The organism is Paenibacillus rhizoryzae (assembly GCF_059686995.1).
On sequence record NZ_JCAALT010000005.1, the window covers coordinates 230,686 to 288,356 of the forward strand.

The following is a 57,671-nucleotide window of genomic DNA, read 5'->3' on the forward strand; positions in this document are numbered from 1 at the left end:
TTGTCGAGAAGGATTTTACGATTGGCGAGGTTGATAAAAGAATCTACGGTTCGTTCATCGAGCATCTGGGACGCGCGGTATATGGGGGAATTTATGAGCCAGGCCATGCAACTGCGGATGAGCAAGGCTTTCGCGGCGATGTGCTTGAGCTGATCAAAGGCATCGATGTGCCGGTTGTCCGTTACCCGGGAGGAAACTTCGTCTCCGGCTATAACTGGGAGGATGGCGTAGGCCCGATCGAGCTGCGACCAAGGCGCCTTGAACTCGCATGGCGAACCATTGAACCGAATTTGTTCGGACTCAATGAGTTTGTGGACTGGTGCCGCAAAGCGAATACTTCGCCAATGATGGCTGTGAATCTAGGAACCCGCGGTCCCGATGAAGCCCGCCAGCTCGTGGAATATGCCAATCATCCCTCCGGCTCGCAATTAAGTGACCTGCGTATTTCACATGGCTATAAACAGCCGCACGGCATCAAAACCTGGTGTTTGGGCAACGAGATGGACGGTCCATGGCAAATCGGGGCCAAAACCGCAGTCGAATATGGCCGAATCGCCGCTGAGAGCGCGAAGGTCATGAAATGGGTGGACCCTTCCATTGAAGTGGTTGCCTGCGGCAGCTCCAACCTCGGTATGGCCACATTCCCTGAGTGGGAGCGCACCGTGCTGGACCTTTGCTACAACGAGGTCGACTATATCTCCCTGCATCAGTACTATGGCAACAGGGATAAAGACACGTCGAACTTCCTGGCCCAATCCATGGGCATGGACTCCTTCATTAATACCGTCATCTCCACCTGCGACTATGTGCAAGCAACGAAACGAAGCAAGAAACGGATCAACCTCTCCTTCGATGAGTGGAATGTGTGGTATCACTCCAATGAGGCCGATTCCCGGATCGAGCCGTGGTCCATTGCACCGCCGCAGCTTGAAGATGTGTACAACCACGAGGATGCGCTGCTTGTCGGAAGCATGCTAATCAGTATGTTAAAACGTGCCGACCGCGTCAAAATGGCCTGCCTCGCGCAGCTCGTCAACGTGATCGCGCCAATTATGACGGCAAACGGCGGCGGCGCTTGGAAGCAGACCATCTATTATCCTTATATGCATGCAAGTATTTTCGGACGTGGTACAGTCCTTGTGCCGCTTACTTCTTCGCCCAAATATGATGCAAAAGATTACACCGACGTCCCATACCTCGATGCGGTTGCCGTACACAATACGGAAGCTGGCGAAGTAACCGTGTTCGCGGTTAACCGCCACTTGAGTGAATCGCTGCCGCTCGAAATCGATCTGCGCAGCTTCGGCGATGTCCGCATCCTTGAGCACATCGTACTGGAAAGCGACGACTTGAAAGCCGCTAATACACAAGAAGCGCCAAACCGTGTCGCTCCTCACAACGGAGGCAATGCGGTAATTGATGGCAGCGGCGTTGCAGCCTCCCTCGGCAAAGCATCTTGGAATGTGATTCGTCTCAAGCTCGCGTAACACGCGACGACAACCCAAGACATATGTAACAAACAAGAGCAGACGGATACTTCTCATTACGAAGTACCTGCCTGCTCTCTTTTTTTTCCTCTATAATCGACCGTTTGCAAAAGCTAAAATGCAAGTCCAATCCACCTCGGTCAAATCATGCTTGCCCGATCGGATATGATAGCCGCAGCGCTCGGCATATAACGGGGAGTCCAGCTCCGGAAACGGCTCTGCCGCCAGTCCGTCAGCACCAAACAGCCGGTACGCAGGCTCCGCATGCTGCAAGGAAAGATATTCGGACGCCGGATCGGCCCACTCATCCTCCGCCGCACTGGAAACATAGAGCAGCCGCGGTGCAATAAGCGCCAGCAGCATATGCTGATCAACCGGCAGCTCTTCTTCACGCTCGTTATAGCGCTTGTAATTATCCGCGAACCAGTGCGGGAACGCGGTATTGATCTGATGAATGCGCTCCCCGACCTTCCCCCTCGAAATAGCCGCGCCGGTACAGCCCGACTCATTGCTGACGACCATGGCGAAGCGCTCGTCGAGCGCGCCGGCCCAGAGCGCGGTTTTGCCCCCGCGGGAATGTCCGATGACGGCTACTCGGGCCGAATCGACGTCCGGATCCGTCTCCAAATAGTCCATGGCGCGGCTAAGCCCCCACGCCCATGCGGAGATGGTGCCCCATGCATCCCCGGCGCGAGGCCGATCCTTCGGATCAAACAACCCGTGCACCCCGTTGCGGAAGCCGTCATGCTCGTCGGGATCGATGTCCTCGGCGGCAATCATCGCCGTGCCATACCCGCTGTCGATAATTTGCTCCACCGGCCAGAAAGACGTGGAAGGCGATTCCCCTTCCCGCACCGCTGACAGCCTGCCGTGATCGAGGAGCAGAAACACGGGCCACCGCTTCTTCTCAGCCCCACCGGTATCGGCAGGAACATACAAGGTTAAGCGAATGCGACCTTGGCCGCCGCTTTCTCCTTCGCCATCTCCTACAAAATGAATATCGATGTTCTTGCGGACGGCCTTGCCATCCAAGCACGGCTCTTGCGAAGCAACGGCGAAGATCATCCATTGCGGCCGATTCACCGGCTGCCTGCCGTAAACATGCTCAGCGAATAGCTCAAGCAGTTCGGGCCTGCGCCGCTCCTTCCATACCCCTGCCGAATCGATTTCGTTTCCAACAAGACTGACCAGAAGCGGCGGTATCGAACGTTCCACGGACTGTTCCTCCTTTGATAGCTGCATATGCCGTAATACATTCGACCCGGTGCATATTTTTCCTCCACTTGGAAAAAAATACTTCAAGAGGTGTAGCAATGGAAGCCTATATCGAAACGCTGCAAAAGCAAACAAAAACCCAGCACGACTTAAAAATCGATCAGCTCCAAGTGGGATCGATCACACTGTGGATGGCGGGCTACGAATCCCTTGTGAGCTGGGAGGAAACCATTGCGTTTATCTCGAACTGCGGCATCGGCGCGGAGTCCGGCTTCGAGGAAATCTGCGCGCGCTTATTAGGGCAAGCTTGGACACCGACCGTTACGGATCTTTTGCTGCAGGGGAAGGTCGTCATGATCGACGCGGCGGCAAACCGGGCATTCAGTTTTCAAGGCAAGCTCAAGCAGCTCGATCGTGCCATCGAGAAAGCGGAAAACGAGTTCCTCCCCTTCGCATCCGCGATTGCCTTCATGGAACCCTTAACCACCAACATGGGCATTCTGCGCAGAACGATCGATTCGACTGAGCTCCAGATCGAGATTCTTCACTTCCATGGCGTGGCTCAGAAGCAAGCTGCCTTGGTGTATCTATCGGAGGACGTGGATCGGGATTTGCTCGAAACCGTCAAGAACGCCTTGAAGAAGGCTTCGAAGCAAGACGTCCGCAACGGACAGGACCTCATCCGCATCTTCGGCCAAAGCCGCTATCATTTGTTATCTCCTTATCATAAAACGGAGCTGCCCGGACAAGCCGTCGCGTCCATGATGCAGGGCAGAGTCCTTCTGCTGATCGACGGCGAGCCGACCGCGTACGTGCTTCCCTTGATATTCAGCGATTTCATTGCCTTGGAATGGGACAGGCAATTCCCTATACCCATCATGCTGCTCCTGCGCGGCTTGCGCTTGCTCAGCATTCTGATCGCCCTGCTGATACCGGGGCTGTATGTGGCTCTCGTATCCGTTAATCCCGAGACGCTGCGGATCGAGCTCGCCCTTTCCATCGCCGAGAGCCGGATCGGCATACCGCTGCCGACGTTTCTCGAGATGCTGCTGCTTCTAATAATCAGCGAAATCATCATCGAAGCGACGCAGCGCCTGCCCAAAACCATCGCAGCGACGAACTGCTTGATCGGCGGCATTATCCTCGGCCAGGCCATCGTCGACGCCAAGCTCGTCAGCAACCTCGTCATCATCGTGCTTGCAGCCTCGGTGACAGCTCATTTCGCTTTTCCGAATTACTTGAATACGCTGATCGTGCGGATGCTGCGGTCAGGCGTCGTTATCCTTTCGGGCGTATTCGGGATCTTCGGCTTATTCGTCGCCTTTATCGCCATCTGCTACTACGCGTGCAGTCTGCAGCGGTTCGGCGTTCCGTTCATGGATTTTCTCTCCGCGAAAGAAGCGAGAACAATGACTCTAAGAAAGAAGTGTCGCAATTGATGCATCGATGGGTCGCCACTATGACTGCTCCTATATTTTTTATTGCCGCCCACTGCAGCATCCTGTTTGCCGCCTTTACGCGTTCGATGCTGGAAACGACCGAATATGGCCATTGGGAACCCGTATGCTTGAGCATGGGGATCGAACTGTTTTTGCTTCTGCTTCTGCTGCTGGGGTTCCGCAAAGCCGGGAACAAAGATTACGCCGACCTGTTTCTGCCCCTTGGCAAATGGATTAGCGCCGCACTTATCGTGCCACTGGCAGGGTTCATCTTGCTTATTCCGATTTTGGCGCTGCGTTATTTTGCCGAACTGATGATTATCGTTTTTATCGCGAGCTCACCGCTTCACGTCATCTTGGCCGTGCTCTGCCTGCTTATGTTCTTCGGGGCTTCCATCGGACCGCAGGGCATTATGAGAGCTAGTACCCTACTCACGTTAATCAACTTTCCCGTGCTGTTATTCGCCATATTCGCATGCTTTCAAAATGCCAAATTTGTGCGTGTTTACCCGCTTATCAATCCAAGTATGGACTTTTTGGCCAACAGCACCTTTTTAATAACGCTGTTCTCGATCTGTCCGTTCCTGCTCCTAGGCATGCTGCCTCCCGTATGCAAGGTGAAGATAAGGCCGATCTTAATCAGCTTTGTCTTAATTTCGTTGCTGCACGTTGTCGCCCTGTATATTCCGATCGTCATTTATGGCCTGAATGCAGCAAAGATTATGAATTTCCCGCTCATGACCAGCTTCGACTCCGTTAATATTACTTGGACGGTGTTCAACCGGATTTCGCTGTTTTACGCCGTTGCGCTGCTTGCATTCGTCATGACGCTCAGCTCGTTCTCTCTGTGGTCTTCCGCGCTCCTGATTCGCAAGATGATTCCGGCTTGGCGCGAGACCTACATCCGGATTTGTCTTAGCCTCATTGTCTTCTCGGTCAGTTTCATGATTCCAAGCTGGAACGATTACATCCGGGTCTTTGCAGCGGATACGTGGTTCCGCCTGTTAATTTACGCGGTCATTCCGATCGCCGTCTTCTTACGGGGAAGATCTATTGCCGCTCGGGAGGGAAAGCGGGTTTTGACTGAATGATGCGCCGGGCACGTACAGCTGTTTTGTTGCTCCTTTGCATGCTCTCCTTAACCGCCTGCTGGGACATCAAGGATGTAAACCATCGCATGCTTCCTATCGTTATGGGCATCTCTTACGGGGAGGCAAAGAAATATCGGGTTTTTATTCAAGTTCCGCTTCCGTATGGCCGAAAGCTCATTTCCAAGGTGCATTATGAAGAGGCCGACACAATCAGCAAGGCGCTGACCGAAATCGATACCAACATCGAAGCCGGGATCGACTTCATGCATCTGCAGCTGGTTTTGTTCGACCGCAAAGTCGCCATAGACGGCATTAAGGACGAAATGGCTTATATGATACGAAGCCAGCATATGCCGACGAAAGCGCTTGTGGCCATCACCTCGCAAAATATAGAGCAATTTCTCAATCATACCGGCAAATCCATCCAGACAGACGGAAGCGCTTTAATGAATTTTTTCAATAAGAACGCCGGCTGGAGCCCCGAAATCAATCTTGCCTATCTCTGGGAAACCTTCGGCGCCATCCACTCGGATACGCAGGATGTCACGATTCCGATTCTGCACTCGGGCAAATCGACCATGCTGGAATTCGTTGGTTCGGCCATCATGTCGAAGGAGAAAATGGTGGGCGAAATTTCGCAGGAGCAATCGCTGCTGGTGAACTTATACGACGAGCTGTTCCAAGGCTCCGTAGTCGAAACCGCCCATCAAGCCAGCGTATCCATCGTCAATTGCGATAACCGTCTTCGCACGTCCTGGAGGGACGGAAAGCCAGTGCTGAACATGCGCTTGAAGCTGTCGCTGCATCTGCTTGAGAACAACGGCAACATGACTGAGCAGCAAATCGAAAGCGCATTATCGGAGGCAATGGAGAAACGGTACAAGCAATTATTCAAGAAGCTGCAAGCCAGCAAATCGGACCCGCTGGGGACGGGCGAATATTTCCGGAACAAGTTGGCCTTCTCCAAGCTCAAGCTATGGCGCGAAACGTATTACCCCCAGCTCATACCGGAAATCACAGTGACATGTATCATTACGAATACGGGCGACATCCAGGAAAATTAGCTGCTTTAAATCGGCTCGCTTAAGAACAAAAGAAAGACGGCGCTAATCTCTGCGCCGTCTTTCTTTTTGAAATGGGTACCTCTCTTGATGCTACTTCCCAACTATCCAAACTAAAAAGGCCACCTCAAAAGTCGCCTTGCACACTTTTGAGACAGCCCTTCTTGTGCGGGATGCCTGAAGCAACCGAGCTGCAGCTGAGGCAAGCCTACAGCTGGTAGCCCACGGCTTTCTTCCAGCCTCCGTACACTTCGCCCCGCCACGCTTCATCCAGCTCCGGCTCGAAGGTACGATCGAGCGCCCATAATCCGCGCAGCTCGTCAACACCGCTCCAGAACCCAACGCCGAGACCGGCCAAATACGCAGCGCCAAGCGAAGTCGTTTCAAGCAGCACCGGCCGAATCACAGATACGCCGAGCAGATCGGCTTGGAACTGCATGAGCAGGCCGTTCGCGACCGCTCCGCCGTCCACTCGCAGCTCGCGCAGCGGCAGCCCGGACTCCTCGGTCATCGTGTTCAGCACGTCCGCCGTCTGATACGCGATCGACTCCAGCGCCGCGCGCACCAGATGAGCCGAAGTTGCGCCGCGGGTAAGGCCCGTAATCATGCCGCGCGCATCCGCGTTCCAATACGGCGTGCCTAGCCCGGTAAACGCCGGCACGAAGTAGACGCCAAGCGTATCCGCTACCGAAGCGGCCAGCGCTTCGCTGTCTGATGCATGCGCAATCAGACCAAGCCCGTCGCGCAGCCACTGCATCACGGACCCCGCCGTGAACACGCTGCCTTCGAGCGCGTAGGTAGTCCGGCCATCGATCTGCCACGCGATCGTCGTGAGCAGTCCTTTGGCCGATGCTACCGGCGCGTCGCCGGTGTTCTTGAGCAGGAAGCAGCCCGTCCCGTACGTATTCTTCGCCATACCGGTATCGAAGCAGCCCTGCCCAAACAGCGCCGCCTGCTGGTCGCCCGCCACGCCCGCGATCGGAATCCCCGCCGCTTGCGAGCCTGCCGCACCTCTTCCAGCGGCATCGCCAAGCAAACGCGTATACCCGAATATGCCGCTGGATGGCTTCACCTCGGGCAGCATTGCAGCGGGAATGCCGAGCTTCGCCAAGATGTCGGCATCCCATTCCAGCGTATGAATGTTATACAGCATCGTACGCGACGCGTTGGAAACATCCGTAGCATGCACGGCGCCCTCCGTCAGCTTCCAGATCAGCCAGCTGTCTATCGTTCCCGCCAGCGCGCGTCCCTGCTCCCCTTGCTCGCGAAGTCCCGGCACTGCATCGAGCAGCCACTTCAGCTTCGTGCCGGAGAAATACGGATCGAGCAGCAAGCCGGTTCGCGCGCGCACCTCGTCCTCCCAGCCATCGGCCTTCAGCGCTTCGCACAGCGCGCTCGTCCGGCGGCATTGCCACACAATTGCGGGATGAAGCGGCTCGCCGGTTTGCGCGTCCCAGACCACGAGCGTTTCACGCTGATTCGTAATCCCGATCGCGTGAATCTGCTCCACAGCAACGCCGGCTGCCGCATCGCGCATCACTTGCAGCTGCTTCTGCCAAATCTCATTCGCATCCTGTTCCACCCAACCAGCCTGGGGGAATACGGAGGCAAACTCATGCTGCGCCGAACCCGCAGCACGGCCTTGCTCATCGAACAGGATCGCCCGGCAGGAGGTCGTCCCCTCGTCCAAAGCTAATATATAGCGCTCCATTATCTTCGCTCCCCGTTACAAGCCTTAACCTTCAACCTATTCCTGTACCATTTCGGGAAATTCCGTCACTGCTTTAAGCTCCGCCTGTACGCGGGCCAATTCTGCCTTACTCTGCGCATCATTCCAGCCGAAACGCTGTCCCATCAAACGAAGGACAGGCTGTACCAGCGTTTCCGCCCGTTTACGGTCAAATAAAATCAGGCTCGTTCGCCGCAGCAAGAAATCGACCGCGCTGCAGGCCATTTCTTCCTCAATCGCGTAATCGAGCTCGGCCCGCAAGGTCTGCTCCCAACCAGAAGCAGCAGATGCAGCTCCAAGCGCGGAAGCAGCCTGACCCTGACTCGCAGTTGCACCTGAACCCGCGCCACCAGTGCCAACCGATACAGTAATACGTCCAGACACTGCTTTTGCAGATGGACCTTTTGCCGTTGAACCGGCTCCTACTCCAGCGCCGGCTGCTCCGGATCCCGGCAATCCCGCAGTCGCCACCCCGCCGGCGGCACCCGCAGCAACGCCGGAATCACCGCTGTCCGCTTCCCTAAGCGCGGCATAACGCGCCAATAAATGCGAGGTATTGCTGCCATACCTCGCAATCCAGATCTTCAAATCCGCCTGCGGCACACCCAGCTTCAAGCCCTGGGTCAGCAGTTCCTTTTGCAGCTCGCCGAACGAATGATACCCGCCATAATCGCCGCCGGAGAGCATTTCGTCTCCGGTCGTGCAGCGGCCAAACTTGCGGCCGGTGCCGCGCTTAATCTCATCTGCGACGAGATCCACGACCTTCTCGGCCATTTTGCGGAAGCCTGTCAGCTTGCCGCCTGCGATCGTAATAAGCCCTTTCTCCGAAATGAACATTTCATCCTTCCGGGAAATTTCCGAGGGGCTCTTTCCATCTTCGTGAATGAGCGGCCGAACTCCTGCCCAGCATGACTCCACATCCGCTTGCGTAAGCTTCGCTGTAGGGAAAGCGGCATTCGCCGCATGCAGCAAATAATCGCGGTCCGCGCGCGTGGTGACAACTGAACCGGGATCGCCGTGATAGAACGTATCCGTCGTCCCGATATAGGTTTTGCCGTCCCGCGGGATGATGAAGATCATCCGCCCATCCGGTACATCGATATAAACCGCCTGCTGTACCGGCAGTCGCTCACCATCCACAACCAAATGAACGCCTTTTGTAAGCAGGAGCCTTTTGCCCGTCACTTCGCCGTCCAGCTTGCGCACATGGTCAACCCAAGGTCCTGCCGCATTCACGATCTTCCGCGCATAGACATCATAACGTTTGCCGCTGCGTACGTCCGCAATCCGAGCGCCGCACACTACGCCGTCCCGATACAGCATCTCTTCGACTTTGGCATAATTCACAATCTCCGCGCCATGCCGATGCGCCGTCTTCATCACCTCAAGCGTCAGCCGCGCATCGTCGGTCCGATACTCATAATAGTAGCCCGAACCCCGCAAGCCATCCCGCTTCAGCAGCGGCTCCAGGGCTTCCGTTTGCTCGCGCCGATACATTTTACGCCGCTCCGCACGTTTGACGCCTGCAAGCCTGTCATAAATATATAACCCAATGGCCGATGCCAGATATCCGTAGGTACCGCCCTTGTAGACCGGCATCAGCATCGGCGTCGGCGTCACGACATGAGGCGCATGCTTGTGCAGCAGCGCCCGTTCGCGACCAACCTCGGCTACCAATTTGACCTCGCCTTGCTTCAAATATCTCAGACCGCCATGCACCAGCTTGGTCGAGCGGCTGCTCGTACCTTGCGCAAAATCGCCCATTTCCACAAGACCTGTCCGAAGACCGCGCCGCGACGCATCCCATGCAATGCCGGCCCCCGTTATGCCGCCCCCGATGATGAGCACATCGAGCAGCTCCGATGACATTCGCTCTAGACGCGCTGCCCGGTGCTCCACCGAGAAAGATTCGCCCATGCCGTTCATTCCTCCTTTAGCAAAAGAAGCATTTTCCCCAAACCTTTGGCCTTTTATTTACAGTATAAGCGTATAAGGAATTTCATTCCAACTGACCTGTTCAAAGCGCCCCCAACATGCTACACTCTAGGAAAATAACGCTGCATGCAACTGGCGAAATCAGTGGAATGAACCACGAGGGAGCATGCGGATCGAAATTTACCGTTCGCCTGGGGAGAAGTATTTGCGGCTGGCTATGTCTGAGGACTAGCCTGCTTGCGAATGCTTTTTTTCGTTTCTGATCGTGCTTTCTATTATTGCAGGTGAAGGAGAAGATCGCTTATGGCCATTGTACTGAAAGCGAAGGAAGCAGCGGAGCTTGTGTATTCGGAAATAACGGCCCGCGTAGAGGAATGGAAAGAGAATGGAAAGCAGCCGTCTCTGGCGACACTACTAGTTGAGGGCGATCCTGCCTCCGCCTACTATGCCCGTTCCAAGCAAAAGATTGCCGAGAAGCTAGGCATCTCGTTCCAGCTCCATGCTTTCGCGAATGATGTCTCGGAAGAGGAATTGAAGCGCATCATCACCGCGCTTAATGAGGATGAAGACGTTCATGGCATCATGCTTGAGCTGCCATTACCCGCGCATCTATCGGCTCCTGCAATTGAAGCTTGCATAGCCCCTGCCAAAGATATCGACGGCGTCACTCCCTCCAATAAACTGGCGGTATACACCGGCAATGACACAGGGCTGTACCCTGCAACGCCGCAAGCCTGCATCGGGTTACTCAAGCATTACGGCTACAAATTAGAAGGACGTAACGTGACTTTAGTAGGCAGAGGACATACAGTCGGACTTCCGCTGTTTCATCTCCTTCAGCGCGAGCACGCTACCGTGACCGTATGCCATTCCAGGACGCCTGAACTGTCCGCTCATCTGGAACATGCGGAAATCGCCATCGTAGCGGTTGGCAAACCGAATACGATTACGAAGGAACTGGTACATTCCGGCTTAACCGTCATCGACGCGGGCATTAACGAGCTTGCAGATGGCTCGATCACCGGAGATGCCGCTTCGGATCTAGTCGATGTGGCAGCGGCTGTCTCGCCGGTTCCGGGGGGAGTCGGTACGTTAACGACCGCGGTCTTATTTCGCAATCTGATGAAAGCGATCGATATCCAAATGTCGCAAGGAGATGTGAGGCCACGATGACAACTGTTACGTGGGATGATTCTATTCGTCGTTTCTTAGAGAAGGCAGCTAGTGCCGACCCGACACCGGGCGGCGGAAGTGCCGCCGCTCTTGCCGCAGCGCTCGGCACGGCCATGACCGCGATGGCGGCCCATCTCTCGCAAGGGGAGAAGTACGCCGATGCTCAGCTTCAAGTTAACGCTGCATTGAACGAGATGCAGCGCCTTTCCACCGCATGCGAATCATTGCTCGCCGATGACATTTCGGCTTTTGACGGTTATATGCATGCACTGAAGCTGCCCAAACAGAATGAGTCTGAGAAGGCTGTTCGCCAAGAGGCACTGCATAATGCGACCATTGCCTCCATTGAAGCTCCGCTTCGGCTAATGGAGGTATGCAGAGCGGCGCTGCATTCGACGCTGAGCATCGCTTCCTGCACGAACGCGCATGTCATCTCTGACCTCGGTATCGGCGCTTTGCTCCTAGGAGCTGCTGCGCAATCTGCGCTCTTAACGGTGGAGATCAATCTAGCCGCTCTGAAGGATGAGGGAATTAAAGCTCATTATGCGACGAAGCGCACCGCTCTCATCGCTGAAATCGAACAACTCAAAAACCGGACATTAGCTGTCGTTCGCGACAGAATCTAATGTCCGGTTCCTTATCCCTTTATAGCTTCACGCCGCTCTCTGCACCCTTACGCTGAAGCGAACTCCTTCCGCCGTATTGGCGATGCTGTATTCCGCGCCGTGAGCATCAAGCACTTTACTTACGATATAGAGACCAAGTCCGCTGCCGCCGGTTGAGCGGCTGCGCGACTGCTCCGCCCGGTAGAACGGCTCGAACAATCGAGGCAGCTTCGATTCCTCCACCTGCACGCCGGTGTTCAGCACTTCCAGCCTATACCACGAACGATGATTGCGCTGCTCATTGGCGGCAGGCTCTTCCTCCGATAACCGAATAACAACCCGCTCTGCATCCCCGGAATATTGAACGGCATTCGTAATGATGTTCGCTACCGCCTTCGACATGAGCCGTTCATCGGCCGTGATCATCGCTTCCTCTGGAAGCTCGACCTCCAGTTTCATATGTTTGACATCTGCTAAATAGCTCATATTGTTCATCGATTCCCGCACCAATTCCGTCAGATCCACCTTGCGCATCAGCGGTCGGAAATCCCGGCTCTCCAGCTTCGACAGCTCCAAGATTTCATGCACAAGCTTATCCATATCCTGCATGATCGTATACGATTGGCGCAAATATCTGTCCCGGTCGCGATAAGAGCCTACATTGGCGATCATCGCTTCCAACTGACCGCTGACCGCCGTAATCGGTGTCTTGAGCTCATGGGAAATCGTCGCCACGAACTCCCGCCGCTTCGCTTCCTGCTCACGTTCCTGCTCGATATCGCTCTTAAGCTGCGCATTCGCATCCTGCAGCTCACCCATCGTCAGCTGTAAATTGACCGCCAATTTGCTGAGACTAAACGACAGCTCGCCAAGCTCGTCCTTCGTGTTCAGCGCAGGCTTCGTTACGGAGAAATCCAGCTTGGCTAGCCGTCTTGCCACTTGATTAAGCGATAGAAGCGGGCGCGCGATTAATCGCGAATAGATGAGCGCACCGCAGACCGCTATCAATAGAATCGGGATCAGCATATAAGGCAAGAACAACAAGATGACTTCCGCTGCTTCCCCGATCGGCTGCAGCGGAGCGTCTACATAAAGCGTGTACGTATCATTGCTCTCGGCGAACCGAATGGATTTCTCTACGCTAAGAATATGCACCGGACCCTTGCCGTCATTGCCGCCGATAGGCCCTTTAAAGTCTCGGCTATCCGTCACCCGGCCTGCTTCAATCTGCTTACGCATATTCAGGTAGTTGGCATTCCTGGACAGCCAGCTGTTCATCCCGCGAAAATTCGGAGGGATATAATAGCCCTGCCCATCCTTATCGCGAATCATGATCGCTGCATTATGGCTCTGTCCAAATTCAGCCATCAATGGAATTGCCGTTTCGGCACTTTTCCCATCGATCGTCTTAACCAGCTCGCTGACTCCATTCTCAAGCCGGGATTGCTTGATGTTCTTGTAATAACCCGGCAGCATGAAGTAGAGGGTCAAATAGATGAGCAAAGCCGATACGACAAGCAGCGCCGCCGTAACCATGAAGATCTTAAACCGTATTCCCTTGCGCCGGATCATCCTTCCACCAACGCCAGCTCAGATTCCAGCGAGTAGCCGACCCCTTTTACCGTACGAATGACGGAGATCCCCAGCTTCTTGCGGATATTCTTAATATGAGCATCCACGATACGGGAATCGCCGTAGTAGTCGTAGCCCCATACTTTGTCCAGCAGCATGTCACGTGTCATAATCCGTCCGGCGTTATGTACGAGCGTATGCAGGATATCGAATTCCTTCGTCGTCGTATCAATGAGCTTGCCATCAACGTAGATTTTGTAAGCATCGGCATCCAGACGCAGCCTGCCATCGAACAGCTGCTCTCCGGACAGCCCGCTGCGCGTACGCCGAAGAACCGCTTCTACCCGCTTCATCAACACGTGAAAAGAGAACGGCTTCGTCACGTAATCATCCGCTTCCTCCTCGAACGCGCGCAGCTGATCCTTCTCCTCGCTCAATGCCGTCAATACGATAACCGGCGTATCGGAACGCTCGCGTATGCGGCGGCATATCTCGTAGCCGTGCATGGAAGGCAGCATCAAATCTAATATAACGAGGTCATACGACGATTGCTGAAATTTCTCCCAGCCTTCCAATCCGTCGCCCGCTACATCCACCTCATATTGTTGTGCCCTTAGAAACTCAGCAATGAGCTCTTGTATATAATAATCGTCCTCGATCACCAATATTGCGGCAGGCATCGTCCATCCCCCATCCCACTCAGCATGTTATCTCCAGCATAACCGACGAAGATGAAAACAGTATGAATCGTTTGTGAAAAAATACTGAAAAACTCGCTCCTCCCGATCGGCGCGCAAACAAAAAACCACCAGTAACCTACTGATGGTTTAGTTAAGCGCATATATAATTGATGGCCTTCATTAATGCTCCGAGTGCTGTCGTGCCAGCTTCTCCTGCGCCATGCGCACAAGCTCTTTGACCATCGCGCCGCCGATCTGCCCGCCGATTTGACCTGCTGACTCCGTCGACAATTCGCCGTTGTATCCATGCTCCAGCGGAATGCCGAGCGACTTGGCTACTTCATATTTGACATCATCCGGCCTGCTCGGATTTACGACATATCCTTCCCGGCGCATCACTTCCGCTTTAAATGCACTCATTTGCGCATCAGCGCCCGGTACGAGATGTTTTCTTCGACTTCTTCTTGCCATTCTTCTGCCGCCTCCTTAGGGGTGAGTCGTATAACTTACCGTTCCCTAAGGTTCCTGCCTCTATTCAAACCAACCCTTGAGCTTAAACCATGCAAACATGCCGATGCCGAGCAGCACCATAAACGCAAGCACCATATAATAACCCGCATGCCATCCGAGCTCCGGCATATTGGAGAAATTCATGCCATAAATGCCGGCAATAAAAGTCAGCGGCATGAAGATTACCGTAATGACCGTCAATGTTTTCATAATGGCGTTCATCCGATTGGCGTTGAGCGACATATAGTGGTCCCGGAGATCCGAGGTCATATCGCGATTCGAATCGACCATCTCCGACAGCTTCAGCAGATGATCGTAGATATCGGTGAAGAACATATGATAATGCTTTAAAGCCTCGATCTTCTGGCTATTCAGGATACGATACAGCAGGTCCCGCATAGGAACAATTGTTTTGCGCAGCCGCAGCAGCTTGTTTCGAATTTTGAACACATGGCTGAGGTCCGTCCGGAATCCATCGGATTCGTCCGTTTCAAATTCAAGCAGCTGATCCTCGATTGCCTGCAGTGCCGGAAAATATTGATCCACCAGCTCATCGATCACCATATAGGCGGCATGCAGATTGCCATGCGCTTCCGTATGCGGTTTACGGATGATTTTCTCCCAAGCACGGTCGACCTCATGGAGCGGCAATTGATGGTAGGTTACCAAGAAATTCGGACCGATGAACAGATCCACTTCTGACGCCTCCAGCGTCTGCTCGTGAATCGCGTGAAGCACGAAGAAATGGACATCCTCGTAATGGTCCATTTTGGGACGCTGCAAGTAAAGCAAGCAATCCTCGATCGCCAGCGGGTGAAAATGAAAATAATCATCCAGCAGCTTCGCTTCTTCTCCTGTCGGTTCGCAGAAATCGACCCAGTACCATTTTAGATGAGCGATGGTGTTCAAGTCTTTCAGCTTGTTCAACCGCTTAATATGGTGATCATTCGTAACGGCAAGAATTCGAATCATGGTTCATGAGGCTCCGTCCGTATTTTTGTCCTAATTGTAGCATTAACGATACTTAAACTTGAAGCTCACAACGCCGCTGTTATCCATCGTGTAGGAATAGGATGCGATAATTTCGCTATAATTCTTCAGCAGTGCTTCCCAGCCGCCTGTCCCTTGTTCATCCTTATACGTACGTTTAATGGTAATGGAAGCTGCGCGCGCCTCGATTGCCGTGCTAATTCTCGCTTCGAACTCCGCTTGATTGTTCACGGTGAGACCGTTCATCGCATAATAGTTGAACGTATTTGCCGTAGCTTCCGGAAGCGTGTCCTTCCATGCATGATCTTCGCGAAGCGTGGCATCTGTCACATTAAAATACCCATAGCTCAATCTCCCCGCCACATCCGGTACCGGATCGTCCCACGTCACATCGAGATTGTAATACGCCCCGTCAATCTTCACTTTGTTCCATGCATGGCTGCCGCCGTTCGCTGTACCGATGACGATATGGGATTCAATGCCCGCCATACTAAGCAGCAGATCAGCCGTACCGGCATAACCCTGGCATACGGCGACGCCATTCATCAGCACCCCATACACAGAGTACGACTCCGCCGGGACGGTATCGTTCACGTAATTCTCATAATCATAAGCGGTATGCTGCAAAATATAGTCATGAATCGCGAGCTCGCGTTCATATTCGGTCATTCCCGGACGGATGATCTCCGCCAGCACCGCCCTTGCCCGTGCGTCGATTACCGCCATCTGCTCGTTCCGAATGGCAACGGGAAGCGATTGTTTGGCCGCCTCCAGCAGATCTTCCTCATCATTGACAAAATAAGTACCAAACCGCGAGAAAATCCGGTACACCAGCACGATTGCCTGCTCCCGCGTCGTCGTCACGCGCGGCTGAAACCGCAGCTGATTGCCGCTCACATTGCCTTTCATGATGCCGTTGCCGGCCAGCATGCCGATCGCATCGCGCGACCATTGGGCGAGCTGCTTGTCATCTGCGAATTTCGGCGGCGTTTCTTTCCCCTCTTGGAGCTTCGTTAGGAAGCCGGCTTTGTCCAGCGTGTTATAGAGCATAAGCGCGAGCTGCTCGCGCGTCACATTTGCTTTAGGCGAGAAGGTGTTTGGGCTTGTTCCCTTAATGATGCCCAGCTCGTAGGCTTGTCCGATGCGAGAGTTGGTCGTATCCCGAAACGGATTCTGCTTAGGATTCGCCGGTTTTGTGTCGGTCAGCACTTCATAGAGCTGAACGGCCATTTCGCAAAACTCCTGCCGCGTCAGTGCCAATCGATAGCTATTCGTTAATCCATATGGGATGAGTCCGCTCGTAATCGCGTCTTGGATTTCTTGCTTGGCCCACTCGCTCGGTGACCCGGTGACTGCTGCTGCTGCGCGGCCAGGATCAAACCCAAGCTGGCTTACTCCAATACTTATGACAATGATGAGTGTAAACCAATAGATTCTCATACTACTCTATTAATCCTCCTGCGAATATAAATCTATGGATCCAAAATCTAAAGAAGCTAGACTCTAATTTTAACATAAATATGGTTGCTTCTTACAATTAGTGCACTCTTAAAGTTTTCTTAAATATGTTCATTCAGCCTCTTTTTGGCTATTGGTGTGATAAAGTAAAAGATAACTTATCCTATTATCCTAAATTATTCATAGAAAGGACGCATGCGGTTGGGATACATACGATTGTTTCTATTACTCGCATTACCCCTTCTGCTGCAGACTTCACCTGCGACTGCTGCGCAAGAAGGACCTCCCTTACAGGTAAAATCGATTCAATTTGCGATTGCCGATCGTACTATTCATGCATCGCTAACCGGCTCCGAGCACTTCGACATCGCTTGGCACGTAGTAGGCGGAGATTCGCCAAGCAGTTTATACGCCGCTGCTGACAGCACATTCTACTACAAACAGGCGGGAAGCAGAGTCGGTATTCTTCCGTCAGGCGAAACAGCCAATCAGGCAAAGGCACAAGAGGTTCACATTTCGATCCCTTCCGGCATCCAGGCTACTGGCAGCATGATTTCATCAGCCAATACGCCGCACCCGTGGACTTATAGCCCTCCCGAAGGGAGAAGCTTCCTTCCCGGTTCCCTCCAGACGGATCTAGCCAGCCATTTGTACATACAAGACGATCTGGGCGGATGGTACTCTTTGAACAATGGTACGGGAAGAATACGATATCTGTTGCAGCTGGAGCCAGCCGATCTCGATGCAGACGGAACTTCAATGATTTGTAAGGCTGCTCCGTCCGGAGACGCGGTGTGCACATCACCATCGTTTGGAATGATCGGTATCCGTGAGCGATCCACGGCTCCACGTATCTTCATTAATGGCTTGGAGCAATTCTATGCGCAGAAGCCGTTGGTTCAGAACGGAACAACGCTAGTGCCGCTGCGCGGCATATTCGAGCAGCTCGGCGCAGCTGTGAAATGGAATGCAGCAGATCAATCCATTAAGGCAAGCAAATCAGGTAAGATCATTAAAATTGTCATGGGCAGCAACCAAGCAACAGTTGGCGGTGTCCGCCTTACTCTAACTAAAGCGCCAATCCTAGTGAGCGGAACAACCTTCGTGCCGCTCCGTTTCATCAGTGAAGCCCTAGGCGCTATCGTCATCTGGGAAAGCCCGACAGCAGTCATTCAGATCGTAACCTAAGCGAACTTTTTCAACGAATCTATTATAGCGGAGGCCATCACTTGACTTTTCGACCCGTAATTCTCATAGTCACATTAATCGGCGTGCTAGCAGTCTCTTTCTTCTCTTGGAAACTCCTATTCGCCTCTTCTGAACCGCCACGTGTATCCTTCATTCCTGTGGAAACAGCAGGCCAGGTACTGGATAACCCCTATATGGGTTTTGTAGCGGATGCGCGATATGACGATGCGACTCAACCCTTCCGCCTCGCACATGTCAACATAAGTTGGGCAGATCTGGAACCAACGAAAGGCAATTATGCTTTTGAAGCGGTTGAACAGAAGTATAATTTCACCCTTTGGAAGCAGCGAAACGTGAAGCTTGTTATTCGTGTTGTCCTGGATTATCCGAGTGAAGAAGCTCATATGGATATTCCGCAATGGCTGTACGAGGAGATCGGTAAGAAAGGGACGAACTATGACATCAGTTATGGAAAAGGTTTTAGTCCGGATTACAACCATCCTCAATTGATCCAATATCACAAACAGCTCATTCAGAAGCTCGCTGAACGTTACAATAATGATCCTATGATTGCCTTTGTTGAGCTTGGCAGTATCGGGCACTGGGGAGAATGGCATACGTATGACGGCAATGAAACGAAGAAGCATATTCCTTTTCCCAAACGAGTAATTGCTGATCAATATGTCCAGCCTTACATTGACTTCTTCACGAAGAAGCCGCTAATGATGCGCCGCCCGCATGCCATTGCTAAGGAACATGAAATGGGGTTGTTCAATGATGCGTTCGGCAAGCGTACAGATACCATTAGTGGATTCTTGGACTGGTATACCAATGGCTATACCAATTGGTTGACGCAAGAAGAGGAGCCTGCTATGCCTAACTTCTGGACTAAGGCGCCTAGCGGCGGTGAGTTCTCAAGCAGCAGTACTTTGCTGTCGGATGCTAATATTGAAGAAGCCATACGCGAAGCCGAACTTACACATATATCCTGGATGGGTCCCTATGCCCCGACTAAAGAACCCTTGGATGGCCCAATGCAAAACAACATTGACCGATTTCTAACCACAATCGGTTATCGTTTCGTCATTACGGAGGAGTCGCATGAAGAAGAACTAAACGCCGGAGCATCGCTGCATGTGCAGCTTAAGATCAACAATCGAGGCGTTGCTCCCTTCTACTTCTATTGGACGCTTGAACTCGGACTGATCGATGAGTCTGGCACTATGCAAACTACGATTTCAACACATGTCGATATTCGCTCATGGCTGCCCGGTAATAATGAAGCCTTCGCTGAATTGCCAATTCCCTCCGACCTGCCGCATGGAAACTATCGTGTTACCGCTGCGATATTAGATCCGGAGACAGGGCTTCCCGGTGTTCAATTAGCCAATGCCGGCAAGCGGGACGATGGTCGATATATGCTCGGAACCGTGCTTGTAAAGCATGAAGATTAATCTTGAAATACGCCTGAATCAAAACGACCGCGATCAGCTGTTTCTTCTGCTGAGCGCGGTCGTTTTGATTAGGAATTACTGTGCATAGTCGCCCGAATAGTTGATGAGCGAAGCATCCTGCACGCCTTCAATTTTGCTAATTTCATTGACGAAGGCACTATTGTCGTCACGAAGTTGAATTTCAATCGTCAGCTCCGTAAACTCTTTTCTTACCGTCTTGGATTTTAGTTTATAATTCAATTTCCGCAAACATTCCCTAACTTCATTAGACGCGGATTCGTTGTGTCGAACAATAAATAGATAAGGCTGTTCTCTGATTTTTTTCCTGGACAGCCATAACAACACAAGACCAATAAGGACCGAGCCTAGCAACGCGATCGGATATAGCTTAGCACCTGAAGCGATTCCTGCAGCGATAGCCCAGAACATGTAGACGATATCCAGTGGATCCTTAACCGCCGTTCGAAACCGCACAATGCTGAGCGCGCCGACCATCCCGAGAGATAGTACGATGTTCGTGCTGATCGTCATAATAATTAATGCCGTAATCATCGTCATGAGTACGAATGAAACATTGTAATTATAGCTGTATACGACCCCGCGGAACGATTTTCTGTAGACCCAATAAATGAACATGCCCGAAATAAAAGCAGATAACATGCCAATCGCTACGTCAATATAAGAGACGTTACGGAAAGCTTCGAGATTCAGTACGCTTTTCTTCACAATCTCGCTAAAATTCAAGTTCTCTCCCACCGGGTTCCCTCCTTCATACTACTCTTTATGGTGCTTATACTTCAACTCGCGGCAAATAACGTATTTAGAAATCGCGGATCGGACAAAATGATCGGGTTGTACGACTTTACGGATAAAATCCGGAAGATACGAATCGAACTTCACTTCCATAACCGTAAGCGGACCGGAAATGGCTTCCTCCAGAGCCAGATTACCGTCGAACAAATCAATCGTATTCACTCCCGTGGATACTCTTTTATCAAAGGTGACCCGGACATTCCCGTGCGGATAAATATATGCTTCACGCGTATAGTCTACAATTACAGTCGGACGAAATGCGCGATTCGCGACTGCTTGATAGAATTGTTTGCATAACGCATTGTCTTTCTCGAGAAGAAATAGAGGATCCCCAGCTAATAGAGAATCGTATTCTTTACGACTTAATGCTGCGCCTTCTTTGGCAATATAATCGCCGAATTTGCTTTTACGTTCCAACGTGATCCGATTGTCTTGTCCATTATAAATACGAATGCGATACTTGTCCCGTTTAAATAAGCCGTTGTTCTTGTCATAAAGCGAATGATCCTGGAAGCCGTCGAAGTACAGGCTTCTTATCCCGTACCCCTCGCCATCCAGCGAGTATTCATCCATTTTCATGATATTGGTCAGCCTATGTCGAAGAGTCAAATATTCATGTAAATGGATATAATACTTGTACTCATTCCGAAGCTTCTGGCCTTGAAATTCCATTATTTCACCTCGAATTGCCTAATTCCGTAGTAAGTTAGGCCTTCTCCATCATCATATCTATCGAAGGAGATTTGCGTATTTCCCTTGCTGTCTCTCGCGATGACTTTCCAGTAATAGACGTTCGGGGATAAACCGGCAACGAGCGTGGAAGTCTTCACGAGTCCTTTTTGTGTTTTAACGATTTGTTTAAATTCAGGGTCCAGCGCGATACTAATCTCGTAGGTCAAATCATCGCCTTGGAAATCATAAGATAAGCCCCATGAGAACTGCTGCTGATCCCCATCCTTTTGCACATCATCAAGATAGAACGGCTTAGGCTTCTCCAAATCCTCCTGGAAAAGCTTGATTCCCTTCTCAGGTACGTTTACAATGTCGAGCATTTCTTGCGCTAATTCCGCTTTCGTCCCCGGCAAATAATTTTGGTCCGGTGCCTGGTTTAGGAAAGGATTGACCTCATCGCGATACAGCTCCAATTGTTTCGTAATGCTGTCCTTGTTAATGTATTTGCTGTGAATCTCGTCGATCTTCTCCTTCAGTAATTGAACATGCTTCTCCGAACGGAAGAATCGATTGTGAAGCACACTTCCCCAATAGTTGCTTAGACCAGCTTGATAGTCGCTGATACTTTTCAGGTTGCGTTGTACTCCCCAGCCTCCATCATAGTCCCAAGGGAGAAAATACCACTTATCCGTATTCAACGGAGAATACAGGTAGAAGTTATTAGCATCCGTATCCATATTATCCGTTAGAATATTTACGGCGAGCCATGTCAGATAATTATCCAAATCGAAATGTTTGGCCATGACCTCGTCGATCGGCATTGACATATTATTGACATCGTCAAGCATCGCAAGCAGCTTGTCGTGGTCTTCGCGGCCCTTGATCTCAAGATGACTTTCAAACGCTTTCTTATCATAGGTTGGATCTGTTTTTGATTTTAGATATTCCGGGTACTGGAAGAACTCGAAGAATGCGATTTTGTACAATTGCCCATAAGGATCCAGCCAATGCGATTTGAGGAACATTTCATTCGGCTGCTCAATCTGGGTATAGAGCCCGTAATCTTGAAATGCAGAACCAGCTCCGGATAAATCCTTCACGTACAAATGAACGAACTGTGTCCGCAAGCTTGTTAGGTTGGGGATCTTCTCCATCAGGTCAAAGCTTAATTTATTCAGAACACGCGTTAAATCGTATGAATGTTTGTTCAGGTTCAGCGTACGCTGGTCTTCCCATAATCCTGCTTCATCCGTTAAGCGAATCTTATAGGACTTCTGCGAAGCATAACGAGCGGTATTACCGCGAAGGCTGATGCTGGCGTTTGCTTTCTCTTGTCCGTATCCGAACATTCCCGGAGCAGGTCCCGTGCCGTTGGCGTTACCTTCTTGCATAATAACCTTCATGCTTTCTTCGCTGTAACGATCCGTCATCCTATTCAAGCCGTACCAATCCACTTTCGCAGCTTTCTTCGACTTATCTTGTAATACCGTGATATACACCGTCTTGATGGAATCATCAATATCTCGATCGTACAAACGTTTGTCTTCCACAAGCTTTGTTTCATTCGCAGTCGGCGCTGCAACGACATTCTGCTCCGTCGATTCAACCGGTTCGTTGGCCGCATCAGAGCATCCCGCTAAGATCGAGGCAGACAGAACGATGACGCTGGCGATAGCACCTGATTTCCCTGCAAGACGCGCGAACATCGAGGATTTGGAACGCCTATGAATCGGTTGCGTGCAGAACGTATAATAATCGATATTACGTAATACATACAATATTCTGGCGATGGCCGCGAGCAGCGCAATAAGCGAAGCAAGAAGCATCCCCAGCCCGTCGCTATCTAGTTTAATAGACACATAGGTGAGTGCTGCATTTAAGAAAACGAACAACGAGCTAATCACAAGAACGCCTTTCCGATCATCGAAGTACATCAAGATATGCAGGAACACGAACATAATGATGAAAAGGAAGTAACCTAGAACCAATAGATTGAATGCATCTACCTGGGCAATCGAAAAACCAATTTGCGGAAGAAACTTCATTCCCACTGCAATTGAGATGATTGTGAAAAACAGCTGCACTTCCATAAGAAAGCTGATTTCCTGCATTAATGTCCTTTGCATTTCGACTTTCGCACGCTTCATATCCTGATACGTTCCGCCCTCGATTACTTGTTTGTAGTAGATTCGGAATTTCTCATAGAACGAAGTCTCCACGGATACAACGAAAGTAACCAATGTAGGCACTACCGATAGAAAAGCATAAAATACCGGCAAATCGTAAAAAGTGGAAACTCTAAACCCTTCTTGGACCGTATTCCCTTCACTGGAGAACCAGTATACGAAACTATGAATGTAAATACCGGAGTAAAAGAACGTACCGATGAAGAAGAGAGAAGGATACTTCTTCAAATAAGTTACAAACTCAAAAAACAATCGGCCTTGACTCCTTGGAAATATCTGCTCAAAGTGTCGGGACGACATCGTAGCAATAAGCAGGAAGCCGATATCGATAGCCGATAATGCGGCAGTCGTTGCATTCAAATCCGTGTAAGACAACAGAACCCAACCGCTAACCAGAGAGGCGACTACGCCAATCGCAAAACTCCGAACGATACGCGTATAATCCTTTAAAGCGGATAAGTAAACGGCTTGTATCCAAACGACGATAAGCTCCATAAAAAACAAATAGGCGACGAGCTTATATCCGAACGTGGCCGAGACCGATTGCAGAAATAAATAGGCAACAATGGCTCCGACTGGCAAAGAAATAATTAACGCCCCATAATACGAAGACAACAAATGATTGTATTTCTTCTGAAAAATCATATCCGCGATAAATCGGGTCAACAGGAGCGAAATACCGCTAGTTATGATGATGGAGAAAATAAAGCAATATTGCACGGTAGCAATATACAGCTCCCAATCCAAGAAAGTACCGTTGTTATAATCCATCATCCTTTGCAGCGAAATGATGAGGATTATGCTAAGAATCATCGGACCAATAGTCGTCAATGCCGAGAACGCATAGGCCTTAACGTTGTTAATCAGTCCTTGCTCGCGGAATAATTTTCTTAACTCAAAGCCGATTCCGGCCATCGTTTTCCCTCCCCTAAAGCCGAGTACAGCTGTTTGTAGCTGGCAATAACTTCTTGATGCTTATAATAAATCGATACGCGTTCAAGCGCGTTTCTACCCATTTCTTCACGAAGGGCTTTGCTCTTGCACAGCTTAATAATATTTAGCGCGAGCGGTTCGTAATTCATTACCGGAGATACCAAACCAGCTAGTCCGATACCATCATTAACGCCGTTTAAGAGCTCTTTACAACTTCCCACATTCGTCGTTACGAACGGTTTGCCGCAGGCCATGCCTTCCAATACCGCCAGAGGTTGTCCTTCACTTATGCTCGTCAAGAGCAAGATATCCATTTGACCCAAGTAGTCCTTAACCTGGACTTCCCCGGTAAACAATACATCTTGTACACCAAGTGCCTCTACTAGTTGCAAACACTCCTGATAATACGGCTCATCTTCTTCAGTTGGCCCCATAATGATAAGCTCCGCTTTGGGAATTTCCTGTTTAACCAGGGCAAAGCTTTGAATCATCGTTTTAATATCTTTAATAGGAACAACCCTGACAACTGCCCCTATTCGAATAATGTCATCTTCCGGCGCTTGTTTGATATTCGCGAATGTATCAATATTGACACCGTTTGGTATTATGCTGATTTTGGACGCATCACAACCTAATTCAACCTGAATTTCTTTATTGCGATTAAATAACGTAATGACTTTATCGGCAGACTGGTATACGCATCCGGAAAGTGTATAGAAATATTCAATCCAAAGGTCTTTGAAGTATCCTTTCACCCAATCTGCCTTAATGATTTCCTCTTCTCGTTCCCTGGAGTAGATCCCGTGTTCGGTCAGAACCAGCGGCGCTCCGTGTAGATGCTTAGCTAAAGCTCCGATTACTCCTGCGTATCCTGTTGATACGCTGTGATAAATATCCGCTTTCGGAATATCATGCCTAATCGTTAGAAATAGAGGTAAAATCATCGATCTAACGGTCCAGAACATTTCAGTAAACGGTACTAGCGAATATTGGTTCCGACACAATTGTTCCAAGATGTCGAAATAATCCTTACTGGATAAGAAATCGGCTGCAATGTGAAATTTCTTCGTGCGAAGTACATCAAATAAGTGACGCCATACGACTTCTCCACCGCCAAGCAAGGAACGAATACTTTGCGTTTGTTCCGCGGTAAGCCGAAAACGTTGCCCCCAGCTTCCCTCTTCATCTAAGTAGGCATCCAGAAATACTTCCTTGATCTCGACGACGTTAGCAGGCAATTTGTACTTGTATATCCCCTTTTGCTTGCTTTGCGCGCCGATAGCATAAATAACGAATTCGTGTTCCGGCATTTGATTGATTACACTGTGAATCCAGCTGGATACCCCGCCTGTAATATAGGGATATGATCCTTCGGCTATCATACATATTCTCATCGTTGTTAACCGTCCAGTCTAATTTCGAATTTTGATTTACTAGCCTTAACTAAGAACGTATTATCATCAATTTTGGTTACGACGCAAGACTTTGTCTTTAATATCGATTTCTTAGTTCGCATGATGAAATAATTATCGGATTGGAAATTAGAGATCGTGCCTTTAATCGAATCCCCTTCACGAGCCCATGTCACGGAAGCGTTCAATACTTTCTCCATGTCTATCGCTGCTTCGGCCGCCGTCTGCGCGCGTAACCATGGATAAGTCTTTTGAACCCGTTTCATCTTCTCCGAGAATCCTTCATAAAGCTTCGACCACGTTAGATTCATGTTGCGATCTTCCGAAATGACGTCATCCGGATGCACGAAGTGCGAGAATACCCCAAGTGTAGTTATGCCATTCGCTTCTATCCAACGCCCTATCGCGTTATCCACGTAACCTGACGTCATACGAGGATATTCGATAATGCCGTCCTTAGCAACTTCGTACTCTTGGATGTAGGACATATTGGTAGCATCTTCTTCATAGATCGAAGAGATCACGGTTAAATTAGGCCATGCTTTCTTTAATGCTTTACGTCCTTCCGCATCCATCTCATTGGACGGAGGAACGTACGAAACGATATCATACTTAGGGAACGCATTGTTCGCGTATGCTAAAGCTACCTTTATTGACGCGCTCATCTCGTCTATACTTTTCCATACCTTGTAACCGTAATTATCGGCAATCACTTGATTTGTTTGCAGAGATTGATGGTTGTATCCGTGTATTCCGATTTCGCCACCGCTCTTCATAACCTCTCGCCCATAGGAAATAAGATTGTACCTCTCCTCGTCAATCGGCGAGCTGAAATTGCCCGAAACTTGGTCATTGTAGGACTGAATTAATACCGCCGTATATTTCAGTCCTGTTTTTGTTGCCGTCTTCAACATATCCGGCCACCAAATATCATGGTAAAACCTTGGTATGTCTCGATGGTATTCATCATAGATGGAAGGCAAATTGCCTTTTCTTATGGGAGCCGGAAAATCGTCGATAAACATAAGCTCCGCGTTAAACACCGGATAAATAAAATCCGTTTCTAACAGACTAAGCGCGCCGGCAAAGATGCCTCTATTGATTTTTTCGATAAGCAGCGTTCCATTAAGCACCATAAATGCGCCCTTACCATAATTGCTTCTCCATAACAGCGGAAGACCTGACGCGCTTGTCGCAAGAATTTCGGACGAATCATCGAGTTCAACAACATTAGACTCGTTGAGGACAAAAGGAGTGCCCACTGCCAAACCCTCTTCTCCGATCAGAACATTCGAAGTCAATTTTATGCCATCAACTTGAATGGAGTCGCTGCTTGAAGTAATTCCGATTTTACGGTAGATCTGGAAGAAAGCCTCGTCCTGCTCGATCGTTCTCGCAAACATGATGTAACCTCCGTTGTGCACAAAAGTAGACAACATGTTCGTATCCCCGAGCTCGCTCAGAGAGAAATTAGTGATGATCGCCACGGAACAGCCATCTAGATCTAAGGATTGCTGCGCGATATTCGTGCTGACTGATTTCTTCTTCATATACTGCAGAGTGCGCAGTATATTGTTATTTACTTTTACGCTGCCGGCATCTCTGTCATCATAAACGACGCAATAGGCTGGGCCGCTAAATGAGACTGGCGTGCTCGGATTTTGGTTCAATATGCGATGGTTTTCTACCAAATGAGTGTTTTTGCTAAATTGCAAAATATATTGCGAGCGAGATATCTGAATGGCAATGGCCAGCAAGATAATTGCGATCAGCATGATATATACATTTCGTTTTAAATAAAAGCTTTTCCTCATTTCATGCTCCTTCAGACCAGAACCTTACTAGAGTCAGTGCACGATTAGAAAGTCGAAGCGGCGACCTTTTCAGTTGTTCAAGAGTCTCCATCATCTTCCTGTATGACTTCATGTAAAAATAAACTTCCATCAAGACAAGAAAGGCTTCCTCGTTTTGCGGATACCTCGCAAAATAGAGCAAGGCAGTTTGTTCCGCTTCGATTAATTTATTGACTTCCAACTCGGCCCGAACCTTCTCAAGATATGCGGTTTCATTATCGGCTGCAACCGCAATAAGGTTCTCCAACACCATGATGTAAGTAAATTTATGCTTCCGCAAGGTTTTGTCATCCAAGAAACCGCTTCTCATATAAGAATGCAGCACGTCCGCATACTCCCGTAGAATGACCGGATCTGTTTTATTGGACTCATACTGTACGGTCAGATCCTGCAGCGCCAGCATCAGCTTGCGTTTCAGTTCCATAACCGCGCTGACCGCATAATGCGAGGTTTCCGTATCCTCATTGCCTACCGCGATTTGTAAGATGTCCATATATTGAATCGAGTCTTTTTTGAGCACGTTAATCATAACCGATCTGCGATCCATATGATCGCTGACGAGTAACGCTTCCTCAATGGATACGACGTTAGTTTCCTTCTCTGCTTCCATTCTGGAATATATCCCCACCTGATGGACTTCGGGCTCATCATGAAACTCGAAAATCTGTTTTAGAGCTTCGTCATCCTTCTGCCGAGACCAACTTTTCGGCCAAAAGATAGGAAATAACCACCCTACTACAGGCAGTGCACTCACGATGAACCATCTAAGAAGCCATTCCTGTATCGTGCACGAATAAATAATCCGAATCGCAATTGCTGAAAGGATGACATAGAGTACAAAGATCAGTTCAAGCATAAACAACGTCCTCTTCTACCAAAGTCAAAGCGATATTCTTATCTGCAAACCGCTTAAACACGTTTTCGACATCACTAAGTGCTGTATTTGACATTAGAATCCAAACTTCGCCATTACGTCCAATACCGATATAATCAGTCTCTCTTAGCAGCTTTGATATTTCCGACGACTTGTCCACATTCTCTCCACGGTATGAGAGAAGCAGGTAGTTGATCCGATGTTTTTCTTTGGCAAGCTTCTTGCTTTCTAGAATTGAAGCGAATACTTCTTTATTCAACACCGTGGTACCTTCCACATAACGACTGCTCTCAGTCGCTTCCACATAAGAGAAGGCACGTGATAAAGCCGATGACACGAGTTCTACGGTAACCTTAAACAAATTCTGATGATACAACGAAAACTTCTCGAACTGAACGCCGTCGATGCAAATGACAGCCACCGTTTCTCCACCGTTCTGTATTGGCGCAGACATGAGTGGAATTCCATCATATAGTTCCTTGTTAATATGAATCGCACCTTCAGCAAACATCTTTTTAAGATAGTCGAAATCCTCAACCTTTATCGATTTCGTTAATCTTGTTTCACCGCCGATCGAATGTGCGACGAGCCTCAAATAGTTACGATAATTGTTAACCGTATAGATTGAAACGGCATCTGTTCCCATAATTGACTCAATGACGCTAACTGTGGAATTAAATATTTCCTCCGGCTCCAGGCTATCCAATTCTTTCGTGATCGAATAGATTTTTCCGAAACTATCGCCGCTATTCTGAATTCTCTGTTGAAGTTCGTCCTTAACTTCTCTGACTTCCGTGTATACCCCGTTCAAAAACTCGTACTTATCTGAGATCTCCTCGATCTTATGTACTTGGGACGAAATGACCCCGTTCTTCCTTTCAATGGCATAACCGACTACAAGTCCGATGAACAAATAAACAGCAGATTGAAAGAAAAAGTCCGTATCGTAAAGCAATGAAATAAGTTCCCGGCCATCTATTAGTTTCTGATAGAGCAAGAGACCAATCGATAGCGCAGAGGCGGTAATGGACTGCCGGTTGCCATACATAATGCCAATAATCGTGATATAGAATACCTTCATATCAATAAAATTGTAAGTCTGATCAAAATTGCTTAACCCTAACCAAGCGATCAAGGCAAAAGCAAGCAAATTTTCAGCATATGGTTTTAGCTTTTTAGCCATGTTGTGATTTGCTGCAGACTCCGTCTTTTTGACCTCTGCCTCAATTGGTTTTTTTGAACGATTCTCTAAAAACCATTTGTAGGTTTTGCTAATTCCCTCTTGAAAACGATAAAGCGGAGCCCAATCCAGGTCGTTGTTTACCCTAGCATTATCAAGTGCCGAATGTTTAATATCGCCTGGTCGGTCCCCGATATATGCCGCGGTAGTCCCTTCGTGCAAGCTCTCTATATGACCTGCGAGTTCATTAACAGAGCATTGTGTGTTCGTGGATAGATTATACACACCTTGAAGTGCTGAATACGAAGCCCGATATATGGCATCTGCCACGTCTTCAACATAAATAAAATCACGCGTTTGTTCTCCATCGCCATTAATCGTTAATGTTTTACCCGCCAGTGCGTTCTCCATGAAAATGGAAATAACGCCGCCTTCTCCGATATGAGCCTGACGTGGTCCATATACGTTAGAAAACCGAAACACAACGGTTTCCAGTCCATAAAGCTGACTCCATTTCAAGCAATATTCTTCACCTACGTGTTTACTGATTCCATAGGGAGAAATCGGATCACATTTGGCGTTTTCCTTTATCGGCAGATCATCATTCATTCCGTACACCGCTGCGGAAGATGCGAATACAAATTTATTCACGTCGTACTTATTTGCCAGAGACAACATATTAACAAGACCCAAAACATTGGACTGAGTATCCAATCTTGGATTGTTAATAGATTCGGTAACGTTAATTTGAGCAGCAAGATGCACGACCGCATCGAATTGGTTCGAACGGAATATTTCTTCGCATTTCTTATCTTCTACCGACAACCGATAGCCCTTATGTTTGAAATTCACATTCTGGACGGTGCCAGTAGTCAGGTTGTCTATGATGTAAACCTCATAGCCTTCCTTATAAAAGCGATCCGCGACATGAGATCCTATGAAACCGTAACCACCAGTTATCAAAACCTTCATATTTACCACCTCATCCAATCCTTAGTCGAATTATATTAAGTTTTGTCAAGTTTCGGTGAACCGATTACTAATATTAGCACACATAGTAAAGATATACTATATTCCCAAACACGAAAACGGGACTATGGAACTATAAATATAAATAAAATCTTCACAAAATAAAAAGATGACATAAACTCCAAGGAATGGAGTTTATGTCATCTTTTGAGTATTTAAATATTCCTGCTTGTTCACCTACAGTTTACAGTAAAGTGTACGTCGGAGCCTTGCCCTCTCTCAAGATCTGATCGGAAGTACTGTCGCTTCTCATAAATACGATACTGATTGTATTTCCCTTAGAAATTCCCAGATCACTTAGTTGAATGCGAGCTTCGATCACGGTTGCCGTGACCACATAGTTCGGCGTTCCTTTATAATCAGTCATCTTCGACCATGCCCAGTCCGTTCCCGAACCGCTGTACCGATACAAAGTTCCATTTTCAATCATGTAATCTGCTCCAACGATACTGTTATTCTTCAATTGATACCCTGTATCGCTGCGAATGTCGCTGTTAATATAGAACTGGCCTTTTGATGTAAGCTGCTCACCTTGTACAAGCAAGTACAAACTCGAATCCTGGTTATACAATTTTAACGATTTGGCCATCAGTGCCCCAGTCCCTGCAATCGCAATCCCATTCCAATCATCGGCCTTCCCATCCATTAAGATATTAACGGCAGGAGCTGGGGTTGGTTCCGGGGTTGGTTCCGGGGTTGGTTCCGGGGTTGGTTCCGGTGTTGGTGTTGGTGTTGGTGTTGATGTTGAATCAAAAGTCAGTGCAGCAGCCTCCAGAAGACTACCTGTAGCCGGTAGTTTGACAGTCTTCGAATCGTTCCATACGTATCCGATTTTGAGTGTCGAATCTTTGGCCACACCCAGATCGGCGAAAGGTATTTCGATCACAAGGAGGTTGCTCGATACAACAAATCGAGGAGTTCCCTTATACTGCTGTACTTTAGTCCAGGACCAATTGGTTCCCGACTTCTCTGCGTAACGATATAACGTACCGTTCTCCAATAAAAATTCCGCTCCGCTGTCCGTCCAATAAGGAGCCGCGAAACCAGTACTCTTGTTACTATCGGTATTAATGAAAATTTGACTTTTGCTATCAAGGCTCGTTCCACTGATCGAAATATTCAATCCTGTTTTTCCTTTAAATGCCTTAAGCTGCTTAGCATTCCCCGTCCCTGCTGCTAGTACGGGAACTTTGTTCCAGTCGATGCTTTCCTCAATTACAGTCGGTTTATCCGGTACGATCGGGACAAATTCTGTCGCCCCAATATCAATAGTTTGTCCTTGAATTCTAGCCATACCATTCCAATCGACAGGGCTGCTAGGCAGGTATTGTTGAGAACCCTTGTCGATCCCCAAGGAACCCGCTGTCAACTTGATATCCAGGTTTGCTTTGTCCATAAATAGAGGATCAGTGAAGGAGGAATCGGTATCGTTACCTGTTGCCGTCTTATAGGTGCTCCAAGAAGTATAAGTGATTCCATCCCATTTCCACTGCGTTGTGGCAGCCCCATTCGGATTATAATACAGGTTGAAATTCACTATATTCCCCGAGCCCGTTTTATTAACTTTATTAATAGATATCTTCTGCGAGTTGTTGTAGATAATATTATTGGCTATGACGTTATTCGTATTATTGCTTTGTAAAGTAATCTCGCCATAACCTTGCTTTAGCGTATCATTCTCAACGAACGTATTGTTGTATATCTTATTTAGAGTTGCTCCGCCATTCGAGGAACTTGCCCCTCCCAACAACAATCCTGCGCCATAATTATGGTGAATGAAGTTATTCTGCACTGTAATATTGGTGGTTGCTTTTCCTAGCTTCTCACTGGCTAATTCAATGCCGAAATCATTGCCGTATATAACATTGCGTTCGATCGTGATGTTCATCGCGCCATCAGCGTATATGCCTCCCGCAGCGTGAACGTTCGAGCCGTAAGCTATGTTAGTGGAAGAATCGATACCGTAAACCGTATTTCCCGCTACCATGCCATTACGCACTTGATCCATGCAGTTTGAACATGCATTATAAAACCCGGCTAATTCAATGCCAATATTGTTATTATTATAAACCTTATTGTTTGTTATCGAGAATCCGTCGATATTGCCGCTTAACGTCAGCGACTCGCTCCAGCCTGTAACGAGATTATGAATCTCATTATTTTGAATGAGGAGACCGGTAAGTGGAGTCGATGTGTTTCCTAATACATGTATGCCATGGGCGTTCCCCGAAGTTGAAGTGTTCTTGATATCATGAACATTATTGTTTAGTAACTGAATGTTGCTTCCGCCATTCTTGATTCGTATTCCAGCAGGGTCTAGTGAATTGGTTGATACGGATAGATTTCGAATTTCAAATCCGTTGATCCTCACATAGTTAGCATTCGACAGCAACCATAGTGCTTGATTTCCTGCGGACGCAATCAAACCCGAACCATCTATGATAGGCGTTTCATTCGTATAATTCTGAAAAGTAACATACCCCGTAGAATTGCCGGACACATTAACAGACACAAACTCGGAATATACGCCCCCTCTAACGAATACCGTATCTCCCGGAAGTACTGAGTTTGCTGCTTTCTGAATCGTCCTCCAAGGCGCGTCTAAAGTACCCGGATTACTGTCGTTCCCTGTCGTAGCCACGTAAAACGTTCGCGCATCGGCATAAACTTTCGTTGCGAATCCAAAATTAAACAACAAGCTAACAATAAGAAGGGTGATCAGACTGTAGAATGGAAGATGATTCACTTTGTGGCCTTGTATTCTTCTTTTGACAGCCATCATTGGACAGTACTCCCTCTCTGACCGAAAAAAAAAGACACCCTAAGTTCGGTATCTGTAAAAGCACGATATCGTAACTTCGGTAACTGGCTGGCTTTTTTGCAGCATGCTGCAAACGAAGCCCCTATAGCTTTGCGTCACTTGGTTTCCCAAGTTATGCCTTTTCGGTTGTATTTTCTTCAATATACGACTAAATCCGACCCTTGTCCATAGACTAAAGAGCAATAAACCTATTGAAATCAAAAAACATGAGTAAATACGACTGAATTCTATCAAATACAGCAAGAAATCTTCGCTAGTACAATAGAAGCCACTTCCATTGTACTAGAGAAGATTTCCTATTTTCTATTCACCAGATCAGTGGAATGCTGTGTTACGTGTTACTCATTCAAATAAATCGTTGCCCGGTTCTGCAGCTGCTTCGCCGCTTCCTCAGCCGACTTGCGGCCCTCGAAAAATGCCGTCGCTTCTTCCTTCACCATAGTCATAACGGCGTTATCTTCGCCGCTGTAACGTTTGATGCGCGGGATCATATCCACGATCTTCTTGATGTCCGCATCCGTCATTGTAGGAGGCGTAACTTCCCCTTCAGGACTGGACATCTTCATGTTGCCGCTCGTCAACATCTTCATCGATTCCTCGACCTGCTTTGCCGTCATATCCTTGCGCACCGAGAAGCCAAACATGCCCGGCGTCCCCTGCATCTCCGCAGAGAGCAAATATTTCATGAATTCCCAAGCTTCCTTCTTCGCGCCGGACTTCGCATTCAGGGCAAGCATAAGATCGCTATCAAACGTCATGCCCTTCGCTTCACCGCCGGATGGGGTTTGGAAAACCTCGCCGCCTCCATCGCCCTGGAACATCATCTGCGGGAGCATCACCAGTTCCATCGGCATCATTAGATTCATATGACCAAACGATTGCTGACCGGGGCCAACCATTTGATCGTTGATCAATCCATCGTCGTACAAGCTCTTCAGGTTCTCCAGCATCGCCGCAAAATCGCCCGAATCAAACGATGCTTTCTTCCCTGCCGTATCCACATAATGCTCATAGCTCGACTCGACCATCAGCTTCAGCAGCTGTTCCTTCGTCATGCCTGTCAAAGCGTAACGATCCGGCTTGCCATCACCGTCCTCGTCCTTCGCGATCTTGTGAGAAATGTCCGTAAAATCCGCCCATGTCCATTTGCTGTCGTCGACTTTAACGCCTGCTTGCGTAAGATCCGCATGACTGCCGAGCATAATATCCAGCGAGAATTTCACCGGCATAGCCGCCTGTTTTCCTTCGCTAGTAGTCACCGCATCCATAATGCCCTCGTAGTAATCCTGAATGTTAAACGTTTTGTCGTCCTTCATCAGCGATCGAAGATCGGTCAGCAGACCTTTCTCCGCGTATTTGTTGAACGGTAAATCCTGCACCGAAATAATGTCGGCGCCTTTGCCTGACATCAGCTCCGTATTGACGGTGCTTACGAATTTCTCTACATCCGCCGGGTTCTCCTCCCCGCCTATTACTTTCGTGACCATTTTACCCATCTCCGGCGTTGCAATGGCAGCATGAATCTGAATATCGATATCCGGATGCGATTTCTCGAACTGCTTCTCCGCCGTTTCCAGAAACCGGTCATTCTTCAGGACGGAGATGGAAACGACCATTTTGCCGTCCTTGGTTTTGACGGCGGGCTGCTCCCCTTCCGCATTTCCGCCATTGCCGCTTGAGCAAGCCGATAGCGCCGTCACCAGCGCCAAGCTGACACAGCCGGTTTTGATTGCTTTCATCTTCTTGGCTGACTTCATCTTCATCGTTAACACTCCTAATGATTAATGGGATTATTTCATTCGGACACGCTGGCCTTCGCTCAGCGGTTCACTCATCTCCTCGATGATCCGCTCATCAGGCATGATGCCGTCCATAATTTCGGTATTCGTTTCATCCGAATCGCCAATCGTGACCGCAGCCTTCTCGGCGGTGAACACGCTCCCGAGCGGCCCCTTCTTCTCCTTGACGGTCCATACGAAATAACCATCGCTGCCTTGATGCACAGTACCGCTCGCCAGGATTATCCCGCCGATTTTCCCGGTCTTTTTCACCGACAGCTTCACTTGATCCCCAAGCATGAGCTCCTGCCCGGTGAGCTTGATTGTCAATTTTTTACGTTCTTCGGTATCGCCGGAGCCGCCCGGTGCACTCCCGCTCTCGGCATCCCCGATGTCTTCGACAGTCCCTTTCACCATCTTCCACCTTTCGCCGCTAACAACGGAAAGTGAAACGGCTTCGCCGACGCGCAGCTTGTCCGCATCTTCGGCATCTTCAGTGAAGCTGAAAACAAGTCCCTTGCTCACATCTGCAAGGACCGCAACAGCCTGCCCCCGCGGCGAAGGCAGTCCTTCTGTCGCCTCGAGCTTGGTGACAATGCCGTTGAACGGTGCCCTGACAGCGCTGGCGTTCCCAATCGAATCGCGCATCGTCTCCAGCTTGCGCCGCTGAATGTCCAGGTCGTATTCCGCAATCTCCAGTTCGCGCTTCAGATCGCGGACCGCGGACTGATTGTCCTGCCGCAGCGCGTCTACAACTTGCTCCCGCTGCTTCTCCATCCGCAACCTCGCCTGCGAATACCGCGTTTCTTCATCCTCCAGATTCCGCTTGGCCTCTGTCGTATCGTAAGAAATCAGCAGCTGCCCCTTCTTCACGGCTTCGCCTTCTTCAACATGAATTTTCGTCACGTCGCCGTCGCCTTCCGCGAACAGTTCCTCCGTTTTCTCCGCTTCCAGCTCGCCTTCACCGGCAATCGTACGCTCCAGCTGGCCGAATTCCGGCTCCGTCACCGTCACTTTGGGCAAAGCAAGACCGGCGATCGTATTCGAGAAGAACGTGAGCACAGCCAGCCCTCCAAAGAAGAGAAGCAGTACGATACCCATCAGGCGTTTACGCCGCTTTAAGCGGTTATCGTCCAGCATCGTGGACATTCTCTTCAACTCCTACACATTTGGTTTGATCCAGCTTGAACCTGCAGCCTCCCGAGCATTTTATGCGATCCTGCTAGCCCTTCAGTCCGGAGAGCTGAATACCGGCAATCAGGTCATTTTCGCCATAGAGAAAAATAAACAGCATAGGCGCCATATAGAGCGCGGAAGCGGCAAACGCAATGCCCTGCTCCCCCTCCCGAACCCGGGACAAATACACCGAAAGCGGCTGTTTGACCGCGTCCGTCAGCATAATGAGCGGCTGCTCGACCATGTTCCAATTGTCGATGAAGAGCAGAATAACCAGCGCCGCAAGCCCGGGTCTGCACATGGGCAGCACGATGCGGAAGAACAGCTGCGCATGACCCGCACCGTCCATTTTGCCTGCTTCCACATAAGCGGTCGGAATTTGCAGCATAAACTGCCTGAGCAGAAATACGCCAAACGCCGAGAAGATGCCCGGCCAAATAATTGCGCCGAAGCTGTTCAACATACCCAGCCGGTCTGCGACGATATAGTTAGGCACCAGCGTTACTTGGAACGGCATCAGCATCGTAATGAGATAAAGGAAGAACAGCTTGTCACGACCGGCAAATTGCAGCTTGCCCAGGGCGTATGCCGCCAGTGCGGCGACAAGCGTTTGCCCCGCGATAATCGGCACCGTCATCACGACCGCATTCCAGAACATAAACAGAAACTGCGGCTTTCGGAATAGCGCTTCCTTGTACTGCTCCATCGTCACCCGATCCGGAATCAGCTTGAGCACGGCGAACTGATCCGCCTTCGAACCGGACGAGCCTGATTCGCTGTCCGTGCTTGGCAGCAGAATGCCGTAAGCGCCGGTAATTTCATCCTCCGACATGAAGGAGTTGCTAATCGTAAACACAAGCGGGAACAGCATGCCCGCAGCGATTAAGCAGAGCATGAGGGTGAGGATGATTTTGGCCATAACGCGCGGCTTCTCCTTCATTCCATCCGCCTCCTCAGCGCCCGCTCCAGCCGGAATACAACCGCCACAAAGACCGTGATCGCAAGCGCCATCAGGTAAGCGGCCGAAGTCAGCTTCTGGTAATCCAGCGATAAGAACATGTTGTTCATGTAATGCTGCAGCATGTAGATGCTGTCATTGGGATATTCTCCTGCGATCAAGTACGTCTCGCGGAACACTTTGAACGAGCCGATGACCGACATGATGAAGACGAAGAATGCCGTCGGCGTTAAGTACACAAGCGTAATATTGCGCAGCTTCCACCACCGTCCCGCGCCTTCCACCGATGCGGCTTCGTAGTAATCCTCGGGAATATTTTGCAAACCAGCTAGGTAAAGTACCATGTTGTACCCCGTGTTCTTCCACAGATAAACCAGCAATACAACGGCTCTCGCAGTTCCCGAACCCATCCAGTCCTTCGTGGCCAGCCCATGATCGTGCAAATATGCATTCAGGAAACCGTTGCTGTCGAACAGAATCTGCCAAAGCATGACGATGGACGCGACCGGAACGACAAGCGGCATCACATAGAACGTCCGCAGCCAGTTTCGGGCATACACGTCTCGCATGAGCAGCAGCGCCAGTAGAAGCGACAATACCATCAGCAGCGGAACGCTCACGGCCGTGAATAACGCGGTATTGGACGCCGCCTTGCGAAATGAGCTGCTCTCCAGCAGCTCCGCATAATTGGAGAGGCCGACGAAGCTGCCGTTTACCGGACTGTCTACCAGCGAATAGTAGCATCCTGCCGCGAACGGAATCAGGAAGAATAGCCCGAAGCCGATCAGACTCGGCGCGAGGAAGACGACCGCCGCACTGCTGTCTCGCTGCAGCAAGCGATTGAATTTCATAACAACCTCCTATACGATAGTGGGAGCGAATGCAATTGTTTCAGGCGGGCAGAAAATCGATTTCGGGATCCTTTTCTGCTCGTTTTAAGATAAAGAACGGCGGGAACCGTTTCTTCTCACTTGTAACTGTAAAAGCGCGATGTGACAGCTGTGTGACAATGAAGGAGGAAACGGTATTGTGAGCGGAAATGTACTATTGGTCGAGGACGAGCCACTTATGCGGCAGCTCATTGTCGATTATTTGCATGGGGAAAATATTACGGTTATCGAGGCGGCCAATGGCGAGGAGGCGCTGCTTCGGTTCGCGGAAGAATCGGTAGCGCTCGTCATCTTGGACATTATGATGCCGAAGCTGGACGGCTACAGCGTTTGCCGCTCCATTCGAGAACGGTCGAATGTGATGATTGTTATGCTGACGGCGCGGTCAGCCGAAGACGACAAGCTTCTCGGCTACGATCTTGGCGCGGATGATTACATGACGAAGCCGTTCAGCCCGAAGGAGCTGACTGCAAAAGTCAAAGCGCTGCTGAAACGGGCTGAACTTCTAGCCGCGGCTTCTGTATCGGGGGCCGGGGATGGGATCAATGCCGATCTGATTACGCTGGATGGGCTGACAATCAAAGAGGCTTCCCACGAAGTGAAGGTCGATGGCGAAGAGCTCACGCTCTCGCCGAAGGAATACGATTTGCTGCTCTATATGTATCGCAACCGGAACATCGTGCTCACGCGGGATATGCTGCTGAATTATGTGTGGGGCTTCGATTATTTTGGCGATGCGCGCACCGTCGACACCCATATTAAGCGTCTGCGGCAGAAGCTCGGGAGCAAGGCGGAGCTGATCTGTACCGTGCGCGGCAACGGCTATCAGTTCAAGGTGAAACGATGAAGCGCGGGCGGAGTGTTGCGTTTAAGCTGTTTACCGTCACGACGATTGTGTTTATCGCGTTCATCACGCTCATTATGGTGCTGCAGCTTTTCTTCTTCGAGAGCTACTATGAACGGCAGAAAATCAAGGCGATTAAGCGTGAATTCACGGAACTTCGGGACAAGTATGTCGTGGTGGGAGACAAGCCTCCTACAGGAACCGATGCGGAGAATCCCGGGACGAATACAGCAGTGCCGGTGCCTGAATCGGAGACGGGCTCCGCGTCAGATTCAACGTCAATGACAGCCCCGGCCGAAGGCGGTAATGGCGCGACTTTCGAGAAGTTCATAGGGGATTTCCGAATGCCGTTACCGGCAGGAATTTCGGGAGAAATGACCTCCGGGGGAACCGGATTGCCGCTGTATTTCTCCCCCTTCGAGAACCGGTACTTCGCGTTGACCGCAAAGTTTGAGTTTGATGAAGAGGGCATCAAGGCGATTGCAATCGGTGCCGGCCAGCAGCAAAGACGAATATTTATTAGCACTGATCAGCTAAACGGCGACGTGATGCGGATGATTCAAAATCCGGTCTCGCAAGAGCAGGTAGATAATTTGATGACAGGCGTCGTCCAATGGCTGCAAGATCCGGACAAGGTGAATCAGGTGTTCGACAGAGGCGAAACCGTCGTTTATCGCAGTCAAGGATTCGGCCCGATGAACATCGGCAATAACCAGCTCATTGCAGCAGCTGCACTGCCTCCCGTTGACGGCGCTCGCCAAGTGCTGTTTGCGGTCTCTTCTTTGCAGCCGGTTAGCGATGCCGGGACGGTCATCAAAGAATTTTATCTGTATTTCTACGGGCTCGCCATCGTGCTCATCCTGCTGTTGTCCTTCCTCTACTCAGGCATGATTACGAAACCCCTGCGCAAGCTGAATCAGGTTGCGCTGCGACTCTCGAAGCTGGATTTCTCGGTGAAAAGCGGCATTAAGCGCAACGACGAGATCGGCAGCCTGTCGCAGACGTTTGATTTTCTCTCGGATAATTTGCAGCATGCGCTCGGCGAGCTTCAAGCGGCGAATGTGCAGCTCAAGGAAGAGTTCGAGAAAGAAAAGCAGCTGGAAGCGATGCGTCGCGAATTCGTTGCAGGCGTTTCCCACGAGCTCAAGACGCCGATCAGTCTCATCAGCGGTTACGCTGAAGGTTTGCGCGATGGGATCGGGGGTCCCGAGAAGCGCGAGCAGTATCTCGGCGTCATTATGGACGAGACCAGCCGGATGTCCGGTCTTGTCAACGATATGCTGGATTTGGCGCAGCTGGAATCCGGCAAATACCGGCTCGTGAGCGGCAGCTTCGACCTGCGGGCATGCGCGAATGCGTTCCTTCAGCGGCACGCGGAGCCGCTGGAGCGCAAGGCGATCGCGTTGAACGCCCTGCTGCCGGAGGGGCCGGCTGAACTGCCGGCCTACGGGGATCGGTTCAGGCTGGAGCAGGTGCTGGCGAACCTCATGAGCAACGCTATCCGACACACCATGGAAGGCGGAGTGATCGAGCTGCGCATTGTTGAGGAGCCGGATCGTTGGCTGCTCTCGCTCTGGAATGAAGGCGAAGCGATACCGGAAGCCGAGCTGAAGCGCATATGGGAGCAATTTTACCGCACCGATCACTCGCGCAGCCGCGAGCTCGGCGGAACCGGAATCGGGCTTGCCATCGTGAAGCATATTTTGCTGCTGCACGGCAGCGCGTTCGGCGTGCGCAACCATGACGGCGGCGTGGAATTCTACTTCACCGTGGCAAAGACGGAGAATGACACAGGCGAGGCCTAGAAAGACCAGCGTAACGATACTCAGTTGATTATGCTGAAGGTTGTTTCTGTCATCGTTAAGATGATGGAGGCAGCCTTTTTTTCTGCGATCTTCAGCGTGCAATAGTGGTTTCTGGACAATGTGAGGTACTAAGTACCTCTCTTCACCATGCAATGCTGGTTCCTGGACAATGTGAGGTACTGAGTAACTCTCATTAGCGTGCAATAGTGATTTCTGAACATTGTAAGGTGCTAGGTACCGCTCCTCAGCGAGTAAAGTAACTTATGTAGAGGTCCACATTGGGGGATATTCGAGAAAATGCGAGAATATGTAGATCACGTAGGGATCTACTGTAGCGTGTAATCAGGGAAATGAGAGAAAGTAGATCACCTAGGGATCTACTTTAGCTTGAAATCAGGGAAATGAGAGAAAGTAGATCACCTAGGGATCTACTTTAGCGTGAAATCAGGGAAATGAGAGAAAGTAGATCACCTAGGGATCTACTTTAGCGTGAAATCAGAAAAATGCGAGAATGTAGATCACCCAGGGATCTACATTAGTGTGTAATCAGGGAAGTGAGAGAATGTAGATCACGTAGGGATCTACATTAGCATGTTCTCAAGAAAAAAAGAGAAAGTAGATCGCCTAGGGATCTACTTTCTCTTCATAATGCCGGCCTCACAACATCCGGGCGCAAGACTAGATCCACCCATTCTTCTCCGCAATCCCAATCGCATCGATGCGGTTCTTCGCCTCCAGCTTCTGGATCGCTTCGGACAAATAGTTGCGAACCGTGCCTGCGGAGAGGAACAGCTGCCCCGCGATGTCGCCGGCGGTCAGCCCCGATGCCGCAAGACGCAGCACCTCCTGCTCCCGTTCCGTGAGCGGATTCTCCGTCTCCCAGAACGAAAGCGCAAGCTCCGGACTAACCGAGCGGCCGCCATGCGACACGGTGCGAAGCGCTGCGCCAAGCTCGTCGATCGGGGAATCCTTGAGTAGAAATCCGCGCGCCCCCGCCCTCATCGCCCGCTGGAAATACCCCGAGCGGGAGAAGGTCGTCAGGATGACCACCCGGCACGGGTGACCCAGCTCCTTCAGCTTCTCCGCTACATCAAGGCCGCTCATCTCCGGCATCTCAATGTCCATGACGCATAGGTCGGGAGACAGCTCGCGGATCATATCCAGCGCTTGTTTGCCGTTCTCCGCCTGACCGATGACCTCGAAGTCATCCTCCAAATCCAGCAATGCACTCAGCGCACCGCGAAGCATGCCTTGGTCTTCAGCCACTACGATCTTCACCGCTTATCTTCCTCCTTCTTTCGCCCTTGACTTCTCCACCAGCGGAACCGTAAATGTCAGCGTCGTGCCTCTTCCGATCGACTCCAAGGCAAGGTCGCCATCGATTAGTTTTAGACGCTCCCGCATCCCACGCAAACCATTCCCGCCAACGCCGCCACCTATTTCAAGCGGACGCGGGGCTGCAGCTTCAGTGCTTCTGCTTACTCCGATTCCATCATCCGCGACAATCAGCCTCAGCTTGCCCGGCTCCCACTCCAGCCGAACGGTACAAACCCGTGCACGACTGTGCTTGACGATGTTGGTCACCGATTCCCGCAAGCACATGCCCAGAATGTTATCGAGCAGCGGCGAAGGCAGCTCCCGATCAAAGTCACTCCCGCCTCGCTCCAGCACGATCCCCGCCGCTGCCAAGATCCGCTTCGCCTCATCGACCTCGTCACGCAGCTTCACGGCGTTCATCCCCGACACCAGCTCCCGCACCTGACGAAGCGCCGCACGCGAGGTCGCCTGAATATCCCGCACCTCCTGCACCGCCCGCTCGGGCTGCTTAAGGATCAACTTCTCTGCGAGCTCACTCTTCAGCGTAATCAGCGAAAGGGTATGCCCTAGCGTATCATGCAAGTCCCGCGAAATACGCTGCCGTTCCTCATTCTTGGACAGCCGCGAGATTTCTTCGTTCGCAAGGTTCAGCTTCTTCCGCAGCTCCTTCGACCTCCGGCCAAACACCAAAGCAAACGGAATCACGATGATCACAATCATCGCCGGGAGAAACTGCAGCAGCGCATCTGTGTCGTTATACAGCTTCCAGTACCACATCGTAGAGGCAAACAAGGCTAGAAGTCCGCCAATCGCAACGGCCAGCTGCTTGCGGCTTGTCAGCATGCCGATCACCGGCGCTGGATAGAACGCCATATACAGCGAGCCTTCATCGCTGAAACAGAACAGACCTACGATAAAGAGCATCCCTAATATGCACAAGAGACGCCCCCGCTCGTAACAGTAGCTGTAGATGTAAATAGCAATAAATATAACGATGACCGTCAATCCCAGCGCGACCTTGGCCGGCGACTGATTGAATAAATGGAATAGCGGAAACACAAGATAAACTAACCATATCATGGCAAACAAGACAGGCGGACCTGCTTGGGGCCGCCTCATCAATTTGGACATGCAGTTACACCGCTTCCTGCTTTTTCATTATCCACGATGATATCACCATCAGAACGACTACGTAAATCGCCAGAATGCCGATTCCCGTCCAATCCAAGCCTTGGCCGCCGATAATGTTCCAAGCCCCTTGCCCGAGCCGGTAGGTTGGCGTAACTTCAGCTACCTTCTGCATCGTGGAAGACATCGTTTCAAACGGCATCCACAGACCGCCCACTACGGATAAACCCATATAAGCAACCGTGCTCAACACCTGTACGGCATCCGGATTGCGCATGGTGCCAAACAACGTGCCAAGCGTCATAAACGACAGCCCGCCAAGCCAAATCCATGCACCGCTGGCGATCCAGGTCGTAGCAGGCAAGTCGATCCCCTTAGCAACCCCGCCGATCAAGAACATCATAACAACGATGAAGAGATTAATAATGGCTTGCGATGCGATTTTCGATACGATATAGGCCCATGACGGGAGCGGCGTAATGCGCAGCATGCGAATCCATCCCTGCGAACGTTCACGCGCCAAACGGATGCTGTAGGTCGAGAAGCTGGCCCCGATAATGCCGTAACAGGTCATCGACATGAGGTAATAAGCGGACCAGTCCACGCCACCGACAACTTTATTGTCGCCAACGATGTTGGAGAACAGGAAGTAGAAGATAATCGGCATGACAATGGAGAAAATAAAAAACCGTTTGTTGCGGACCGTACGGAGCAGCTCCGCCTTACACTGGGCGAAGGTCGCCCTAACCATAGTTCCATTCATTATTATTCACTCCCACTAGTTTATCCTGATTGCTCAGGCGTTATTTTGTTAATTCGACTGCTGCACGAGCGCTTGGAACGCATCCTCGAGCCCGCCGGATTGAATTTCGATGTCGCGCATATCAAAACGTTTCTCAACTAACGCTATAATCAGTCGGTCCGTGTCGGAGCTGTACAGCTTCACTTTACGGCCGCTCCATTCCACATCCGTTACATCCGGCAGCGCTAGCAAAGCTTCGGTTGTTACACCGTCACCTGCGATGAACGAAATCACGCGACCTGTCGTCTCGGCTTTAATCTCGCTTGGCGTTCCATCGGCGATCAGCTTACCGTTATTAATCACGATAATGCGGTCGGCAACGCTGTCGGCTTCGTCCAGATAATGCGTCGTCAATACAATGGTCTTGCCCTTCCCTGCCATCGCTTTGACCGTATCCCAGAATAACTGGCGCGAAGTGACATCCATCCCTACCGTCGGTTCATCGAGAAAAATAACATCCGGATCGCCGGCAAGCGCAAGCGCAAAGCCAAGCCTTCTCTGCTGCCCGCCTGACAATGCGGTTGCAAATTTGTTTTTCTCTTCTTGCAGGTTGGATACCTTCAATAAGTAATCGAGCGGCAGCGGCTTCTTGTAGTAGCTGCGGAACAATTCAATGCTCTCGCCCACCTTCAGTCCATCGATCACGCTGACATCCTGCAGCATGGCACCGATCCGGTCCCGCACTTGCTGATCACGGGGATCGCCGCCAAGCAGCTTCACCGTGCCTTTCGTCGGCTTGTGCATGCCGAGTATCATCGATACGGTTGTTGTTTTGCCGGCGCCGTTCGGACCAAGCAATGCCACGACGGTTCCCTCCGCGATGGATAGCGTCAAATCGCTCACGGCCGTTTTGTCTTTATACACCTTACTGACACCGGTTAGCTGTATTGCAGCTTTCATTATCGTTCACTCCTCATATCGCTTTCTCTGATGTCTTTAGTGTACCTAATCGCTTGCATCTCCGACATACATGAATGTAATCTGTTTCGCATGACAAATGTCATATCGTTGCAGTTTCCAAAGAAAAGAAATGAATGGGACTTGATTTCCAATTGGGTTGTGTGTATAATCAGGAGTTGTATCAAGTGTAACCTCTGGTTTTTTCCTCGTATTCGTTGTGATTACCCTTCAAATCACCACACATTCAAATTCCTTTTATTCACGGCTGCTTTAAGGAACACGGATTCACACTGGCGCGGTCGAGGAACCGCAAGGACGTTAGAGAGGTTAGGGCTTTCGTTGCTTTCGTGCAAGTTTTTAATTGAAAGTAGGAAGACATTAGCGGTTACGCTTATCATATTTTGCGGCGCAAGTTACGACGCCTGCACATAGTGAAATACACAGAAGGAACGAATGACGCCGCATTTGGCGCGTTGTACGTCTCTTCAACCAAAAAGACCCTCGCTTCTATATGAAGCGGGGGTCGTCCAATTTCTAAGGCTATTTTAACGAATCGGGACCGGGTTCCCTTTCCTCTCCAAGCTAATCCACACAAGCCCCGCAACCATAAACACCGTACCGCCAAGCTGCAAACCGCTAATTTGCTCACTGAAGAAGAAATACCCTGCCGCAACCGCCGACGCCGGCACGACATAACGGAAGAAATTCGCCCGTGTTGCGCCGATCTTGAACATGCTTGCATTCCACACAACGAACGAGAATACCGTACAAATCAGTACATTATACGCAATTGCTACATACGAGCTTGACGTTAACGAGCTCCAATCCACCTTGCCCCACGAGCCTAACGTGAACGGGAACATGAAGAGCATGCCGAAGGTGATGTACCAGGTGCTGACGCGCAGCGCCGAATACGTCTTCATCAGCGGCATACATGCGAGGTTAAACAATGCACCGATGACGCTTACGCCAAGTGCCAGCATATTGCCGACCATTTTATCCGAGGAGAGGTCGAAGCCCTCCGAGCCGCCCAGAATAACTAAGCAAACCCCCGAAATAGCCGCCACACCGCCAACAATTAATCGAGCCGACATCCGCTCCCGCATAAACAACGGTCCAAGCAACGCTGCAAAAATCGGCCATGGTGCCACATTCAGCAGCGATGCGTTAGCGAGCGTGGTTAATTTGATCGAGTACATAACTGCGATCTCCAATGCGGTCACGCCGACCAAGCCGATTGCTGCCAGCTGTAACGCCACCTTGATTGGGACTCGAACACTGCCTTCCTTGAGGTAGAGCAACAGAAAGAAGAACGGCATGGAGATGGAGAAACGCAGAAAGGCGAAGAGAATCGGATCAAAGGTCTCCATCGCTTTGCGCGATACGCCAAAATTGGCCCCCCAAATCGCCGCAACGAGCACCAAGCCGAGGTAATACATCCATTTACGATCTTGCTTCATTCGTTAGCCTACGCCCCATTCCCGTAAGTTTCCATTGCCAACAGTTTGACGGATTTGCGCTTGAAATACAACAAAAAAAATCGGTACTCCGCATTTGGAGCACCGATCAACACTTGTTAATAAAACGGCTTCAACACCATGAAAATAAAGAGCAGCGTCCCCATCGCCGTAGCCCCGTAATAGAGCTTATTGGCTTGGTTCAGCAAACGAACCTGGTCGTCCGGAACCGATTGATCTGCGCTTAGCGACTTCGAATTCTCGATCGCCGCTCCTAGCTTCTTCGTCACGGGTGCGGCAAAGCCGATCACCAGCACTTGAATCGCGATATAGAGCACAAGCGAGCCTAGAATCCAGAAGCTGACGAACTCCCAACCATCCGCAAAAACGAGAATAAGACCGGTAATGACGGCGAGCGAGCCTCCAATCTTCGGAAACAGCTCTAGTTTACTGCCGAGCTTAAAAGCGGAGCGAAGCTCCCCGACACTGTCTTTCTTGCCGAACAAAGTGTGGATGAAGAACGTTGGGCCTACCCCAATGATGGCTGACATGACGTGGATGAGTACAAGCCATTTCATTGTTTTAACTCACCTCTCGCAATATTATTTGGTAAACCTGCCCTATGTATGGAACAAGATGTATATTAACACGCATGCACTTACAGCTATCTTACGTGCGGCTTACACTAAATAATTCCAATTTACTGACTGCCTTTGTCAGTCATGTACCGTATACTGGAGAGACTTTGACAAAGCATAGTAGATAGCAACGGGGAGGTAGATCCATTGAGTAAGCTCGACTTAACGAAAACAGACAAAGCCTATTACGGCGCACGTAAGAAGCCCGAACTGATTACATTGCCGGACCTGCCCTACTTGCGAATGACCGGTTCCGGCTCTCCTGAGAGTGATGCCTTTAAGGCAGCGATCGAAGCGATGTATACAGCGGCGTACAGCATTAAAGCGCTGTGCAAGCAAGCGGAACAGGACTTTACAGTCGCTAAGCTGGAGGGGCAATGGTGGGTGGAGGACATGAGTCTGGATCCGCTCGAAACGCCGCGCGAGCAGTGGCAGTGGACGCTGCTTATCCGTCAGCCGGATTATGTAACGGCAGCCATTGCCGAAGAAGGACTGCAGACCGCAATGAAGAAGAAGCCGCATATGCCGATGGGCAGCATCAGCTTCGGTACGCTCTCGGAAGGAACATGCGTGCAAATGCTGCATGTCGGGCCGTTCAGCACAGAGCCGGAAACACTTGCGATTATGTATGCGTACATAGAGCAGCAAGGACTTGCGATCAGCGGGAAGCATCATGAAATTTACTTATCTGACTTCCGGAAGACGCCGGAGGCGTCGCTACGGACGATTTTGCGATATCCGGTTTCTAAATAACGAAAAAAACGTTCCCTAGCCGTGATGTACGGTGAAGGAACGTTTTATTATAGTGCTGCATTCGTATTCGATTAGGATACCTTCATAATGCTGCTTAAGGGTAAATCACTGCTTGATCCCAAATTGCGGGCGGCAATTTGGAACAGCATATCCTGCGCCATCGCCTCCAGCGTGTAGCGCGGCTTGAAGCCCCACTCGTTCTCCGCCGCGGACGTATCAAGGGAGTTCGGCCAGCTCTGGGCGATTCCCTCTCTGACGGGATCAACTTGATACGAAAGCTTGAATGACGGCAGTTGTTTCCTGATTTCGGCAGCGAGCAGCTCCGGATCTATACTCATCGCAGAAACATTATAGGCGTTACGGTGGATCAGCTTTGCGGAATCGGCCTCCATCAGTTGGATGATCGAGTCGATGGCATCAGGCATGTACATCATGTCCATGAATGTTCCTTTATCAATATAAGAGCTGTATTCGCCGCAGCGGATCGCTTCGAAGAACATCGCTACCGCGTAATCGGTCGTCCCGCCGCCCGGCGGCGTCAGGTATGAGATCAGGCCAGGGAATCGCAATCCCCGCGTATCCACGCCGAATTTGCGATAATAATAGTCGCACAGCAGCTCGCCGGCTACTTTGTTAATGCCATACATGGTGATCGGACGCTGGATGGTCACTTGCGGTGTGAGATCTTTCGGCGAATCCGGTCCAAACACGCCGATCGAGCTTGGCGTGAAGAACTGGCATTTCAGCTCCCTAGCTACCTCAAGCGCATTCAAGAGTCCGCCCATGTTCAGCTCCCAGGCAAACAGCGGGTTTGCTTCAGCCGTCGCTGACAGAAGCGCGGCGAGGTGGATCACGGTGTCTACGTTATATTTTCGAGCTATATCGTAAAAGGCTTGGCGATTGTTCACATCGAGCAGTTCGAAAGGCCCCGCCGCTGATGCCGTGGTCGCACTGCTTGGTTTAATATCGGTCGCAATGACTTGATCTTCTCCATAACGGGCACGCAGCGCGGCGACAAGCTCACTGCCGATTTGGCCCGATGAACCGGTTACTAGTATCCTCTTCATATCCGTTTCGCCTCCTAATCCTAAAGTGAGCTAAACCTACACGCCGATTTGTTTCTTTACCTGCCCATAGATCGCAAGCGCTTGATCGAGCATTTCGGTCGTATGTGCTGCCGTTGGCATGTTGCGTACTCGGCCCGCGCCTTTCGGAACGGTCGGGAACACGATCGCTTTGGCATATACGCCGGCTTCAAACAGCGCTTTGCTGAACTGCTGGGTTTTCACTTCGTCTCCAATGATACAAGGAATGATCGGAGTTTCGGTGTGCCCGGTATCGAAGCCGAGCTGCTGCAGGCCATTGCGGAAATACGCGGCATTGCTCCACAGCTTCTCCTGCAACTCTGCGCTATCTGATAAGATATCCAGCGCGGCGCTGCATGCAGCAGCAATTGCAGGCGGTGTTGCGGTTGAGAACAGGAACGGACGGCTTCTTACTTTCAGCCACTCGATCAGCTCACGTTTGCCGGCCACGTATCCGCCAACGACACCGATCGCTTTGGACAACGTACCGATTTGGAAATCAACCCGATCGGACAAACCGAAATGTTTTACCGTGCCTGCCCCTTTGCCAAGTACGCCTGAACCATGAGCATCATCGACATAGGTAATGAGGTCATAGCGTTCTGCAATGTCCACGATTTCCGGAAGCTTCGCAATATCTCCATCCATCGAGAATACGCCGTCCGTGATGACCATGATTTTGTTATATTGACCGGATTCCCGAGCTTCCTTCGCCTGTTTCTCCAGATCTTCCATATCGGAGTGTTTAAATCGAATGACCTTTGCCTTGGTCAACCGGCAGCCATCAATAATAGAAGCATGGTTGAGCTCATCAGAAAGAATCGCATCCCCCGCCTCCATGACGGCTGAAATCGCTGCCATATTACAGTTGAATCCGGATTGGTACGCTATAGCGGCCTCCGTTTGCTTGAAACGCGCTAGTTTCGTCTCTAATTCTTCGTGAATCTCCATCGTTCCGTTGATCGTACGCACGGCACCTGCGCCTACGCCGTATTTGCGAAGGGCAAGTTCTGCCGCTTGAATAAGCCTTTCATCGCCTGCCAGCCCTAAGTAGTTGTTGGAGGAAAGATTGATCAGTTCCCGGTTGTTAATATGAATAAGCGGACCATTGCCGCCTTGTAGGACGTTAATCTCGTTAAATAAGCCGTTCTTCTTCATTTCTTCCAAGTTACGCTGCAAATAAACGGTCAATGATGAACTTGACATAGTCGGCATCCCCATCTCAATTGGTTTAAACATCCATGTGCTTATATTATACATATGTATGTTATGACGCACAATAGTTTTGTATGCTATAGCGCACAGAACGTTTTCGACTTTTAAGCACGATTGGGCTACAATAGGCTAAATAGGAGAGCGAAGCAGGAGGCTTTTTATGGAACAGATTCATATCAAACTGGGGCGGAATTTGAAATTGATCCGTCAAACGAGAGGGCTCAGCCTGGACAAGGTTGCCGAGCTGACCGGTGTCAGCAAAGCGATGCTCGGTCAGATTGAACGCGGGGAGACGAGCCCGACCATCTCGATTATTTGGAAGATCGCCAATGGACTTCGGCTTTCTTTTACGACATTAATTGAAGAGCCTCCTTCTGAGGTTGCGGTCATTACGAAGGAAGACTTGGACCCGCTGCTCGAAGCAGACGGACACTATCGCGTCTATCCGATGTTTCCGTTCGAGCCGACGAAGAAATTCGAGGTCTACTCCGTCGAAATGGATGCCGGATGCACGCATGAATCCGAGGCGCACAGCCCCGGCGTGGAAGAATATATTCTCGTCTCTACCGGGACGCTGATCATCGAGATTCAGAACACTTCCTACACGGTAGGCGCGGGCAGCGCAGTTCGCTATGCAGCGGATCAGCCGCATTTGTACCATAACCCCGGTGAAGAAATCGTGCGTTATGATGCAATCATTTACTATCCTTAATTAAAGATGCTGATGAGGAAGCTGAAAAAGAAAGGGCGATTAACGCTATGAATCATCGTATTGAGCAGTTGGTTACTTATATGGAGCAGCACGCGATTGACGCCGTACTTATCACCATGCCGAAGCATGTTTATTATTTGACCGGTTTTGCAACCGACCCCCATGAGCGGTTCCTCGGGCTGTTGATTCCTCTGCAGGCTGAGCCGCTGTTGATCGTGCCCGCACTTGATCTTGAAGCGGCGCAGGCCGCATCGACTGTGACAAACATCCATACGCATACAGACACCGACAATCCATATGAGGTGTTAACTAAGCTTATGCCCGCAGGCGTCCAGTCGCTTGGGCTCGAGAAGGACTATATGACGGTCAGCCGTTTCGAGGCGATCAGCCGAGCGGTAGGCGCAAGCGTGTATGCGGATATCGACGAGCCGCTGCGCGAAATGCGCGTCATTAAGACGCCGGATGAGGTCGTGCGCATGAAGCATGCCGTCCGCATTATCGAGGACGTGCTGCGCGCCGGAATCGCGCAAGTGAAGCCGGGCGTTAGCGAAATCGAGCTCGTGGCCGAGCTTGAGTATCAGATGAAGAAGCTCGGTGCGAGCGGTCCTTCCTTCTCCACGATGGTGCTGGCCGGCGAGAACTCTGCGCTGCCGCACGGTGTACCCGGCTCGCGTGCGGTGCGCGAGGGCGAGCTGTTGTTGTTTGATCTTGGCGTCTATGCGGATGGGTATGCATCGGATATTACGCGGACGTTCGCGGTTGGCGACATCTCGGAGGAGCAAACGAAGATCTATAACACGGTGCTGGCGGCGAACCTTCGTGGCATTGAAGCCACTCGCCCAGGTGCTACGCTGGCGAGCCTCGACCGCGCGGCCCGCGAGCACATTGAGTCGGCCGGCTACGGGCCGTACTTCATGCACCGGCTAGGCCATGGGCTTGGGATGGACGTGCACGAGTATCCATCCGTGCATGGGCAGAACCAAGACGTGCTGCGCAGCGGCATGGTCTTCACGATCGAGCCGGGCATCTACGTGCCCGGCGTCGGCGGCGTCCGCATCGAGGACGACGTCCTCGTGACCGATGGCGGCGCCCTGGTGCTGACGACGTTCCCGAAGGAACTTACGGTGATTGGGTAGGATTGGTTGGTTTAAGGCTGAGAGTTTGATTTTCCGACTCTCGGCCTTTTTTTGTGGTGGTTTTGGCGGTGAGAGGCGGGTTTTCCCACTCTCAGCTTCCCGTGAGGGTTCGGATTGGTTAGTTTGAAGGCTGAGAGTTCGATTTTGCGACTCTCAGTCTTTTTCTAGGTGGTTTTGGCGGTGAGAGTCCGGTTTTCGCACTCTCAGCTCCCCTGCAGAGTTCAAATTGGTTAGTTTTGAAGGCTGAGAGTTCGATTTAGAGACTCTCAGCCTTAATTCGAGGCGGTTTGGGTGCTGAGAGTCTTGTTTTCGCACTCTCAGCTCTCAAGCAGGGTTTGGATAGCCACTACGATTCCGCATCCACATTAATAAGGGGCATCGCCCATTCGATCCAGGACAGCTCTTCCTTCAGCAGCCCCACCTTGCGGCGGTACAGTAGATAGCGGCCGAATTGTTTAGATGTAGAATCCTTTACGATCGCAGGGTCAGCTTCCATGATCTCGAGTTCCGCCTCCACTCGCTGCAATCGCTCCATGAGCGCCGCTGTCCGTTCTCGGAACAGACGGAGTGCTATTCCGGGCTCCACCAGTCCGATCGCATAGACTTTAAGCAGAAACTCGTCGCGCTCGATGCTCTCCCCGGCCGGTGCGTCGTCGATCCAGCTCCGCAGTGCTGCAGCTCCGGCCTCCGTAACCGTGTACAGCTTCTTGTCCGGCTTCCCCGTCTGCCCGATTAATTCGCAGGTCACCAGCTGCTCCTGCTCCAGCATGGCGAGCAGCGGATAGATCTGGCTGTGCTTGGCTTGCCAGAACAATTTGAGCAGTTTTGTCAGCTCATACCCCGTACAAGGCTTGCGTACCAGCATGCCGAGAAGTCCGTATGACAATGTATTCATGAATCCTTTTCCCCCTTAGTGCACTCTATATGTGAAAAGAGTACCATAACTGCCTCCGAAACGCATGCTAAGCCACATCGTCATTGCCATGAGTGCGCTTTCTTGCTAAGATGAGAGCAGGCTTTCGATTCCATTCTAAGCATGTATCCGTTACACGATGATAACTGGCTTTAGCATTCTCCGGAATGAATCGTGCTGCACCACCCAAGGACGGCAACGCCGGTTTACCTTGGTCCGCTCGGTACGGAGCAGCGAACCTGCCACCGATTTTGCGGATAAAAGAGGGGTTATTATGAATCAAACGGAAGCGGAATTCAGCAATCTGGTCAAATCGTTCCGCAAACGGCATATGGGCAAAGGGCCGAGCCGAATCACGACGACCTTCTGCAAGCACTGGGCGATTTGCGAGATGGACGGCAATCTGTCCCCAATCGAGAAATTTATCGCGTCAGCGAGCGACGGCAAACAGATGCTGCGCGAAGCGCGAACGCAGTGGGTAAAGGACATTTACCGCAACCATCCTCCTACCGAGATGGAGCAGCTGCTTGGCGCACGATTCCTGGAATTATATGTAGATATCGATATTGACAAAGATTTCGGCATGTCCGTGTTTGTGTTCGATCAAGACATCGAGCGCAAATTCGGCGGCAGCCGTTAACGATACGTGTTGGCACTTCGCAGCGAACCTGCAAGAGACTAACCGCGAAGAGACGATTTTTCTTGGAAAAGAAAATATCGGGCTCTGCGCGGTTTTTTTTATGCCCCGCCAAATAAGAAGGAGGCCACCTCTAATGGGTAAAACCAAACATACCGGGCCAATCAAGCTCCCGAGCAAACCCGATCCGAAGCTATGGGTAAGCAAAGTCCCGTTCGGCCTCGGCAAAGTGAAGCCGAAGCATATTCGCGACACGATCAAAGTGATGGCCGACAACCGAGATAATCTGCCGTATGCGATGCGGATCTTGACGCAAGGCGTGTGCGATGGCTGCGCGCTGGGCGTTTCCGGTCTCTATGATCAGACGCTGGCAGGCCCGCATGTGTGCACGACCAGACTCAACCTGCTGCGGCTCAACACGATGCCGGCGATCAAGCCAAATGTGCTCCATGCCGACATTGACGAGCTGCGCAAAATGGACAGCACCGAGCTGCGCAAGCTAGGCCGGCTGCCCTATCCGCTCATCAGACGTAAAGGCGAGCGCAAGTTCAGCCGCCTGTCCTGGGATGCCGCGCTCGACATGATCGCGGAGCGCATCCGCCAAATTGATCCGAAGCAATTGGCGTTTTATTTAACGGCGCGCGGCATTACGAACGAGTCTTACTACGCCGCAGCCAAGGTCGCCCGCTTCTTGGGAACGAACAACATCGACAATGCCTCGCGTATCTGCCACTCCCCTTCCAAGACGGCACTTAAACGTTCCGTCGGCATAGGGGCCTCAAGCTGCAACTACAAGGATTGGATCGGCACCGATGTGCTAGTGTTCTGGGGCAGCGTGGCCGCTAACAATCAGCCGGTATCGACCAAATATATGTACGCGGCCAAACGCAAAGGGACGAAGATTATCGTCATTAATCCTTATCGCGAGCCGGCCATGGACGGGTACTGGGTCCCTTCCATCGCAGAGTCTGCGCTGTTCGGCACCAAGCTCGCCGACGATTTCTATCAAGTGAACATTGGCGGCGATATCGCCTTCATGCACGGCATAATGAAACATTGGTTCGCCATGGAGATGGAGAAGCCCGGCTCTGCCATCGACCGCAAATTCGTCCGCGAGCATGTGAACGGCTACGAAGAGCTGCGGCAGCACGTCAAGAGCCAAGACTGGGCACAGCTGGAGCGTTCCTCCGGTATCCCGCGGCAGCGGATGGAGGAATTCGCAGAGCTGCTTGCTGCCTCGAAGTCCGGCGTATTCGTCTGGAGCATGGGACTGACGCAGCACCGCTTCGGCACGGACAACATTTCGCAAGTGGCCAATCTTGCGCTGCTGCGCGGTTTTCTGGGCCGCGAATACTGCGGCTTGATGCCGATCCGCGGACACAGCGGCGTACAAGGCTCGGGTGAGATGGGTGCCGATCCCTTCAGCTTGCCGGGCGGCGAGTTTAAAGGGCAGGACATCCCGCGCATCGAGGAGGTCTGGGGCTTCAAGCTGCCAACGTGGCAAGGCGATATCGTCGGTGTCACGCTGGAGAATGCGCTGCTTCCCGAGGATCATGAGCGGAAGCTGAAGCTGTTCTATACGTCCGGCGGTAACTTCCTGGAGACGATGCCGGAGCCGGATTTTGTCCGCGAATGTTTGGAGTCGATCCAAATCCGCGTCCATCAGGATATCGTGCTCAACACCTCCACGCTCGCTGATGCGAAGGAAGCCGTCATCGTCCTTCCGGCGATGACACGCTACGAGCAGCCCGGAGGCGGCACCTCTACTTCAACGGAGCGGATGGTGTATTTCTCGCCGGAGATCGCCGGTCCCCGCATCGAGGAAGCCCGCACGGAGTGGCAGATCTATTGCGATCTGGCTGCGCGCGTAGATCCGGAGCGCGCCGCGCTTGTGCATTTCAAGGACGCGCATGCCTTGCGCGGAGAAATCGCCAAAGCCTCCCCGAATTACGACGGTGTCCAGCATCTGAAGAACAAGGGCGATGTGTTCCAGTGGGGCGGGGCTTGGCTGTGCGAGGACGGTGTCTGCCCGACGAAGGATGGCCGCGGACAGCTTATCCCGGTTGAATTGCCGGAGCTGCGCAAGCCGGAGGGGCATTTCTATATCACGTCGCGCCGCGGTAAACAATTCAACTCCATGATCTATAGCAACAAAGATCCGTTCAACGCGGCAGATCGGTACGACGTCCTGGTGAGCAAGAGCGATGCGGCGAAACATGGCATTACGGAAGGCGAGGCTGTCGTCCTCTATAACAGCAGCGGCAGCTTCCATGGCAGAGCGAAGTTCGCCGATATTGCCTCCGGCAATCTGGAGCTGTACTGGCCGGAGTGCAACGCGCTGCTGCCGAAGAAAGTGTATGAACCTTTTGCCGGGATACCGGAGTACAATACAGCAGTCGTGATGGAACGGGCGGAAACGTATCATGCGCTGAAGGATACGAGATATGTGGAGAAACGCATCGCGGAGCTGGATCAGGAAATAGCGGACGAGGAGTAGCCGCGAGCCGGAACAACCAACAGGGAGGAATGAAAAATGCTGCCGAGCATCACAGCCAAATGGCGCATTCGCAAGTACAGCGGCGGTGCAGCCTCCCTGCAGGAGGACGACATCGCAACGGAGTACCCGCTGACGGTGCGCCTGGATGGCGAGGAATTCGCCACCATCGTCTGTTCGCCAACGGATTTGGAGGAAATGATTATCGGCTTCTTGGCCTCTGAGGGCGTCATCAGGCAGGCGGCCGAGATCGAATCGCTTCGTATCGACGAGGAACGCGGCTTCGTCTACGTCGAGCTCTTCAACAAACACTCGACAAGCAAAGATGCGGTTTCCAAACGCTTCATCGGCTCGTGCTGCGGGAAGAGCCGCCAGTTTTATTTTCATAATGACGCCCGTACTGCACGTACGTCGATGAGCCGCATGACGATCTCTCCCGCACAGTGCAGCGCACTTATTCGTTTATTGCAAAATAGCTCCGGCGAGTTCAAGCTCACCGGCGGCGTGCACAATGCAGCACTCTGCACCGCCACGGAGCTGCTTGCCGTACGAACCGACATCGGCCGCCACAATGCGCTCGATAAGCTGTTCGGCTATTCGCTGCAACAGCGCGTTCCGATCGCCGATAAAATCATCGCCTTCAGCGGTCGCCTCTCTTCCGAGGTCGTCCTGAAGGCGGCCAAAATCGGCGTCGGCATTCTGCTCTCGAAGTCAGCACCGACCGACCTCGCGCTCAAGCTCGCGGAGGACCTGGGCATTACATGTGTCGGCTTCATCCGAGGCAATGAAATGAATGTGTATACCCATGGTCATCGGATCGCGGATGAACAAAACGAAAGCGAGGAGCGCTAATGCGTCCCTCGCTTTTTTGCAGCATGATTAGTGATGAACCGGCGTCTTCGTCTTCGTCTTCGCCTGCTCCAGCAGCTTCTTAATATGCGCCTCAAACTTCATCGGTTTGGTCGTCGGCGAGTAACGCTTCACGACGCGCCCTTGCGCATCCACCAGAAACTTCGTGAAATTCCACTTGATCCCCGAGCCGAACAATCCGGATGCCTCACTCTTCAGATACTTATATAACGGGTCGGCGTTTGGCCCGTTCACGTCGATTTTGCCAAGCAGCGGGAACGTTACGCCAAAATTAATATGGCAGGTCTCTTCCATGTCGCTGTTCTTCACGGGCTCTTGATTCTGGAACTGGTTGCACGGGAAACCAAGCACGGTAAGTCCCGCATCCTTATACGTTTCGTGCAGCCGCTGCAGCTCTTTGAACTGAGGCGCCAGCCCGCATTTGGTCGCTGTATTTACGATAAGCAGCACTTGGCCGCGGTAATCGGACAACGATTTCTCCTCGCCTCTGACCGTTTGCACTTTAAAGTCGTACACGTTCATGCCACGTCACCTCATTTATATTTTATACAATATTATTGTAAACAATTTATATGCGTTTGAACAGCATCTTTTCGAATGATGATTAATATTGCACAAATCGTTCTTAACTCTGCATATCCTCATCAAACTTTCAAATCCATACAATGAAAGCAGAGCACGAACCCATTGAAGGAGGCGTCACCCTTGGTTGCCATGAGACAGCAGATCTTGTTTCTGAATTTGACTACGCCGGATTTAAAATCCCCTACGATCGCCTGGTCCCTGTACGACGGCGCAGCGCC

Annotated in this window: 47 protein-coding genes and 2 riboswitches (2 of these 49 only partly in view); of the genes, 17 read left to right on the forward strand and 30 right to left on the reverse strand. The window is 50.9% G+C overall.

The window, feature by feature from the left end:
• Positions 1-1,487: the 3' portion of an arabinosylfuranosidase ArfA gene (arfA, locus tag AC6ESO_RS16610; protein ID WP_497092318.1), read on the forward strand. The gene continues 22 nt to the left of window position 1, outside the view; the window shows 1,487 of its 1,509 coding nt (coding positions 23-1,509); its start codon lies beyond the left edge, outside the window; the stop codon is at positions 1,485-1,487.
• A 90-nt stretch (positions 1,488-1,577) separates the two neighbouring features.
• Here the strand turns inward: arfA and AC6ESO_RS16615 are convergent, their stop codons facing one another.
• Entirely contained in the window at positions 1,578-2,702 is a 1,125-nt protein-coding gene (locus AC6ESO_RS16615) for an alpha/beta hydrolase family protein (RefSeq protein WP_497092319.1), read from the reverse strand.
• Between the two features lie 98 nt (positions 2,703-2,800).
• Here AC6ESO_RS16615 and AC6ESO_RS16620 point away from each other — a divergent pair, with 98 nt between their 5' ends.
• The 3 genes from AC6ESO_RS16620 to AC6ESO_RS16630 are packed head-to-tail and all read left to right on the forward strand — an operon-like array spanning position 2,801 to position 6,296.
• On the forward strand, positions 2,801-4,141 hold the full coding sequence (locus tag AC6ESO_RS16620; RefSeq protein WP_497092320.1) for a spore germination protein: 1,341 nt from the start codon (positions 2,801-2,803) through the stop codon (positions 4,139-4,141).
• A complete protein-coding gene (locus AC6ESO_RS16625) occupies positions 4,141-5,232 on the forward strand; it encodes a GerAB/ArcD/ProY family transporter (protein ID WP_497092578.1) in 1,092 nt (363 codons plus the stop codon). Before AC6ESO_RS16620 ends, AC6ESO_RS16625 begins: the two co-directional genes overlap by 1 nt.
• On the forward strand, positions 5,232-6,296 hold the full coding sequence (locus AC6ESO_RS16630) for a Ger(x)C family spore germination protein (RefSeq protein WP_497092579.1): 1,065 nt from the start codon (positions 5,232-5,234) through the stop codon (positions 6,294-6,296). The genes AC6ESO_RS16625 and AC6ESO_RS16630 overlap by 1 nt, the downstream gene beginning before the upstream one ends.
• A 205-nt stretch (positions 6,297-6,501) precedes the next feature.
• On the opposite strand, the gene glpK is transcribed toward AC6ESO_RS16630, so the two are convergent.
• Positions 6,502-8,004, reverse strand: a complete 1,503-nt coding sequence (gene glpK / locus AC6ESO_RS16635; protein ID WP_497092321.1) for a glycerol kinase GlpK — start codon at positions 8,002-8,004, stop codon at positions 6,502-6,504.
• Positions 8,005-8,040: 36 nt separating this feature from the next.
• Positions 8,041-9,939, reverse strand: a complete 1,899-nt coding sequence (locus tag AC6ESO_RS16640) for a glycerol-3-phosphate dehydrogenase/oxidase (RefSeq protein ID WP_497092322.1) — start codon at positions 9,937-9,939, stop codon at positions 8,041-8,043.
• Positions 9,940-10,075: 136 nt separating this feature from the next.
• Positions 10,076-10,161: riboswitch (ZMP/ZTP riboswitch) on the forward strand.
• A gap of 99 nt (positions 10,162-10,260) precedes the next feature.
• Here AC6ESO_RS16640 and AC6ESO_RS16645 point away from each other — a divergent pair.
• Both AC6ESO_RS16645 and AC6ESO_RS16650 read left to right on the forward strand, forming a co-directional pair.
• Entirely contained in the window at positions 10,261-11,130 is an 870-nt protein-coding gene (locus tag AC6ESO_RS16645; RefSeq protein ID WP_497092323.1) for a bifunctional 5,10-methylenetetrahydrofolate dehydrogenase/5,10-methenyltetrahydrofolate cyclohydrolase, read from the forward strand.
• Complete coding sequence (locus AC6ESO_RS16650; RefSeq protein ID WP_497092324.1) at positions 11,127-11,756, forward strand: cyclodeaminase/cyclohydrolase family protein; 630 nt, start codon at positions 11,127-11,129, stop codon at positions 11,754-11,756. Before AC6ESO_RS16645 ends, AC6ESO_RS16650 begins: the two co-directional genes overlap by 4 nt.
• A gap of 27 nt (positions 11,757-11,783) precedes the next feature.
• On the opposite strand, the gene AC6ESO_RS16655 is transcribed toward AC6ESO_RS16650, so the two are convergent.
• From AC6ESO_RS16655 to AC6ESO_RS16675, 5 genes are all read right to left on the reverse strand, one after another.
• A complete protein-coding gene (locus tag AC6ESO_RS16655; protein ID WP_497092325.1) occupies positions 11,784-13,307 on the reverse strand; it encodes a sensor histidine kinase in 1,524 nt (507 codons plus the stop codon).
• A complete protein-coding gene (locus tag AC6ESO_RS16660; RefSeq protein WP_494821255.1) occupies positions 13,304-13,987 on the reverse strand; it encodes a response regulator in 684 nt (227 codons plus the stop codon). The genes AC6ESO_RS16655 and AC6ESO_RS16660 overlap by 4 nt, the downstream gene beginning before the upstream one ends.
• A 180-nt stretch (positions 13,988-14,167) precedes the next feature.
• A complete protein-coding gene (locus tag AC6ESO_RS16665) occupies positions 14,168-14,458 on the reverse strand; it encodes a small, acid-soluble spore protein, alpha/beta type (RefSeq protein ID WP_497092326.1) in 291 nt (96 codons plus the stop codon).
• Between the two features lie 60 nt (positions 14,459-14,518).
• The gene (gene corA / locus AC6ESO_RS16670; RefSeq protein ID WP_497092327.1) at positions 14,519-15,469 is read right to left on the reverse strand and encodes a magnesium/cobalt transporter CorA; all 951 of its coding nucleotides are present in this window, start codon (positions 15,467-15,469) and stop codon (positions 14,519-14,521) included.
• Between the two features lie 42 nt (positions 15,470-15,511).
• Positions 15,512-16,927, reverse strand: coding sequence for an S-layer homology domain-containing protein (locus AC6ESO_RS16675; RefSeq protein WP_497092328.1), 1,416 nt, complete (start codon positions 16,925-16,927; stop codon positions 15,512-15,514).
• A 219-nt stretch (positions 16,928-17,146) separates the two neighbouring features.
• On the opposite strand from AC6ESO_RS16675, the gene AC6ESO_RS16680 reads away from it, so the two are divergent.
• Both AC6ESO_RS16680 and AC6ESO_RS16685 read left to right on the forward strand, forming a co-directional pair.
• Entirely contained in the window at positions 17,147-18,133 is a 987-nt protein-coding gene (locus AC6ESO_RS16680; protein WP_497092329.1) for a copper amine oxidase N-terminal domain-containing protein, read from the forward strand.
• Between the two features lie 41 nt (positions 18,134-18,174).
• Complete coding sequence (locus AC6ESO_RS16685; RefSeq protein WP_497092330.1) at positions 18,175-19,587, forward strand: DUF4832 domain-containing protein; 1,413 nt, start codon at positions 18,175-18,177, stop codon at positions 19,585-19,587.
• Between the two features lie 75 nt (positions 19,588-19,662).
• On the opposite strand, the gene AC6ESO_RS16690 is transcribed toward AC6ESO_RS16685, so the two are convergent.
• The 12 genes from AC6ESO_RS16690 to AC6ESO_RS16745 all read right to left on the reverse strand — a co-directional run bounded on the left by AC6ESO_RS16690 (position 19,663) and on the right by AC6ESO_RS16745 (position 38,123).
• Positions 19,663-20,343 (reverse strand): DUF4956 domain-containing protein, encoded by a 681-nt coding sequence (locus AC6ESO_RS16690; protein WP_497092331.1) that lies wholly within the window; start codon positions 20,341-20,343, stop codon positions 19,663-19,665.
• A gap of 18 nt (positions 20,344-20,361) precedes the next feature.
• On the reverse strand, positions 20,362-21,072 hold the full coding sequence (locus AC6ESO_RS16695; RefSeq protein ID WP_497092332.1) for a polyphosphate polymerase domain-containing protein: 711 nt from the start codon (positions 21,070-21,072) through the stop codon (positions 20,362-20,364).
• Positions 21,072-24,173: an exopolysaccharide Pel transporter PelG gene (pelG, locus tag AC6ESO_RS16700; RefSeq protein WP_497092333.1), complete on the reverse strand. Its 3,102-nt coding sequence runs from the start codon at positions 24,171-24,173 to the stop codon at positions 21,072-21,074. Before pelG ends, AC6ESO_RS16695 begins: the two co-directional genes overlap by 1 nt.
• Positions 24,149-25,573: a GT4 family glycosyltransferase PelF gene (pelF, locus tag AC6ESO_RS16705; RefSeq protein WP_497092334.1), complete on the reverse strand. Its 1,425-nt coding sequence runs from the start codon at positions 25,571-25,573 to the stop codon at positions 24,149-24,151. Before pelF ends, pelG begins: the two co-directional genes overlap by 25 nt.
• Before the next feature lie 17 nt (positions 25,574-25,590).
• Positions 25,591-27,417: a DUF2194 domain-containing protein gene (locus tag AC6ESO_RS16710; RefSeq protein ID WP_497092335.1), complete on the reverse strand. Its 1,827-nt coding sequence runs from the start codon at positions 27,415-27,417 to the stop codon at positions 25,591-25,593.
• Between the two features lies 1 nt (position 27,418).
• Positions 27,419-28,066: a hypothetical protein gene (locus AC6ESO_RS16715; protein ID WP_497092336.1), complete on the reverse strand. Its 648-nt coding sequence runs from the start codon at positions 28,064-28,066 to the stop codon at positions 27,419-27,421.
• Positions 28,067-28,304: 238 nt separating this feature from the next.
• Positions 28,305-30,482: an NAD-dependent epimerase/dehydratase family protein gene (locus tag AC6ESO_RS16720; protein ID WP_497092337.1), complete on the reverse strand. Its 2,178-nt coding sequence runs from the start codon at positions 30,480-30,482 to the stop codon at positions 28,305-28,307.
• A 241-nt stretch (positions 30,483-30,723) separates the two neighbouring features.
• Entirely contained in the window at positions 30,724-33,321 is a 2,598-nt protein-coding gene (locus tag AC6ESO_RS16725; RefSeq protein WP_497092338.1) for a right-handed parallel beta-helix repeat-containing protein, read from the reverse strand.
• Positions 33,322-33,396: 75 nt separating this feature from the next.
• A riboswitch (cyclic di-GMP riboswitch) is annotated at positions 33,397-33,489 on the reverse strand.
• Between the two features lie 209 nt (positions 33,490-33,698).
• The gene (locus AC6ESO_RS16730) at positions 33,699-35,123 is read right to left on the reverse strand and encodes an ABC transporter substrate-binding protein (protein ID WP_497092339.1); all 1,425 of its coding nucleotides are present in this window, start codon (positions 35,121-35,123) and stop codon (positions 33,699-33,701) included.
• 27 nt (positions 35,124-35,150) lie between these two features.
• Positions 35,151-36,287, reverse strand: coding sequence for an efflux RND transporter periplasmic adaptor subunit (locus AC6ESO_RS16735; protein ID WP_497092340.1), 1,137 nt, complete (start codon positions 36,285-36,287; stop codon positions 35,151-35,153).
• Between the two features lie 73 nt (positions 36,288-36,360).
• A complete protein-coding gene (locus AC6ESO_RS16740; protein WP_497092341.1) occupies positions 36,361-37,254 on the reverse strand; it encodes a carbohydrate ABC transporter permease in 894 nt (297 codons plus the stop codon).
• Positions 37,251-38,123 carry a carbohydrate ABC transporter permease gene (locus AC6ESO_RS16745; protein WP_497092342.1) on the reverse strand — a complete coding sequence of 291 codons (873 nt, stop codon included), beginning with the start codon at positions 38,121-38,123 and terminating at the stop codon, positions 37,251-37,253. Before AC6ESO_RS16745 ends, AC6ESO_RS16740 begins: the two co-directional genes overlap by 4 nt.
• Before the next feature lie 178 nt (positions 38,124-38,301).
• Here AC6ESO_RS16745 and AC6ESO_RS16750 point away from each other — a divergent pair, with 178 nt between their 5' ends.
• Complete coding sequence (locus AC6ESO_RS16750) at positions 38,302-39,009, forward strand: response regulator transcription factor (protein WP_497092343.1); 708 nt, start codon at positions 38,302-38,304, stop codon at positions 39,007-39,009.
• Entirely contained in the window at positions 39,006-40,811 is a 1,806-nt protein-coding gene (locus AC6ESO_RS16755) for a sensor histidine kinase (RefSeq protein ID WP_497092344.1), read from the forward strand. The genes AC6ESO_RS16750 and AC6ESO_RS16755 overlap by 4 nt, the downstream gene beginning before the upstream one ends.
• Before the next feature lie 678 nt (positions 40,812-41,489).
• Here the strand turns inward: AC6ESO_RS16755 and AC6ESO_RS16760 are convergent.
• The 6 genes from AC6ESO_RS16760 to AC6ESO_RS16785 all read right to left on the reverse strand — a co-directional run bounded on the left by AC6ESO_RS16760 (position 41,490) and on the right by AC6ESO_RS16785 (position 46,993).
• Positions 41,490-42,089: a response regulator transcription factor gene (locus AC6ESO_RS16760; protein ID WP_497092345.1), complete on the reverse strand. Its 600-nt coding sequence runs from the start codon at positions 42,087-42,089 to the stop codon at positions 41,490-41,492.
• 3 nt (positions 42,090-42,092) lie between these two features.
• On the reverse strand, positions 42,093-43,259 hold the full coding sequence (locus tag AC6ESO_RS16765) for an ATP-binding protein (protein ID WP_497092346.1): 1,167 nt from the start codon (positions 43,257-43,259) through the stop codon (positions 42,093-42,095).
• A gap of 4 nt (positions 43,260-43,263) precedes the next feature.
• Complete coding sequence (locus AC6ESO_RS16770) at positions 43,264-44,019, reverse strand: ABC transporter permease (RefSeq protein WP_497092347.1); 756 nt, start codon at positions 44,017-44,019, stop codon at positions 43,264-43,266.
• A 48-nt stretch (positions 44,020-44,067) separates the two neighbouring features.
• Positions 44,068-44,958 carry an ABC transporter ATP-binding protein gene (locus AC6ESO_RS16775; protein WP_497092348.1) on the reverse strand — a complete coding sequence of 297 codons (891 nt, stop codon included), beginning with the start codon at positions 44,956-44,958 and terminating at the stop codon, positions 44,068-44,070.
• 545 nt (positions 44,959-45,503) lie between these two features.
• Positions 45,504-46,418, reverse strand: a complete 915-nt coding sequence (locus AC6ESO_RS16780; RefSeq protein WP_497092349.1) for a DMT family transporter — start codon at positions 46,416-46,418, stop codon at positions 45,504-45,506.
• Between the two features lie 116 nt (positions 46,419-46,534).
• A complete protein-coding gene (locus AC6ESO_RS16785) occupies positions 46,535-46,993 on the reverse strand; it encodes a DUF2269 family protein (protein WP_497092350.1) in 459 nt (152 codons plus the stop codon).
• Between the two features lie 207 nt (positions 46,994-47,200).
• On the opposite strand from AC6ESO_RS16785, the gene AC6ESO_RS16790 reads away from it, so the two are divergent.
• Entirely contained in the window at positions 47,201-47,806 is a 606-nt protein-coding gene (locus AC6ESO_RS16790; RefSeq protein WP_497092351.1) for a GyrI-like domain-containing protein, read from the forward strand.
• Between the two features lie 71 nt (positions 47,807-47,877).
• Here the strand turns inward: AC6ESO_RS16790 and AC6ESO_RS16795 are convergent, their stop codons facing one another.
• Positions 47,878-48,873 carry an NAD-dependent epimerase/dehydratase family protein gene (locus tag AC6ESO_RS16795; RefSeq protein ID WP_497092352.1) on the reverse strand — a complete coding sequence of 332 codons (996 nt, stop codon included), beginning with the start codon at positions 48,871-48,873 and terminating at the stop codon, positions 47,878-47,880.
• A gap of 36 nt (positions 48,874-48,909) precedes the next feature.
• Complete coding sequence (locus AC6ESO_RS16800; protein WP_497092353.1) at positions 48,910-50,097, reverse strand: glycine C-acetyltransferase; 1,188 nt, start codon at positions 50,095-50,097, stop codon at positions 48,910-48,912.
• Between the two features lie 169 nt (positions 50,098-50,266).
• On the opposite strand from AC6ESO_RS16800, the gene AC6ESO_RS16805 reads away from it, so the two are divergent.
• Together AC6ESO_RS16805 and AC6ESO_RS16810 are read left to right on the forward strand one after the other, a co-directional pair.
• Positions 50,267-50,818, forward strand: coding sequence for a helix-turn-helix domain-containing protein (locus tag AC6ESO_RS16805; RefSeq protein WP_494821242.1), 552 nt, complete (start codon positions 50,267-50,269; stop codon positions 50,816-50,818).
• Between the two features lie 47 nt (positions 50,819-50,865).
• Positions 50,866-51,954 carry a M24 family metallopeptidase gene (locus AC6ESO_RS16810; RefSeq protein WP_497092354.1) on the forward strand — a complete coding sequence of 363 codons (1,089 nt, stop codon included), beginning with the start codon at positions 50,866-50,868 and terminating at the stop codon, positions 51,952-51,954.
• A 346-nt stretch (positions 51,955-52,300) separates the two neighbouring features.
• On the opposite strand, the gene AC6ESO_RS16815 is transcribed toward AC6ESO_RS16810, so the two are convergent.
• Positions 52,301-52,849: a PadR family transcriptional regulator gene (locus AC6ESO_RS16815; RefSeq protein WP_497092355.1), complete on the reverse strand. Its 549-nt coding sequence runs from the start codon at positions 52,847-52,849 to the stop codon at positions 52,301-52,303.
• Positions 52,850-53,141: 292 nt separating this feature from the next.
• On the opposite strand from AC6ESO_RS16815, the gene AC6ESO_RS16820 reads away from it, so the two are divergent.
• From AC6ESO_RS16820 to fdhD, 3 genes are all read left to right on the forward strand, one after another.
• Positions 53,142-53,507 (forward strand): Na-translocating system protein MpsC family protein, encoded by a 366-nt coding sequence (locus tag AC6ESO_RS16820; RefSeq protein WP_497092356.1) that lies wholly within the window; start codon positions 53,142-53,144, stop codon positions 53,505-53,507.
• A 133-nt stretch (positions 53,508-53,640) separates the two neighbouring features.
• Positions 53,641-56,001, forward strand: a complete 2,361-nt coding sequence (locus tag AC6ESO_RS16825; protein ID WP_497092357.1) for an FdhF/YdeP family oxidoreductase — start codon at positions 53,641-53,643, stop codon at positions 55,999-56,001.
• 36 nt (positions 56,002-56,037) lie between these two features.
• Positions 56,038-56,850, forward strand: coding sequence for a formate dehydrogenase accessory sulfurtransferase FdhD (gene fdhD, locus AC6ESO_RS16830; protein WP_497092358.1), 813 nt, complete (start codon positions 56,038-56,040; stop codon positions 56,848-56,850).
• Positions 56,851-56,877: 27 nt separating this feature from the next.
• Here the strand turns inward: fdhD and AC6ESO_RS16835 are convergent, their stop codons facing one another.
• The gene (locus AC6ESO_RS16835) at positions 56,878-57,390 is read right to left on the reverse strand and encodes a glutathione peroxidase (protein WP_497092359.1); all 513 of its coding nucleotides are present in this window, start codon (positions 57,388-57,390) and stop codon (positions 56,878-56,880) included.
• A gap of 183 nt (positions 57,391-57,573) precedes the next feature.
• On the opposite strand from AC6ESO_RS16835, the gene AC6ESO_RS16840 reads away from it, so the two are divergent.
• A protein-coding gene (locus tag AC6ESO_RS16840) for a hypothetical protein (RefSeq protein ID WP_497092360.1) crosses the window boundary here: on the forward strand, positions 57,574-57,671 show its 5' portion. 193 nt of this gene lie beyond the right edge of the window; 98 of the gene's 291 nt are visible here — the first part of the coding sequence; the start codon lies at positions 57,574-57,576; its stop codon lies off the right edge, out of view.

Bases quoted from the DNA above. Each gene is read 5' to 3' on its own strand.
- AC6ESO_RS16770 (WP_497092347.1), bottom strand. From the start codon at position 44,019: ATGAATGGAACTATGGTTAGGGCGACCTTCGCCCAGTGTAAGGCGGAG.
- AC6ESO_RS16725 (WP_497092338.1), bottom strand. From the start codon at position 33,321: ATGATGGCTGTCAAAAGAAGAATACAAGGCCACAAAGTGAATCATCTT.
- AC6ESO_RS16745 (WP_497092342.1), bottom strand. From the start codon at position 38,123: ATGAAATTCAATCGCTTGCTGCAGCGAGACAGCAGTGCGGCGGTCGTC.
- AC6ESO_RS16655 (WP_497092325.1), bottom strand. From the start codon at position 13,307: ATGATCCGGCGCAAGGGAATACGGTTTAAGATCTTCATGGTTACGGCG.
- AC6ESO_RS16640 (WP_497092322.1), bottom strand. From the start codon at position 9,939: ATGGGCGAATCTTTCTCGGTGGAGCACCGGGCAGCGCGTCTAGAGCGA.
- AC6ESO_RS16665 (WP_497092326.1), bottom strand. From the start codon at position 14,458: ATGGCAAGAAGAAGTCGAAGAAAACATCTCGTACCGGGCGCTGATGCG.
- AC6ESO_RS16835 (WP_497092359.1), bottom strand. From the start codon at position 57,390: ATGAACGTGTACGACTTTAAAGTGCAAACGGTCAGAGGCGAGGAGAAA.
- AC6ESO_RS16735 (WP_497092340.1), bottom strand. From the start codon at position 36,287: ATGTCCACGATGCTGGACGATAACCGCTTAAAGCGGCGTAAACGCCTG.
- AC6ESO_RS16720 (WP_497092337.1), bottom strand. From the start codon at position 30,482: ATGAAGGTTTTGATAACTGGTGGTTACGGTTTCATAGGATCTCATGTC.
- AC6ESO_RS16675 (WP_497092328.1), bottom strand. From the start codon at position 16,927: ATGAGAATCTATTGGTTTACACTCATCATTGTCATAAGTATTGGAGTA.
- AC6ESO_RS16795 (WP_497092352.1), bottom strand. From the start codon at position 48,873: ATGAAGAGGATACTAGTAACCGGTTCATCGGGCCAAATCGGCAGTGAG.
- AC6ESO_RS16755 (WP_497092344.1), top strand. From the start codon at position 39,006: ATGAAGCGCGGGCGGAGTGTTGCGTTTAAGCTGTTTACCGTCACGACG.
- AC6ESO_RS16765 (WP_497092346.1), bottom strand. From the start codon at position 43,259: ATGTCCAAATTGATGAGGCGGCCCCAAGCAGGTCCGCCTGTCTTGTTT.
- AC6ESO_RS16820 (WP_497092356.1), top strand. From the start codon at position 53,142: ATGAATCAAACGGAAGCGGAATTCAGCAATCTGGTCAAATCGTTCCGC.
- AC6ESO_RS16815 (WP_497092355.1), bottom strand. From the start codon at position 52,849: ATGAATACATTGTCATACGGACTTCTCGGCATGCTGGTACGCAAGCCT.
- corA (WP_497092327.1), bottom strand. From the start codon at position 15,469: ATGATTCGAATTCTTGCCGTTACGAATGATCACCATATTAAGCGGTTG.
- AC6ESO_RS16805 (WP_494821242.1), top strand. From the start codon at position 50,267: ATGGAACAGATTCATATCAAACTGGGGCGGAATTTGAAATTGATCCGT.
- AC6ESO_RS16780 (WP_497092349.1), bottom strand. From the start codon at position 46,418: ATGAAGCAAGATCGTAAATGGATGTATTACCTCGGCTTGGTGCTCGTT.
- glpK (WP_497092321.1), bottom strand. From the start codon at position 8,004: ATGGAGCGCTATATATTAGCTTTGGACGAGGGGACGACCTCCTGCCGG.
- AC6ESO_RS16650 (WP_497092324.1), top strand. From the start codon at position 11,127: ATGACAACTGTTACGTGGGATGATTCTATTCGTCGTTTCTTAGAGAAG.
- AC6ESO_RS16775 (WP_497092348.1), bottom strand. From the start codon at position 44,958: ATGAAAGCTGCAATACAGCTAACCGGTGTCAGTAAGGTGTATAAAGAC.
- AC6ESO_RS16715 (WP_497092336.1), bottom strand. From the start codon at position 28,066: ATGGAAGCAGAGAAGGAAACTAACGTCGTATCCATTGAGGAAGCGTTA.
- AC6ESO_RS16785 (WP_497092350.1), bottom strand. From the start codon at position 46,993: ATGAAATGGCTTGTACTCATCCACGTCATGTCAGCCATCATTGGGGTA.
- fdhD (WP_497092358.1), top strand. From the start codon at position 56,038: ATGCTGCCGAGCATCACAGCCAAATGGCGCATTCGCAAGTACAGCGGC.
- AC6ESO_RS16730 (WP_497092339.1), bottom strand. From the start codon at position 35,123: ATGAAGATGAAGTCAGCCAAGAAGATGAAAGCAATCAAAACCGGCTGT.
- AC6ESO_RS16825 (WP_497092357.1), top strand. From the start codon at position 53,641: ATGGGTAAAACCAAACATACCGGGCCAATCAAGCTCCCGAGCAAACCC.
- AC6ESO_RS16740 (WP_497092341.1), bottom strand. From the start codon at position 37,254: ATGAAGGAGAAGCCGCGCGTTATGGCCAAAATCATCCTCACCCTCATG.
- AC6ESO_RS16630 (WP_497092579.1), top strand. From the start codon at position 5,232: ATGCGCCGGGCACGTACAGCTGTTTTGTTGCTCCTTTGCATGCTCTCC.
- AC6ESO_RS16800 (WP_497092353.1), bottom strand. From the start codon at position 50,097: ATGTCAAGTTCATCATTGACCGTTTATTTGCAGCGTAACTTGGAAGAA.
- pelF (WP_497092334.1), bottom strand. From the start codon at position 25,573: ATGATAGCCGAAGGATCATATCCCTATATTACAGGCGGGGTATCCAGC.
- AC6ESO_RS16810 (WP_497092354.1), top strand. From the start codon at position 50,866: ATGAATCATCGTATTGAGCAGTTGGTTACTTATATGGAGCAGCACGCG.
- AC6ESO_RS16660 (WP_494821255.1), bottom strand. From the start codon at position 13,987: ATGCCTGCCGCAATATTGGTGATCGAGGACGATTATTATATACAAGAG.
- AC6ESO_RS16695 (WP_497092332.1), bottom strand. From the start codon at position 21,072: ATGGAATTTCAAGGCCAGAAGCTTCGGAATGAGTACAAGTATTATATC.
- AC6ESO_RS16625 (WP_497092578.1), top strand. From the start codon at position 4,141: ATGCATCGATGGGTCGCCACTATGACTGCTCCTATATTTTTTATTGCC.
- AC6ESO_RS16645 (WP_497092323.1), top strand. From the start codon at position 10,261: ATGGCCATTGTACTGAAAGCGAAGGAAGCAGCGGAGCTTGTGTATTCG.
- pelG (WP_497092333.1), bottom strand. From the start codon at position 24,173: ATGGCCGGAATCGGCTTTGAGTTAAGAAAATTATTCCGCGAGCAAGGA.
- AC6ESO_RS16710 (WP_497092335.1), bottom strand. From the start codon at position 27,417: ATGAGGAAAAGCTTTTATTTAAAACGAAATGTATATATCATGCTGATC.
- AC6ESO_RS16620 (WP_497092320.1), top strand. From the start codon at position 2,801: ATGGAAGCCTATATCGAAACGCTGCAAAAGCAAACAAAAACCCAGCAC.